Source organism: Nocardioides campestrisoli (assembly GCF_013624435.2).
GTDB classification, from domain to species: Bacteria; Actinomycetota; Actinomycetes; order Propionibacteriales; family Nocardioidaceae; genus Nocardioides; species Nocardioides campestrisoli.
Genome location: NZ_CP061768.1, coordinates 1,125,160 through 1,181,589, shown reverse-complemented (window position 1 = coordinate 1,181,589; position 56,430 = coordinate 1,125,160). Strand labels below are relative to the sequence as shown.

The following is a 56,430-nucleotide window of genomic DNA, read 5'->3' as shown; positions in this document are numbered from 1 at the left end:
GCCGACCGGGGGGCGCTGGCCGAGAAGGCCGTGCGCGCGGCAGGCGACCTGCTCGGGACCGAGCCGGCGTACGCCCGGGTGGACATGATGCTGCTGGCCGACGCCTGGGTGGTCAGCGAGCTCGAGCTGATCGAGCCCGGCCTCTACCTCGACCTGGTCCCGGCCAACGCGGAGCGGTTCGCCGACGTGGTCACTGGTCGCCTGCGATCAGCGGCTCGAGGGTGAGCTCGGGGTGGTCGCGCTCGATCACGGTGATCCGCCACTTGTCCGGCGCCAGCACCAGCGGCGTCCCGTCGCTGCGCTCCATCACCTCGACGCCGCGGACCGAGGCCAGGGCGGGGGCTGAGGCGGCGTCGGTGCGACGGGCCTGGGTGTAGCCGAGCCGCTCCAGCCGGATGGCCGCGCCGAACTCGCTCTCCATCCGGGCCTGCGCGACCTCGAACTGCATCGGGCCCACCGCGGCGAGCACCGGCGACTGGGCCCCGCGCAGGTCCGAGCGGAGCACCTGGACCACGCCCTCGGAGTCGAGCTGCTCGATGCCCTTGCGGAACTGCTTGAACCGGCCGCTGTCCTTGGCCGTGGCCACCGCGAAGTGCTCGGGGGCGAAGGTGGCGATCGGCGGGTACGTCACCGGCTCGTCGACGTAGATGGTGTCGCCGATCTTCAGCGCGTTGGCGTTGACCAGGCCGATGATGTCGCCGGGGAAGGCGGTGTCGAGGACCGCCCGCTCGGCACCGAAGATGGCCTGGGCGTACTTGGTCGCGAACGGCCGCCCGGTCTGGGCGTGGGTGACCACCATCCCGCGCTCGAAGACGCCGGAGCAGACCCGCGCGAACGCGACCCGGTCTCGGTGCTGGGTGTTCATCCCGGCCTGCACCTTGAAGACGAAGGCGCTGAACGGCGCGTCCACCTCGCGCACCTGCGCCGGCCTGCCGTCCTCGCCGGGCTCCCCGTGCCGGAACGGGACCGCGGAGGGGGCCAGCTCCACCAGGGTGCGCAGGATGCTGGAGACCCCGAAGTTGGAGATGGCCGAGGCGAAGAGGACCGGGGTGGTGAAGCCGCTGAGGAACAGGTCCTGGTCGTGGTCGGCCCCGTCGGAGGCGAGCAGGTCCGACTCCTCGAGCGCCGTCTCCCAGACGTCGCCCTCACGCGCGGCGGCGGCCTCGGCGTCCATCCGCTCCTCCGGCGCCCGGGTCGCTCCCCCGGCGGTCCGGGTGAAGGCCACGTAGTCGCCGGTACGCCGCTCGAGGACGCCGCGGAAGTCCCCGGCGATGCCGACCGGCCAGGTCAGCGGGGTGGGGACGAGCTTGATCTGGTCCTGGATCTGCTCCAGCAGCTCGAGCGGGTCCAGACCGGGACGGTCCCACTTGTTGATCACCGTGATCACCGGCAGGCCGCGGGCCTTGCAGACCCGGAACAGCTTGAGCGTCTGCGGCTCGAGCCCCTTGGCGGCGTCGACCAGCATCACCGCCGCGTCGACCGCGGAGAGCACCCGGTAGGTGTCCTCGGAGAAGTCGGAGTGGCCGGGGGTGTCGACCAGGTTGATCACCTGGTCCTCGTAGGCGAACTGCAGCGCCGCGGAGGTGATGGAGATGCCGCGCTCCTGCTCCATCTCCATCCAGTCCGAGACCGTCGCCCGGCGCCCGGCCTTGCCGTGCACCGCACCGGCCTGGTTGATCACCTGCGCGTGCAGTGCCAGCGCCTCGGTGAGCGTCGACTTTCCGGCGTCCGGGTGGCTGATCACCGCGAACGTACGGCGTCGCGACGCTTCGCGGCGTACGTCCTGCTGGGTCGTCGGGTGCTGGGTCGTCGGGTGCTGGGTCTGGGGTGCGGTGGGCGAGGAAGTCACGGGGTCCTGGATCGTCGGGTGAACCGCGGCTGGCACCGCGGGCCGCCGGTCAGTCTACGAGCCGGTCGGCTGGAACGCCTTGTCGAGCCAGCGCCTTCTCGAACCAGTGGCCCGCGTGCGGGTTGCCGTTGTAGTCGTCGATCTCCCGGTACCCGCTCGCCCGGTAGAGCGTGATCGCCGCGTCCATCCCCGGGCCGGTGTCCAGGCGCACGGCGGAGCAGCCGAGGTCGCGGGCGTCCTGCTCGAGCCGGCCGAGCAGCGTGCGCGCCACCCCGCGCCGGCGGGCGGTGGGGGCGACGTACATCCGCTTCACCTCGGCGGTCCCGGGGTCCAGGAGCCGCACTCCCCCGCACGCCACCGGCCGGCCGCCGAGGGTCACCACGTGGAAGGCCCCCCGCGGCGGCGCCATCTCCTCGGGCGTGACGGACCCGCCCTCGTCCTGGTGGAGCACGATGCCCCGGGCGGCCAGCTCCTCGGCGTAGTCGGCGAGCAGCGCCAGGACCGCCGGCTCGTCCGCGCGCGCCGGGACCACGACCGGACCGGTCTCCTGGGTCATCGGCGTTCGCTCAGCCCGCGTCCCGGGCGGCCCGGGCGCGCACGACGGGGGCGGGATCGGTGGTGGCGATGAAGTCGCGCAGCACCTCGGCGAACCGGTCGGGGTCGTCGAGGTGCGGGAAGTGCCCCGCGCCCTCGAAGAGCACCACCCGGCAGTCGGGCACCGACTCCTGGGCCTTGAGCGCGTGGAAGACGGGGATCATCCGGTCCCGGGAGCCCCAGACGATCAGGGTGGGCACCGGGTCGACGTCCTCGAGGTGGTCGTGGGCGCTGATCGTCTGGCCGCCGAGGTCGATCACGGCCCGGGTGGTGGAGAGGAACGCGCGGCGGCTCTCCCGGTCGTTGAGCGAGGTGAACCCCTTCCAGACGGCGGTGACGTCGGCGCCCGGCTTCCAGCCGACCCTGCGCGCGGCGCCGCCGACGTCCTCGAGCCGGCCCAGCAGCCAGGCGGAGGCGGCGACCCCCAGCACCTGCTCGGCGCCGGGCAGGGTGGCGGCCCGCAGCAGCGGGCTGACCTCGCGCCCCAGGCCGCCACTGGCGACCAGGACCAGCCGCTCCACCCGCTCGGGGAAGAGGTAGTAGAACTGCATCGCGATGCCGCCGCCCAGCGAGTGCCCGACCAGGGTCACCCGCTCCACCCCGAGCCGGTCGAGGAGGTCGCGGAGCGTGGCCGCGTGCGAGCTCAGCGAGTAGTCGCCGAGCGGCTTGGCCGACTCGCCGTGCCCGAAGAGGTCCGGGACGATCACCCGCTGGTCGTCGTGGATCCGGTCGATCAGCCGGTTCCACTGGCCGCGCGAGCCGAGGATGCCGTGGATGAACAGGACGGGGGCACCCTCGCCGCTGTCGACGTAGGAGAGCTCGTGGCCGTGCAGCGTGATCGTGCGGGGCACAGGGCGTTGCATCGAGCCGCCTCTCTCCGGTTCCGGACCTCCGCCCACCGTAGCGGTCCCGGTGCCACCCGCGAGGTGACCCGAGACACGTGCAGGGGTGCCCGCCCGCGTGCTGGGATGGACCCATGGCACTCCAGGGAGAGTACGAACCGAGCCCGAGCACGTGGGTCCGCGAGCAGGTCGCGCTGTACGAGGCGACCGACGGCGCCGAGGGCAACACGATCATGGACCGGCCGATCGTCGTCATCACCTCGCGCGGGGCCCGGTCGGGCAGGCTGCGGAAAAACCCGGTGATGCGGGTCGAGCACGAGGGCGTCTACGCCGCGGTGGCCTCCCAGGGCGGAGCGCCGGAGCACCCGGCGTGGTTCCACAACTTCGTCGCGGACCCGCACGTGGACCTGCAGGACGGCGCCGAGAAGCACGAGTACGTCGCCCGGCTGGCCGAGGGCGACGAGCGCGCCGCCTGGTGGGAGCGCGCGGTGGACGCCTTCCCGCCGTACGCGGGATATGCCGAGAAGACCGACCGGGAGATCCCGGTCTTCCTGCTCGAGCGCGCCTGAGGCCGACAGGACTGGAACGACAGAGCCCGCCGACCCGGGTCGGGTCGGCGGGCTCGATGGTCTGCGGAGACTGCGGGGCGGGGCCGGTCAGGCCTCGCTGATCGTCTCCATGATCAGGTCCGCCACCTCGGCGGAGGTGGCGGCGTCGGGGGTGCTCACCGAGATGCTCACCACGGAGCCGTCCACCTCGACGCTCAGCGCCTCACCCTGCACCTCGCCGGCCCCGGCGGGCATCGTGTAGGCCATCCGCGCCACCTCGCCCGCGTCGGTCTCCTCGCGCTCGAGGGACTGCACCTTGCCCTCGAGGGCCAGGATCTCGGACTCGATCTGGGTGTCGCTGGGCATCGACCCCGGGACGACGACGGCGACGACGTTGTCGAGGAAGCCGTTCTTGGCGCCCTCACCGGTGACGGCGTAGAGGTCGACCGAGTCCATCAGCTTGTCGAACTGCGCGTCGCTCATCCCGAGCGCACCCTGGACCTCCTTCATCTCGTCGGTCTCGCCGACGTCGTCGGCCATCTCCTGCGCGTCCAGCGTGGTCCAGTCCTCGGGCAGCTCGAAGCTGACGCCGCCGACCTCGACGCGTCCCTCGGAGGAGGAGGTGGTGGTCTCGCTCCCGGCCTTGGCGCTCTTGTCGCCGTTGTCGTCGTTGTCGTCGGAGGAGGAGCAGCCGGTCAGGAGAAGGAGCAGTGCCACGGGCACAGCTGTGAGATAACGCGTCATGGTGGACAGGCTAGGAGGACGATGGTGACCGACCGTCGGCCCACTCCCCCGTCTCGTAGTCGTAGCCGATCGGCCGGCCGTCCTCGTCGGTGCGCTGGTACCACTCGGTGTAGTCGGCGTGCGCGGAGTCGACACCGGCCCCCGCCCCCTCCCCGGGCCCCGTCCGGACGACCTGGAGGCCGAAGTCGTCGTCGTACCGCTCCACGCCCGCGACGACCGCGTTGCGCACCGCGTTCTCGGCGTACTGGCGCCGCAGGGTGTGCGGGTCGGTGCTCAGCTCGCGGAACCAGGCGACCACGGCGAGCAGCATCACCACCGCGAACGGCACCGCGGTGATGATCACCAGCGACTGGAGCCCCTGCAGCGCCGACTCGTCGCCGAGCAGCAGCATGACGACCGCGATCCCGGCCATCACCAGCCCCCAGAAGACCACCACGGTCCGCGGCGGGGACTGGGACCCGCGGGTGCTGAGGATGCCCATGACCACCGAGGCGGAGTCGGCCGCGGTGATGAAGAAGATGCCCAGGATCACCATGATCAGCACCGGCAGCCAGCCGGCGAACGGCAGGTTGTCGACGACGGCGAAGAGCACCTCCGGCGGGTTCACCTCGGTGCTGAAGCCGGGCTCGCCGTCGCGGTACATCGAGATCGCCGTGCCGCCCATGATCCCGTAGGCGACGAAGAGCAGCGAGGACGGGATGAGGATGACGCCGAGCAGGAACTGGCGGATCGTCCGGCCTCGGGAGATCCGGGCGATGAACACGCCGACGAACGGCGACCAGGAGATCCACCAGGCCCAGTAGTAGACGGTCCAGGCGGACTGGAAGTCGAGCGTCTCCTGGCCCCACGAGGCGGAGCGGCCCATCAGCGCGAAGAAGGAGCCGACGTACTCCATCAGCGCCGACGGCAGCAGGTTGAGCAGGAACAGGGTGGGCCCGAGCAGGAAGACCAGCCCGGCGAAGCCGATCGTCAGGACGATGTTGAGGTTGGACAGCATCCGGATCCCCCGGGCCACACCCGAGACCGCGGAGATCACGAAGCCGACCGACAGGACGGCGATGATCGCGACCAGCGCGGTGTTGGTCAGCTCGGAGGCGCCGCTGACGATCACGAAGCCCTGGCCGATCTGGAGCGCCGCGATGCCCAGCGCTGCCGCGGTGCCGAACAGGGTGGCGATGATCGCGAAGATGTCGACCAGGCGCCCGGCCCAGCCCTCGGTGCGGCTGCGGCCGAAGAGCCGCTCGAAGATCGACGACATCAGCAGCGGGCGGCCGCGCCGGTATGCCGCGTACGCCACGGCGCCGCCGACCAGGGCGTACATCGCCCAGGCGTGGACGCCCCAGTGGTAGTAGGTCTGGGCCAGCGCGTGGTGGAGCGCCTCGACGGACTCCGCCTCGGAGGTCATCGGCGGCGGGGAGATGAAGTAGGTCAGCGGCTCCGAGGGGCCCCAGAACATCACCCCGATGCCGAGCCCGGCGGCGAAGAGCATCGCCACCCAGGAGAAGGTGGAGAACTCGGGGGTCTCCCCGTCCTTGCCCAGCGGGATGTCGCCGTAGCGGGAGATGCAGAGAGCGACCAGCGCGACCAGGACGATCGTGGCGACCGCGTTGAAGAGCCAGCCCAGGTTCTCCATCGTCCAGGAGTACGCCGTCCCGGCGACCTCGCCGACACCGTCGGGGTCGGCGATCCCCCAGACGACGAACGCCACCGTGAGCACCCCCGCGATCCCGAGCACCACGCGATCGACCGAGTAGCGGCGCCGCTGCTCATCGATGGCGATCCCGGGGACCAGCGCGGGGTGGATGTCGTGCGGGTAGCGCGGCCGCTGGTAGTCCAGCCGGGACAGCGCGGCGCCGGTGCGTCGGGCCGCCCGCGCGGCTGCCTGGGTGGGCGGCGTGTGCCCGGCGTGCTGGTCGGGCTGGTCCTGGGAGGACGGCTGGGGATGCCCGTCCGGGTGGGCCGGACGCGAGTCGTCGGTCATGCGGGGCACTGCTCCGTTCGGTGGGGACGGGCCCCCTGTCCCCGCCCGAGCTCCCCGGCATGCCGTCGGGACGGCCATCCCGCTCGCCGTACGGGGTGCCGGCCGCCGTGCCGAGTGCCGTGCCGAGTGCCGAGACCGTTACGGGTAGTTGGGGTTGTTGCCGGTGGGGATCTGGATCCGGATGGGCTTGAGCTCGGCCGTGTAGAGCAGGACGAACTGACGCAGCAGCTCGTCGAACATCCAGGCGGCGGGCGGCATGAACGGCGCGGGCAGCAGGCCCTCCCGCACCGCCACGAACGGTCGCCACGCGGTCTTGAGCAGGCCGTCCCACAGAGGATGGCGACCCAGGCGCAACCAGCCCGCGATCTCGTCGCCGAGGGTGAACCGGGTCAGCGCCTCCAGCACTCCGCGGGACAGGATCGTGCCGTCCAGCCCCTTGCCGAGGTCCAGCAGGACGTCGGCCAGCTTCAGGCCCTCCGGCGTCGGCGCGAGGATCGGGTCGAGCACCTGCTGCGCCTGCGACTCGGCGTCGGACCAGGTCGCGGGGATGTACTCGTGCCGGATGCCGAGCATCGCGGCGCTGACCTGCCACGAGTGGAGGAAGGCGGTCTGCTCGTCGGCAGGGATCCGCACCTTCCAGTCCTTCAGGGTCCGCATCACCGTGGTGGGCAGGCTGTGCCAGGTCACCATCAGGTCGTGCTGGCTGATCGGCACGTCCTCGGGCGCCCGGCCGGCCCAGTGCGGGGACTGCGGGAGCAGGTGCCGTACGCCGGCGTGCGCCATCCGGGTCTTCACCGCCGTCACCACCATCTCCCCGCTCGGACGGTAGGCGTCGAGCGAGCCGATGTCGTAGCCGAGCTTGGCGGTCTTGGAGATGCGGTCCTTCATGTCCGCGCCACCCTTGGAGTAGTAGACCGCCAGCGCCTCCTTGGGGATGACGGTGCTCAGCATGCCGCTGGCGAACCCGTAGAGGACGCCGAGGTAGAGACCTCGCTTGGTGTTGAACTCAGCGGCCAGGTCGAGCTGCCGCTGGTCGGCCCACGAGGGCAGGCGCCGGGCGTGCTCCATGAAGTCGCGCAGCTCGGTGGGCAGGCCCGCCGGCAGCGGGTCGGAGTTGCGCACCCATCCGTTGAGCAGCTGGTTGACCCGCGGCACCTCGCCGCGGTCCAGGAGCCGGGCGATCACGGGGTCCGCCTCGTCGTCCCAGGTGAACCGGGGGTCCGCCCCGGTGCCGGTGCCGGGGATGGAGCCGGCGGCCGACCACCGCCACGGGTGCGCCTCGGCCTGCGCCGCGGTGCCGAGCGTGCCCAGGGCGGCGGCGACCCCGCCGGCCCGGAGAAGACTGCGTCTGCTGAGGTCGTCCATGGGAGCCGCCCTTCCGAGTGGCCGGCACACCGCCGACCGGGATTCCTGGACTCCTTCCTAGCACCGGTGTGATGTGAATCACAATATACTTAGGCATCGAAATGCCCAGGTCAGTCACCTTTTATCGGCGTTCAGCGGTGGAGATGAGCGTTCACAACAGCGGCGCCCAGCGGACCACGGCCCGCCGGCCTCGCGGGAGGACTGGGTGCGGTGAGGCAGGATCGGGCTCGTGTCTCGCCGCCCACCTCCGGGGCTGAGCACCGGGGTCGCCCTCGTCGCGATCGTCCTGGTCTCGGTCAACCTCCGTCCCGGCGCCTCCACCGTCGGTCCGGTGCTCGCCGAGATCCGCAGCGGGCTCGGGCTCAGCGGAGGGTTGGCGGGCCTGCTGACCGGGCTGCCCGGCCTCTGCTTCGCCCTCGCCGGAGGGCTGGCGGTCGCCTTCGCCCGCCGGGTCGGCATCACGGTCGGCATCGCGCTCGGGCTCGTCGCCGCGACCGTCGGCCTGCTGCTGCGCCCCGGCACGGGGACGCCCTGGGTGTTCCTGGCCCTCAGCGCCCTGGCGCTGGCGGGCATGGCCGTCGGCAACGTGCTGGTGCCGGCCTGGATCAAGCGGCACGGTGGCGGGCACCAGGTCGCGCTCGCCACCGTCTACGGCACCGCGCTGATCGTCGGGGCCACGATCGGTCAGGCGCTCACCGCTCCCCTGGCCTCCACGCTGGGCAGCTGGCAGCGTGCCCTCGGGGTGTGGGGACTGATGGTGCTCCTCGCCCTGCCGCTGTGGATCGGGCTGGCGCTCCGCGAGCGACGAGACCCCGGCGACCACCTCGACAGCGGCCCCGCCCCGGCGGGGCGGATCGCCACCTCCCCCACCGCGGTCGCGATGACCGTGCTCTTCGGCATCCAGTCCATGCACGCCTACGTCCAGCTGGGCTGGCTCCCCCAGGTCTACCGCGACGCCGGACTCTCCGCCGACCATGCCGGCGCGCTGGCGGCGCTGCTCTCGGCGACCGGGATCATCGGGGCGCTGACGATGCCGACGCTCATCGTCCGCGCCCCTTCCCTCTCGCCGTACGTGGTGACCTTCGGCGTCCTGCTCGCCGGCGGGTACGGCGGCCTGGCGCTGTGGCCGGCCACCGTGCCGTGGCTGTGGGCGCTGATGCTCGGCGTGGCCGGCTTCGCCTTCCCACTGGTGATCGCCATGCTCCCGGCCCGGACCCGCCACCCCCAGGTCACTGCCCAGCTCTCCGGCTTCGTGCAACCCGTCGGCTACCTGGTCGCCGCGGCGGGCCCGGTGCTGGTCGGGATGCTGCACGAAGCCACGGGTGGCTGGAACGCCGTCCTGGTCCTGCTCGCCCTGACCGCGGTGCCGTTCACCTGGGCCGGACTGCGCGCCTCCGGATCGGTCTACGTCGACGACGAGCTGCGGGCCTGAGCGGACCGGGCTACACCTTGCCCCGCAGGATCCGGCGGAAGTAGGTGACCGGGAGGGCGTAGCGGTCCACCCACCACGACGTACGCCGTGGGCGGACCAGGTCGAGCACCGGCAGGCTCTGCTGCTGCCGGCCCTCCCGATCGACCTCGACGAACATCAGCCGCTGCCGGGCGACGGTCACCGGCATCACCGTGTAGCCGTCGTAGCGCTGCTCGGGCCCCTCGGGGTGGCGCAGGTTGTGGGCCAGGACGGCGACCTGCCTGCGCAGCGCTCCGCCGGAGGGTCGGATGCCGAGGTCGGCGACGTCGCCCAGCGCCCAGACCTGCGGGTGCCGGCGGTGCCTCATCGTCTCCGGGTCGACCTCGGCCTGACCCGCTGCCCCGGCGCCCGCGAGCTCGCTCTCGGCGACCCACCGCGGAGCCCGGTAGTGCGGCACCACGTGGGCGTAGGTGACGTCGTCGAGCACCACCTCGCCACCGGGGGTCGCGACGGCCACCCGTCGCTCGTCCAGCCCGGTCAGCTCGGTCAGCTCGGCCACCCGGGCCTCCCGCAGGACGTGCACGCCGTACCTGGCCAGGGTGCGACCCAGCTCGCGGTCGGCCTCGGGCACGCCGAGCGGGGTCGGGCCGGGGAGCACCAGGTGCACGTCGAGCGCCTCCAGCACCCCGGAGCGCCGCCAGTGGTCGCAGGCCATCAGCAGCGGCTTGAGCGCGGTGGCCCCGCAGGGCGCAGGCTCGGGCGGCATCGTGAAGACCACCCGGCCCGAGGTGAGGTCGCGCAGCGCCGGCCAGACCCGCGGCGCGCTCTCCACCACGAACGAGGAGCCGGCCCACCCCGCGGCGTACGCCTCGCGCAGGCCCGGGACGGCGTCCCAGTCCTCCTCCAGCCCGGGGCAGACCACCAGCGTCGTGCACGCGATCCGCCGACCCGAGTCGGTGACCACCGCGGGCGCAGCCGGGTCGACCTCGACCACCCGCTCCGGGATCCACGTGCAGCCCGGCGGCATCACCTGGGCGGCAGGCCTCTCCAGGGAGTCCATCGTGGCCTCTCCCGCGGCGACGTAGCTCAGCAGCGGGCGGTAGCGGTGGACCGACTCGGACTCCACGACCGCCACGTCCTGCACCCCGTCGCGCAGGAGCCGAGCGGCCAACGAGATCCCGGCGTTGCCGCCACCGACGATGAGCACCTCGTGCTGGTCCATGCGTGCCTCCGAGGCGTCGTGGTCCGGTCCTGCGACCGTAGCCCGGGGCGCCGCACACGACGAGCGCCAGCCACCACGGAAATTTCGCCTCTCAGGGCGAGGCGGGCGCCATCGGCTTCACCTGCCTGGCAGCGGTCGGTCGCCCGCCGTCACACGTTGAAGCGGAACGTAGATGGCACTTTCGGTCCGTCGCTGATACTTGCGGAAAACACGCCCTGACCTGCGCAAACACCCTACTCGGCGCACCGATGGGTAGTCGTCGTTTGCAGTCGATTTCCGTGCTGGTGAGGGCAAGTTGAGGGCAAGCGGTCGCGTTCGGGCGTCCAACCTATGCCTCAGTCGCGTGCTCGACGGACCACATTCGGTGTCGCCATCGCTGCTGTTGGCCACGAGGTGCGGAGCAGTCGGACGCGGATGTTCATGGAGATCCTCGCCCCCAAACCAGTCGAGGCTGCCCACCGGATCGTCAGACCGACGCCACCCTGCACTCACTGGGTGTGTCCCCATCGGCGGCTGCGCGCGTGGAGCATTCGATTTGCCGGATCTGCCGAACGCCGGTCCCCGCGCCACGACGTCATGCGAGCCGGCTGTAATCGTGACCGATCGAATGAGCCCCGTGCAGGCGGTCAACCGGAGCGACGGCTCTGCCGCGTCGTCGTCCGATCGATAGGGGCGCCTCGCCCTAGTCTGGTGTCGTGACCCCGGAGAACGTGCGCCTGCTGGCACGGTCAGCGCCCGAGCGCTGGTCCGAGCTCGAGCTCGTCCACCGTTCGGACTACCTCAACGTGCGGGCCACGCTGCGGCACGGCGAACTCCACGGAACCCGACTCGATGACGGCCAGCCCTTCCACGTGCTCGGCGCACCGCCATCGTCGTGGTCGGTGCGCCCCCTGGAACCGTATGCCACCAACTATGAGTGGTCGGCGATGCTCGACCCCTACGAGCTTGGCGACGGTGTCGCGATCAGTGACGTGCGCAGTGAGGAGCACTTCGGTCGGCCCGTGGTGGCCTTCGTCGCGCGCGCCGTGTCCGGATACGACCCGGTGTGTTCGTGCTGCCCGCTCGTGTTCTCGGAGGTCTCCGAGCGTCTCGAGCACGGCGAGGACTGGCGCGCGCGGCCTGGGGAGCTACCTGACGGGGTCGACCTTGCCCTCGATCTCGGCGTCGGCATCGTCGTCCGCAGCCGGCACCGTGGTGGACGGCTCGGGCACTGGTTCACCAACGAGATCGTCCGGGCTGCCTGACGACCGGGTCTAGTCGACGGCCGCCTGCCGCGCAGTGTGACCAAGCTGGCGCGCATTTGAACCGTTCCCCCCGAGCGCAATGCCCGCTCCCCTTGACTCGGCCAGCCCAGCCGAGCGGAAGCCGACACCCCAGCAGTCGCCGACCCTCAGCGTCCCCCCAGATTCACGCGGATACCAAGTGCCACACACCTCTTGCATTCTCGGCGCGACCCCGTTTCGATTGTGCGAAAGGAAGGGCCGCTCACGCTCCGTCCCCCGGCCCGACGAGGTGCCAAGATGGCTGACCGCAACCCGTCGCCAGATGACGGCAGCACGTGTCCGAACTGCGCCAGCCCGGTCGTCTACAAGGGCGTCGGACGCCGCCCCGTCTGGTGCTCGACCCGATGCCGCAACGACGCCGCTCTCCAGCGACTCGGCGCACGCAAGGGGGCGATCGAGGTCCGGATCGTCTCGGTCCCCCGCTCCAGAGCCGCGGCCCAGCCCGAGTTGCCCCGACCCGCGGCGACATCGGGCAATCCATCGCCATCCACCTGCCTGGCCCGCACCACCGGAGCAGCATCGGTGGACCAGGCACTCCGCACTATCCGCAACGACGCGCAGGCTGTCGGCAGACTGCTCGCGCATCTCGAACGCCGCCGCGCCGACGGCACCCTCGCGACCTCGGACTGGCTGCCCGTGCGCAACGCACTTCGGCTGATCGCGCGCGAACTGACTCCGGATGTGGAACGGCCGGCGAACTCGACTCCGCCCTCCCCCGACTCCGGCTGAGCGAACGCCATCAGGTCACTCATAGGCGGGGGTAAGAAGCAGCTCCGGCACGCGGAATCGTGGAACGGGCATCTCGTTTTAGCCAGCACAGCGCTTGAATGCTCGTTCACAGTGCCTGACTATGCGAGCGCGACGAAGAAGAACGGCCAGAGCGCCGGCATGGACACATCACCTCAACGGCGCAAACGCGAAGCCAAGCGCCGTCGCGCGGAGGATCGCCGTGGGCAGCTCGATCCGGCCCCGTGTCCGTTCGCCGTGTCGGAGGCGCGGTCGTGTCAATCCATGACCCAGCCGCATCCCCCTGCCCCAGCGGCGAGAAGGATGGTTGCGGATGATTCGCGGGGGGGAGTACGCATTCGGGGAGCGTCCTGGCCGCGGCAAGTTCGAGTGGTCATGGACGTTCTTTCACTCGAGGTGTACCTCGCCTCGCATCAGCCGGGTGCACTCGGCAACATCGGTGGACTTCAGGCCCGAACACGAATGCGTGCCGGCAAGTGAACCTGTTGAGTCAACAATTGGTGGAGGTCTGCTTCAACCAGATTCTGGTCCTCCAGCGTCACGGCTAGGGCGTACGACTGCTCGAGGTAGCTCGGCTCATTGCGAGCCCAAGTCTGAGCCTTGTGCGTCACGACCAGATAGAACGTGTCGTCGTCGTTGATAAAGGAGTTCCGGGCGCTCCACCGCCTCAGATGCAGGGTGCTGTTGGTAAACGAATTACTCCCCGGGTCCAACGCTAGGCGCCGCCGATCGGTGATCATGTCGCTGGGGTCGTCTGGGTCCTGCTTGATCAGAATGTCCGCGAGCTCGTCCGGGTCGATGTCCCGATAGATGTCGACCTTCATCGAGGCCGCAAGGTACTCGCGGCGCTGGCGCCTGACAGGTGGATCGAATGCGAGAGCAACGGCAATGCTGCGCTCTCCACCACTTCCCCGGCGAAAAACCTCCGGCACCGGAAGAGGGTGAATCTGGACAGTGTCGATCTGCATCGTTCCGTCAAACGTCATGGTCGCGCGGTTCGAGCCACTGGTGACGGCGCGCTGGCGGGTCGGCTTGCCGTACCCGTAGACCCGTAGACGCTGGTACGGCGCGGTCAGCGTCGCCGCAGGAGACGGATGGGCAGCACTTGTGACAAGTAGAGCGCGGATCAGATTCCCAGAAGCCTCTGGATACTCATAGGCAATGTCCGCCGCGATACGGGCAACTGCGGGAGCTGCGAAGCTGGTGCCGTTGACCGAGGCAAAGAGGCGGCCGTCTCCGAGGCGCGAGGACGTGCTGATGATGCTGGCTCCCGGATCGTTCCTGACCGCGTTTCCCGTGTCATTCACGACGACGTTTCCGCCGTAGTGGGTAAGTTCGGGCTTGTTCGTCCGCCGCTGGGTGGTCCCGAGCCCCGGCCCTCCTCGACTGAAGGGAGAGGCCTCATCAGGCCCAGCCGCCGCCCTCCAACCAACTCGGTTTGGCAGTTCCGCGGGAGCACCGCTTAGCGCGATGGAACCGACCGTGACAGCAAGCGCTGCGGGAGCAGGCTCAGACAGACGGTGCTCCGGGGTGAAATGAAACTGCGGCTTGTCGTCAATAATGTGATGCCCGCTGGCCGTACGAGCGTTGAGGCTGATACCCGCATTTCCAGTTGGAACCACGACGACGATCCCGAGCTCCCGAACAAGGTCATCGATCGTTTCGGTCAGCGGCCCTACGTGGATGTCGCTGAAAGGCTCGGAGTACCCGATCGACATATTGAAGACTTTGACTCCGTGCGCCTGATGAAGATGGCGGATTGCTTGTTCGACCAGATCGTGCGGCAGTGCGTACGTCGCGAATCGGGGTGAACCGTCGGGCATTGCCGGATCCGGTTCGAGGATCCGAACGACCCGGACTGCTCCGACGGAAACTAGGGGTTCGAGGTCACGCAATTGGCTGTGGAGGTCCGGGTAGAGGACTCGGCCCACAACCTCGGTGCCGTGACTGCCGATCTGCTGCCATTGGTAGTAGGTCGGTGATAGGGAGTCGACCGACAGCACAAGACCATCAAGCAGTGGATGGGTGGTCGCGGGTGCATCGTCAAGAACTCCTACGACAGCACCAATCTCGTTGTCGCGCCTGATGTCCTCGATGGCTAGGTCACGCCAATCGCGAAAATCGATGAACGGCACCGGTGGAACCCGGATGACCTCGACGACACTTGTCTCAAGAAGGTCATTGAGACCATCCAGGCTGACCTCGACGCGGAGATATGTCCTGCGGGCACTCACGGATCGCAGTGCGATCCGCCCGCCGGTGCGTTCTAGTATTGCCATGATCGTCTCAACCCGAGACTGAGCGTCCCGCAGAGTGCTGGCCGGCCAGATGCTCACATCGAGCACGCGAGTGCCGACGAAGGGGATCGCGGCACTGTCGACCCCGGGTCCCCGCCTGTCGTCCGGTCCGTAGGGTTCAATATCTTCAATCATGTTGAAGAACGAACGCATATCCCCGGTCCGCGTGTAGCGCTCGATCGCCGCCGAGAAGGCAGAACCTTGGTCGTCAGCGAGCACAAAATACGTGTAGTCGACCGTCTCGCCCAGCACCTGCAGACCCCGGCCCTCAAACGCAGAGTCTTCAGGTCGAGACCCGGCTTTGATCTTGAAGACCAGAGTGGGATCAACCCCGAGGTCGAGCCGTCGCGGGGTGCGGAAGGCGCTCGTGAGTTGCTGGCGCAGGTGGCGACCGTGCTGTCCTGGCTGCCGTGCCGGCGTGCCACCGCCACCGCCGCCAGCCCGTCTGGAGGGCAACCGGCGTGGATCAGGTAGCAGTAGGTGCTGTGGCATGCGCCGGGTTTACCACGGACGAGCGGTCACGCCGCGTAAGACCGCGTCAAAATCTTGTGATTCGACCGAATTGGCATGGCGCAGCATCGCGTGCCGCCGGGCATCAGTAACTAGCTTGTCGGCAGCCGCATGAGGTCGGCCCTTTAACGCGCTTGCGTAGAGATCGACGTCGACCCCTGAGTGGGATACACGCTTGAGGCGCAGACGAAGAAGTCTGCGCAACTCATGGACGGTTGGCATCCGGAACGTGAGTACTTCGTCGAAACGACGCCACAACGCTTGGTCCAACAGCCCAGAATGGTTCGTGGCCGCTATGAGCAGGCTTGGACCCCGATAACGGTCCGTCATCTGGAGGAACGCCGTCACGACTCGCTTCATCTCGCCATGTTCTGAGTAATCGTCGCGCGACCTTCCGAGTGCGTCAAATTCATCGAAGAGAACAACGAACGGAGCTTGGTCGGCATAGTCGAGGATGCGTCGCAGGTTGCTCGCCGTTTCACCTAGATAGGACGAAACCACTGCGTCGAGTCGTACAAGCAGAAATGGTCGGCCTAGTTCTGTCGCCAGAGCCTCTGCGGCTGTCGTTTTCCCACAGCCTGGTGGGCCCTCGAGAAGCAGGCGTTGCCTGCGAGGGATTCCGGCCGAGTCCAGGGCGGACCATTGGCCTATCTCCTCGACGAGGCCCTCAAGGGTCTGGACAATCTGTGGATCGAGGATGAGGTCCTCAAGAAGCCGGCCAGGTTCCTTCACCTCGCCCAGATCCCACTCGCCCTCACGATCTTTCGGGGGTGCGGGGACGATGATCGTCGAGGAGGTGTCGACCGCACCGCCCCCGGCGACTAGGAGCTTCTGCAGGTCTCGTGCCAGGGCGTTGTGGTGCTTCGCCTGCTCCTCCTCGATAATTTCTGAAGCGGCGCGCCGAAACGCCAGCTCGTCTCGAGTCTGGAACGCCTTAAAGATCTCCTTCAGGTGCCTGCCCGCCATGCGCTCATCGTAGGGGGCGCCTCCGTCAACATCTCGGAGGATGCGTCTAGCCGTACCTGATGCCTCTGACTTCGTGGTCGCTCACCCTAGGGCCGCGAGATGTGACAACACCTGCGACGGCCTCATCCTCCGACTCGGAGGGTGGTTCAAGCAAGCGGAAGGCCATTGCATCCATGTGTCACCCGTGCTGCATCTATCTGGGTGCAATGCCCGTGACCAGGCAGGTGTCGGTTGCGTCCCTTACCGCTGCTGTTCCAGCCCCAGGGTCCAGGTGATGACCGTCGCAGCCCGCCAGCGGAGGTGCTTGCCGACACGGAAGCCCTGGGGGCCGTAGCCCGTGGTTCGCCACGAGTAGACGGTCTGCTTTGGCACGCCGAGGTAGTTGGCCACGTCCTCGATGTTCCACAGCTCTTGGTGCTCCATGGGCTTGGCTGGACGCTGGGCCGGCAGTGGAGGCGGCGTTGGGCGTGGCTGGCGGCTCTCGTGGGGCTGGTCCCAGAGGGTCGGGTGGTCCTGGCTCTTGTTGTTGTGTCGCATGGCGTCGCGTCTCCCTCAGGCGGTCGTGGTTGCGGCTGGTCAGTCACCAAGGGCCGCGGCCACGCTCTGGCGATCACCTCGGCCGGTCAGGGACTCGTTTCCGACAGCGACGCCCAGGGACCACTACCAATGGGGTGGGACCAGTCGTCGTCCTCGACCGTCGTGGGTGGACGCGGTTACCGTGGTGGGTCTCGGAGAGGAAGGCCATGGCGTCCATCGAGCAGCCCGGGGTTCCCGATGCCTGAGGGGATCAGCCGGCGCGGCGACTCCTGGCGGGCGCGCTACCGCAACCCCGAGACGGGCCGTCAGCACGAACGGTCCTTCGACCGGCAGGTCGATGCGGTGCGGTGGCGCCGCCAGCAGCTCGACGCCCTGGACCGCGGCCGCTGGGTCGACCCCGAGGCCGGCAAGGTGTCGTTCCTGGCCTATTTCGAGGCGTGGAGTGCCGACCAGCTCTGGACCGACGGAACCCGGCAGGCGATGTCCCTCGCCGCGAAGTCGACCACCTTCGCCGAGGTCGACCTCCGGCTGATCCGTCCCAGCCATGTCGAGGCGTGGGTGAAGTCGATGACGGTCCCCACGGCCAAGCGGGCGCGACCGCTCGCACCGGGCACCATCAAGACCCGCTTCGTCAACGTGCGCACGGTGTTCAAGGCGGCCGTCCGCGACGGCATGATCGCCGTCGACCCGACCGTCCAGGTCCGGCTGCCGCGGCTGCGGCGGCGCGAAGCAGCCATGGAGATCCCCACCCCGGAGATGATCCGCGACATCCTCGAGGCCGCCGAGCCGCGGTTCCGCGCCTTCGTGGGCCTGTGCACCTTCGCCGGCCTCCGGCTCGGGGAAGCCGCCGCGCTGCAGATGGGCGACGTCGACTTCCTACGCCGCCAGGTGCATGTGCGCCGGCAGGTCCAGCGCCTCGACGGGGGCTATGAGATCCGGCTGCCGAAGTACAACTCCGAGCGCACCGTCCACGTCCCCGACGCGCTCCTGCAGATGCTGTCCGAACACGTCGCGCTGGGCCTGCCGTACGACTGGCTCTTCGCCGAGGTCGAGGACGTACCACCGCACCAGAACACCATCGGTCACCGATGGCGCACCACCCTGCGACGGGCCAGCGTCTCCGGCGTCCGGCTGCACGACCTGCGGCACTTCTACGCCTCCGGGCTGATCGCGTCGGGCTGCGACGTGGTCGTCGTCCAGCGTGCTCTGGGGCACGCGAAGTCGACCACCACGCTCACCACGTACGCCCACCTGTGGCCCACCGCGGAGGACCGCGTCAGGGACGCCGCAGCGCTGCTGTTCGCCGAAGTCGCCGGTTCTGGTGAGGGCACACTGAGGGCAGAACGGGCCTGAGAGGCTCCCAAATGCCTTCTGACCTGCGCAAACGCAAACCCGTCAGACGTTGAAGCGGAACTCCACCACGTCGCCGTCCGCCATCACGTAGTCCTTGCCCTCCATGCGGACCTTGCCGGCCTCCTTGGCCTTGGCCATGGTGCCCGCGGCGACGAGGTCGTCGAAGGAGACGATCTCGGCCTTGATGAAGCCCTTCTGGAAGTCGGTGTGGATGACCCCCGCCGCCTCGGGCGCGGTGGCGCCCTTGGGGATCGTCCAGGCCCGGGTCTCCTTGGGGCCGGCGGTCAGGTAGGTCTGCAGCCCGAGGGTGTCGAAGCCGACCCGGGCCAGCACCTCCAGGCCGGGCTCGGTGACGCCGGCCTCGGCCAGGAACTCCGCGGCCTCCTCGTCGTCGAGCTCGACCAGCTCGGACTCGAACTTCGCGTCCAGGAAGATCGCCTCGGCCGGGGCGACCAGCTCGCGCATCTTCGTCTTGAGCTCCTCGTCGGCCAGCTCGTCGGCGTCGCAGTTGAAGACGTAGATGAACGGCTTGGCGGTGAGCAGCGAGAGCTCGCGCAGCAGGCTGCGGTCGATCGAGGTGGAGCTGATCGGCGTACCCGACTCGAGCGCCTCCTTGGCCTCGCGGGCGGCCTCGAGGTTCGCCACCAGGTCCTTGACCTTGCGCGACTCCTTCTCCAGCCGGGTGATCGCCTTCTCCACCGTCTCCAGGTCGGCCAGGATCAGCTCGGTCTGGATCGTGGAGATGTCGTTGCCGGGGTTGACCTCGCCGTCGACGTGGGTGACGTCCTCGTCGCGGAAGACCCGGGTGACCTGGCAGATCGCGGAGGACTCGCGGATGTGGGAGAGGAACTTGTTGCCCAGGCCCTCCCCCTGCGAGGCGCCGCGGACGATGCCGGCGATGTCGACGAACTCGACGGTCGCGGGCAGGATCTTCTCCGAGCCGAAGATCCCGGCCAGCACGGCCAGGCGGGAGTCCGGCACCCCGACCACGCCGACGTTGGGCTCGATCGTCGCGAACGGGTAGTTCGCCGCGAGCACGTCGTTCTTGGTCAGGGCGTTGAAGAGGGTGGACTTGCCAGCGTTGGGCAGTCCGACGATTCCGATGGTGAGGGCCACGGGCGCCGAGTCTAGGTCCGGCGCCCGCACCCGACCCAATCTCGCGGGGCCCGCCGAGCCCGCGTCCACGCGGTTCCGCCGTCCCGCGTCGGCCGTCGGCGCCGTGTGGCAGGCTCACCGCGTGAGCCTGGAGCCGTCAGACCCCGCCGCCGTGCCGCCGCCCTCCTCGGAGGTCCTGCGCGACCCCGCGCACCGGGTCTGCCCGCGGGCCGTCGGCTACTGGCGGACCAAGGCGCTGCTCGGCGCGCTCGCCGAGATCGCCGCCGCCGGGGTCCTCTTCCTCGTCCTCCCCGAGTGGCCCTGGTGGGCGACCGTCCTGGTGGCCGTCCTCGTGGTGGTCAACGGCGTGTACACCTTCGTGGTGCCCGGGCTCCGCTACCGCGTGCACCGCTGGGAGGTCACGCCGCAGGCCGTGCACACCCGATCCGGCTGGCTCTCGCTGGAGACCCGGATCGCACCGCTGAACCGGGTCCAGACGGTGGAGTCGCACCAGGGCGCCCTGATGCGCCGCTACCGGCTGGCGTCCCTGACCGTGACCACGGCCTCGGCTGCCGGCCCGATCACCATCGAGGGGCTGGACGCCGAGGAGGCCCGCACCCTGGTCGCCCAGCTGACCGCGATCACCGGGGCCAGCGAGGGCGACGCCACGTGAACCGGCCCGCCGAGGGCGCGGGCTGGCAGCGGCTGAGCGCCCGCAAGCTCTTGATCGACCCCGTGTCCGTGCTCCGCGCCTTCCTCCTGCCCCTGATCGCCGTGGTGGTGGGCCTGAGCACCAGCGACCGGCCCGTGCTGACCCTGGTCGCCCTGCCGGTGTTCCTCGTCGGCGCGGCCGTGCTCGGGGTGATCCCCTGGCTGACCACCTGGTTCCGGCTCGACGAGGAGCAGTACCAGCAGCGCACCGGACTGCTCAACACCAAGACCTCCACGGTGCGGCTCGACCGGATCCGCAGCGTCGACCTCGAGGGCCCGCTGCTGCACCGGATGCTCGGGCTGCGCAAGGTCCAGATCGGCACCGGCGTCGACGACGAGCGCATCGTGCTCGACGCCGTCACCGTGGAGCAGGCCGAGCGGCTGCGCACCACCCTGCTGGCCCGGCGGCGGGCCGCTGCCCCGCCCCAGGTCCCGGGCGCCGCTGGTCCCGACGACCTCGACGGCACGGGCGTCACGGGCGAGGACTCGCCGTACCCGCCGACCATGGGCGCACCGGATGTCGAGCTGCTCGCGACCCTCGACCCGGCGTGGGCCCGGTTCGCCCCGTTCAGCCTGGCCCGTCTGGTCATCGTCGCCAGTGCCTTCGGGTTCCTCACCCAGGTCCTCGACGACTTCCCGGTGATCGAGCCGGACGACGTGCAGGACGCCGTGGAATGGGTGACCGGGTACGCCGTCGTGGTCGTGGTGGCGGGGCTGGTCACCGTCGCCCTGGTCGCCTGGATCGTGCTCTCGACCCTGGGGTACCTCGCACAGTGGTGGGGCCTGCGCGTGACCCGGTACGACGGCTCCCTGCACCGGGTCTCCGGACTGGTCACCACGCGCTCGATCAGCGTGGAGGAGCAGCGGGTGCGCGGCGTCCGGCTCGAGGAGAAGGTGCTGCTCCGCGTCGTCGGCGGTGCAGAGCTCTCCATCCTCGCCACCGGGATCGACGCCGGCTCCGCGGCCCTCCTCCCACCGTGCCCGACGGGTGTGGCGGCGGGCGTGGGCGGCCGCCTCCTCGGCGACGAGCGTCCGCTCGCCGTCGCGCTGACCCAGCACGGTCCGCGCGCCCGCCGGCGCGCGCACGTGCGGTCCCAGTGGCTGACGCTGACCGCGCTCGTCGTCCTGGTCGTGCTGCACCTGCCCCAGGTGACCTCCGGGCCCCGCGACTGGCTCCCCGACTGGGCCACCTGGAGCATCGTCCCGTTCCTCGCCGTGCTCGGCGTCGTGCTGGCCGAGGCGACGTACGCGCACCTGGGCCACGCGCTGACCGAGCACCACCTGGTCGTCGGCAGCGGCAGCAGCACCCGGACCCGGACCGTCCTGGAGCGCGACGGGATCATCGGCTGGGTGGTCGAGCAGTCCTTCTTCCAGCGACGCGCCGGACTGGCCACGCTCACCGCCACCACGGCCGCGGCGCCGGAGCGGGTCGTGCTGCGCGACGTGCCCCTGGGCCGGGCGGTCTCGCTCGCCGACGAGGCAACCCCGGGCCTGCTCGATCCCTTCCTCACCTAGACTGCCGCCGGTGCGCATCGCGACCTGGAACGTCAACTCCCTCCGCTCCCGCATCGACCGCGTCGAGGCCTTCCTGGAGCGCCACGACGTCGACGTGCTCGCCGTCCAGGAGACCAAGGCCAAGGTCGACCAGCTCCCGCTGATGGGGCTGCAGTCGCTGGGCTACGAGGTCGCCGCCGCGGGCACCAGCCAGTGGAACGGGGTCGCCCTGATCAGCCGGGTGGGTCTCGAGGACGTGCAGGTCGGCTTCGAGGGGATGCCGACGTACGGCGAGCCCGCCGAGGCCGAGGCCCGGGCGATCGGCGCGGTCTGCGGCGGCGTACGGATCTGGTCGCTCTACGTGCCGAACGGCCGCAAGCCCGCCGACCCGCACTACGTCTACAAGCTCGACTGGCTGGCCCGGCTGCGGGACCAGGCCAAGGGCTGGCTGGGCGAGGACACCGCCCTGGTGGGCGACTGGAACGTCTGCCCCACCGACGACGACGTGTTCGACCCGGCCCAGTTCAAGAACTCCACCCACGTCACCCCCGCGGAGCGCGCGGCGTTCCAGGGCTTCCTCGACGACGGGTACGCCGACGTGGTCCGGCCGTTCACCCCGGAGCCGGACAACTACACCTACTGGGACTACTACCGGCAGCGGTTCGAGCGCAATCGCGGTCTGCGGATCGACTTCATCCTGGGCTCCCCCTCGTTGGCCGGCCGGGTGAGCCACGCGTTCATCGACCGGGACGAGCGCGCCGGCAAGGGCGCCTCCGACCACGCGCCGGTGGTCGCCGACCTGGCCTGAGCCCGTCTCTTGACGGTGCGCTCCGCGCTCCCGCCGGACTAGGCTCCGGTCATGGAACGGGTGACGGGGATCGGCGGGCTCTTCTTCGCCGCGCGGGACCCCGAGGTGCTGGCCCGGTGGTACGCGGACCACCTGGGGATCGACCCCGCACCCGAGAGCTACGGGGAGCCCTCGTGGCGCCAGGAGGCAGGCTCCACGGTCCTCGCCGCCATGCCGACCGACTCACCGCACCTCGGCGGCCGGGGGTGGGGTGTGAACTTCCGGGTCCGTGACCTCGACGCCATGGTGACGCAGCTGCGCAGCGCCGGGGTGGAGGTCGAGGTGCACGACGAGGTCTACCCCAACGGCCGCTTCGCCGACCTCGTGGACCCCGAGGACAACCCGGTCCAGCTCTGGGAGCCGGCGGGCGTCGACTCCCCCTGACGCGCCGGACCGTCCCGGACGCAGGAGTGTCGGTGGTCACCGCCATCATCGTGGGCATGGACCTCTCGACCGTGATGACGCTGGTGACCGGGCTGCTCCTCGGACTCGGCCTGGGAGCGCTCATCGGCCTGCTCTGGGCCCGAGGTCGGGCCGCCGAGCCGCAGGCGGTGGCGGCGCTGGAGTCCCGCGCCGCCGACCAGGCGGTGATCCGGGAAGGGCTCGAGCGGCTGGCCGACCAGCTCAAGGACCTGCACCACGACCGGGCGACCTGGCAGGGCGAGTTCAACGCCCAGGTCCACGGGATGCGGATGACCACCGAGTCGCTGCGCCGCGAGACGTCCTCGCTCGCCACCGCCCTGCGCAAGCCGCAGGTCCGGGGCCGCTGGGGCGAGATGCACCTGCGCCGTGCCGTCGAGCTGGCCGGGATGGTCGACCGGTGTGACTTCACCGAGCAGCACCAGCTCGACGACGGCGCCCGACGCCCCGACCTGGTGGTCAACCTCGCGGGCGGTCGCCAGGTCGTCGTCGACGCCAAGGTCCCGCTCGACGCCTTCCTCGACGCCACCGGGAGCGACAACGACGAGGAGCGGCAGGCCCACCTGGCCCGGCACGCGCGCCAGTTGCGCACCCACGTCGACGGGCTGTCCGCCAAGGCCTACTGGAAGTCACTGCCCTCGACGCCGGACTTCGTGGTGCTGTTCGTGCCGGCCGAGGCCTTCCTCTCCGCCGCCCTGGAGGCCGAACCCGGCCTGCTCGACCACGCAGCCGAGCGTCGGGTGGTGCTGGCCACCCCGACCACCCTGATCGCCCTGCTCCGCACGGTCGCCATGGGCTGGAGCCAGGAGACCCTCGCCTCCCAGGTGGCCGAGGTCCAGCGGCTGGGCCGCGAGCTCTACGAACGGCTCGGCACCCTGGGCGACCACGTGGCCCAGGTGGGCCGCGGACTCACCACCGCCGTACGCGCCTTCAACCAGGCGGTCGGCTCTCTGGAGGGACGCGTGCTGGTCACCGCCCGGCGGTTCGAGTCCCTCGGCGTCGTCGACGCCGGTCTGACCGAGGTCAGGCAGGTCGAGCTGACCCCGCGCAACCTCTCCGCCACCGAGCTCGTGCCGTCCCGGGACGCCGAGACCGCCGCCGAGCTGGCGCTGCTGGACGACGACCCCGCGTTCCCGGACCTGGCCCGCCTCAGTGGTGGCGACCCCGTCGAACGCGGCGAACACGGCGAGCCGGGCGAGTCTGCGGCGCGTCGGGCGCGCGAAGCCTGAGCCGGGCCCCTAGGTTGCTGCCGTGAGCCGACGGCCGGCGCGAGACGCGACAGGCACCGAGTCCGGGCGCCAGGTGGTGGCGCTCGGGCTCGCGGTGACGCTCTCCGTGGTCGCGCTCGACCACCTGATGGTGGGGCGGCTGAGCCTCTTCTTCGACCTCTGCTTCATCACCCTGTGCCTGGGGCTGGCGGTCCGAGTGACCGGCGAGGCTCTCTTCGTGATGTCGCTGCTGCCGCCGTTCCTGATGCTCGGGGTCTTCGCGCTGCTCGGGGCCGTGGCCCCGGAGATGATCGCCGAGCCGGACGACGGGGTGGTGCAGTCACTGGTGAGCGGCCTCGCCCACCACAGCACCGCCCTGCTGGTCGGCTACGGCCTGGCGCTGGTCACCCTGGCCGCGCGCCGACGTCACTCCTCGAAACGGGAGGGGTCGCCGGCGCCGACCCTGAGCACCTCGGGGTAGCCCTGCGACCAGTCGACCACGGTGGTGGGCTCGGCCGGCGTCTCGCCGGCCTCGACCACGACGTCGACCTGGTGGTCCAGCTCTTCCTTCACGTCCCAGCCGAGCGTGCGCGGCTCGGTCTCGCCGGGGAGGATGAGCGTGCTGGTGAGCAGCGGCTCCCCCAGCTCGTCCAGCAGGCTGCAGACCACCGGGTGGTCGGTGATCCGGACCCCGACCGTCTTCTTCTTGGGGTGCATCAGCCGCCGCGGCACCTCGGAGGTGGCGGGGAGGATGAAGGTGTACGGCCCCGGGGTGGCAGCCTTGATCGCCCGGAAGGCCGAGTTGTCCAGCTTGACGAACTGGCCCAGCTGGGCGAAGTCCTTGCACATCAGGGTGAAGTCGTGCCGCTCGTCGAGCTGGCGGATGCGCAGGATCCGGTCCCGTCCGTCCCGGTTGCCGAGCTGGCAGCCCAGCGCGTAGCCCGAGTCTGTCGGGTAGGCGATCAGCGCGTCGTCGCGCAGGGCCGTGGCGATCTGCCCGATCAGCCGTGTCTGCGGGTTGTCCGGGTGGACGTCCAGGTACCTGGCCATCAGGCGCCCTGCTGTGCCTTGCGGATGTCGCGCCGCAGCTCGGGCGGGAGGGCGAAGATCAGCGACTCCTCGGCGGACGTCACGGCCTTGGCGTCCGGGTAGCCGCGCTCGGCGAGGAACGCGAGGACGCCGTCCACGAGCTCCTCGGGGACCGACGCGCCGGAGGTCACCGAGACCGTGCGTACGCCCTCGAGCCAGGCCTCGTCGATCTCGGAGGCGTCGTCGACCCGGTAGGAGGCCTTGGCGCCGGCCTCCAGCGCCACCTCGACCAGCCGCACCGAGTTCGAGGAGTTCCCCGAGCCGACCACGATCACCAGGTCGGCGCCGACCGCGATCTCCTTGACCGCCAGCTGACGGTTCTGGGTGGCGTAGCAGATGTCGTCCGACGGCGGATCGAGCAGCAGCGGGAACCTCTCCCGGATCGCCGCCACCGTCTCCAGGGTCTCGTCCACCGACAGGGTGGTCTGGGAGAGCCAGGCCACCCGGGACGGATCGCGGACGACGATGCCGGCGACGTCCGCGGGCGACTGGACGAGCTGGATGTGCTCGGGCGCCTCGCCGGCGGTGCCCTCGACCTCTTCGTGGCCCTCGTGGCCGATCAGCAGGATGTCGTAGTCGTCGGCGGCGAACCGCTTCGCCTCGTGGTGGACCTTGGTCACCAGCGGACACGTGGCGTCGATCGTCTTCAGCTCGCGCTCCGCGGCCTGGCGGTGCACCTCGGGCGAGACGCCGTGGGCGGAGAAGACGACGGTGGCGCCGGGCGGCACCTCGTCCAGCTCCTCGACGAAGATCGCGCCGCGCGCCTCCAAGCCGGAGACGACGTGCTTGTTGTGCACGATCTGCTTGCGGACGTACACCGGGGCGCCATAGAGGTCGAGCGCCTTCTCCACGGTGATCACCGCACGGTCGACGCCGGCGCAGTATCCGCGGGGGGCCGCCAGCAGCACAGCCTTCTCCGCCTCGTCGGCCGTCAGGACGGACGGGGTGCCCAGGTGGATGCTCATGTCAGACGAGTCTACGGGGGCCGGCGCGGAATCCCCGGCTAGCCGGGGATCCACGTACTTCGTACGGGTTACAACGCGTGCCAACCCCCGCGATCCCCGGCTGAGCGGGGATCCGTGGGACGGCGAGCAACCGCGGGGTGGGGCGGGGTGTCGGAGCGGTCGCCTAGGGTGGCGGCCGTGGCCCTGGAGACCTCCCCCGAACAGCCGGCACCGGTCCGGCAGATCGCCACCGCGATCTCGGGCTGGATCGACCGCCTGGGCGCGGTCTGGGTGGAGGGGCAGATCGCCCAGGTCAACCGCCGTCCCGGCGTGCAGACCGTCTTCCTGACGCTGCGCGACTCGGTGGCCGACATCTCGGTGCCGCTCACCTGTCCGCGAGTCCTGTTCGACGGGCTCAACCCGCCGCTGGTCGAGGGGGCCAGCGTGGTGGTGCACGCGAAGCCCAGCTACTACGCCAACCGGGGCTCGTTCTCCCTGTCGGTCCGGTCCATCCGGATGGTCGGGCTCGGCGAGCTGCTGGCCCGGCTCGAGCGCCGGCGCCAGCTGCTGGCTGCCGAGGGGCTCTTCGCCGCCGAGCTGAAGCGCCCCCTGCCGTTCCTGCCCGGCACGGTCGGCCTGGTCACCGCACCCGGCTCGGCCGCCGAGCGCGACGTCGTGGAGAACGCCCGGCGTCGCTGGCCGGCGGTCCGGTTCGAGATCGCGTACGCGGCGATGCAGGGTCCGCGCTCCGCCTCGGAGGTGATCGAGGCGCTCGACCGGCTCGAGCGCGACCCCGAGGTCGACGTGATCGTGGTGGCACGCGGCGGCGGCTCCGTGGAGGACCTGCTCTCCTTCAGCGACGAGGCGGTGGTCCGCGCGGTGCACCGGATGCGCACCCCGGTCGTCTCGGCGATCGGCCACGAGCCCGACCAGCCGCTGCTCGACCTGGTGGCCGACGTCCGCGCCTCCACCCCCACCGACGCCGCCAAGAAGGTCGTGCCCGACATGGCCGAGGAGCTCAACGGCGTGCGGTGGGCCCAGGAGCGGATCCGCGCGCTGGTCCGTGGCCGGCTCGACCGTGAGCAGCACGGACTCGACGGGCTGCGCTCCCGACCCGCCCTGGCCGACCCCCGCACCCTGCTCGACGTCCGGTCGCAGGAGGTGCTGGCGCTGCGCGCCCGCGCGCGCCGCACCCTCTCCCACCGCCTGGACAGAGCCGCTGACGATACCGCGCACCACCGCGCCCGGGCCCGCTCCCTCTCCCCGCTGGCCACCCTGCAGCGCGGGTACGCCGTGGTCCAGGACGAGGCGGGCCACGTGCTCACCTCCGTGACCACGGTCGGCGACGGCATGCCGTTCACGGTCCGCCTGGCCGACGGCCGGGTCCGCGCGACCGCCACCTCGACCGATCCGGACCCGACCAGTGACCCGACCAGCGACCGGGCCAACGCCCCCACCGACGACCCCACCAACGATTCAGGAGCGAGCCATGGCTGAGCCCCACCAGCTGTCCTACGAGGAGGCTCGCGACGAGCTGATCGAGGTGGTGCGGACGCTGGAGCAGGGCGGCACCACGCTCGAGGAGTCGCTGACCCTGTGGGAGCGCGGCGAGGCCCTGGCCAAGGCGTGCCAGGAGTGGCTGGACGGAGCCCGCAAGCGGCTGGACGACGCGATCGAGGCCGACGACCGGGAGTGACCCGGGAGTGCCGGCACTGACTACTCGGCCACGGGCTCCGAGCGGTCGAGCTCGGTGAGCTTCTTCTCGGTCAGCGAGGCGGCGACCTGCTCGACGACCTCCTCGGACGCCGACCCGTAGACCATCACCACGTCGCCGTCCCGAGGACGCACCAGGGCCACGTCGCCGCCGCTGTCGGTCCACCGCTCCCACGGGCCACCGAGCTCGCCCTCGATCTCCGCGGGCTCCTCCTCGGTGGCCTGGTCGTCGACGTACACCTCGAGCAGGTCCTGGACGCGCTCGTCCTCCTGGCGGATCCCCACGAAGGCGCCGGTGTCGGTGAGCATCCCCAGACCCCAGGCGGGCGGGTCCGTGGGGGTGAAGTCGAGGCTGGTGACCTTCCACCCCTCGGGCAGCTCGGCCGGGTAGGCGATCCGGTAGCCGGCGTCCTGGGCGGCCACGACCGCGGTCTGCCACTCGATCGCCTCGGGCTCGGTCTCCGCGCTCTCCCGGTTGAGGTCGCGCAGCAGCACGAAGGCGAGGACGCCCACCACCAGGACGAACATCGCGCCGATCATGGCGCCCATCGAGGTCTGGTACCGGCCCGGCTTCTCACTCACGCCGCCAGTCTCTCAGTCCGCCCCCACCCGCCAGGGACCGCCCGGCGTCCCGCCGTCCGACGGGAGCGGCGCGTCCGGTGAGCGGGTCCGGTGTCGATAACATGCGACCCATGACGCCCACGGACCTGACCGTCGCCCCCGAGTCCCCCGACCGCAACCTGGCCCTCGACCTGGTCCGGGTGACCGAGGCCGCGGCGATGGCCGCCGGTCGGTGGGTCGGGCGTGGGGACAAGAACGGGGCGGACGGGGTCGCGGTCAACGCGATGCGGGTGATGATCTCCACCGTCGCCATGAACGGCACCGTGGTGATCGGCGAGGGCGAGAAGGACAACGCTCCGATGCTCTACAACGGGGAGAAGGTCGGCGACGGCACCGGCCCCGAGTGCGACGTGGCGGTGGACCCGATCGACGGGACGACGCTGACCGCCAAGGGCATGAGCAACGCGATCGCAGTGATGGCGGTGGCCCCCCGCGGCAGCATGTACGACCCCTCTGCCGTCTTCTACATGGAGAAGCTCGTCACCGGCCCCGAGGCCGCCGGGGTGGTCGACATCCGCCTGCCCGTCGCCGAGAACATCAACCTGGTGGCGAAGGCCAAGGGCTCCAAGGCCGAGGACGTCACCGTCGTCCTGCTGGACCGTCCTCGCCACCAGGAGCTGGCCGAGGAGATCCGGGCGGCCGGTGCCCGGATCAAGTTCATCAGCGACGGCGACGTCGCGGGCGCCATCATGGCCGCCCGTTCCGGGACCGGCATCGACCTGCTGCTGGGCGTCGGCGGCACTCCGGAGGGCATCATCGCGGCGTGCGCGATGAAGGCGCTGGGCGGAGTGATCCAGGCGCGCCTGTGGCCCACCGACGACGAGGAGCGGCAGCGGGCGCTGGACGCCGGCCACGACCTCGACCCGGACCACGTCCTGACCACCGACGACCTGGTCACGGGCGAGGACTGCTTCTTCGTCGCCACCGGCATCACCGACGGCGAGCTGATGCAGGGGGTGCGCTACCTGCCCAACGGGGCGGCGACCACCCACTCGCTGGTGATGCGCTCGCGCAGCGGGACGATCCGCAACATCATCTCCGAGCACCAGCTCGGCAAGCTACGCAATTTCTCCGCGATCGACTTCGACAAGTGACAGCTGGCGCGGCTGCGCCAGGATCTCCCTGACCAGGTCGATCACCTCGGGGTCGACCACCATGCCCAGGTGCGAGGAGGTCACCTCGACCGCCCGCGCCGCGGGGTCGACGCAGGCCCGGTGGTCCACCACGCCGTCCCGGCGGGAGAAGACCGCGGTGTAGTCGACCGCGGGAGCGAGCGGGGCCTGGCACTGGTCGAAGGCTGAGCGGGCGCACACCCCCGCCACGCAGTCCTCGGCCATCAGTCCGCGCAGGCCTGCCCGGCTGAGCCGCACCAACAGCTCCACGCTGGCGGTCAGGCTGGGGTGGTGAGCGCCCGGGGCCAGCACCGGGCTGCCCAGCGTGACGATCCCGGAGACCAGGTCCGGACGCCGGGCGGCGACGCTGCGCGCCAGCATCCCGCCGAGGCTGTGCCCGACGACCCGCACCTGCGACCCGCGCCGGGCCGCGACCGACTCCAGCCGCGCCTCGAGCTGGTCGGCGGCGCTGACGGTGCAGCCGATGTTGGCGTGGATGTGCGAGCGGTAGGTGTGCAGCCCGTCGCGGCGCAGCGCCTGGGCCATCGGCGTCATCGTCAGGTCTCCCACGAGGAACCCCGGCACCAGGACCACCGGCTCCAGCTCCCGGCCGGGCGAGCCACCTGCGAAGGGGCGGCGCTCGAGCCGCTCCCGCCCGCGCCGCAGCGCGTACCGGCCCAGCTCGGTGACCACGCTGCCCTCGCGCAGGACCGCTGCGGCAGGCACGGGCCCGAAGCCCTCGGGGCGCAGGAACGGGGCCAGTGTGGTGGGGGTCACATCGCGCAGGCTAGCCACCGAGGCAAGGGTCGTGGCCGTTTTCGGCAACCGCTCGCGGGGCGCCGGGGAGTCGGGTTGACTGGCGAGCATGCCGTCACGCACCCCGGACCGGCGCAGGCCGGTCCCACCCTCCGAGGAGCTGCTCGCACCGGTCAGTCCCGGCGTGGAGCTGTGCTACCAGACCTTCGGCCATCCGGAGGCCGACCCGCTGCTGCTGGTGATGGGGCTCGGCGGACCGATGACCTGGTGGCCCTCGGCCCTGTGCGAGCAGCTGGCCGAGGCGGGGTTCTTCGTGGTCCGCTACGACAACCGGGACACCGGGCGCTCCACCCGGATGCCCGGCCGGGTCACCCACGCCATGCTGGTGCGCGCCTTCCTGGGTCGCCGAGTCCGTGCGCCGTACTCGCTGGCGGACCTGGCGGACGACGCCTTCGGGCTGATGGACCACCTGGGCCTGGACTCCGCCCACGTGGCCGGCCTCTCGATGGGAGGGATGGTCGCCCAGACCATGGCGATCGCCGAGCCGCGTCGCGTGCGCTCCCTGACCAGCATCATGTCGACGACCGGACGACGCAGCGTCGGCTGGCAGAGCCCTCGGCTGCTGCCCGCGCTGGTCGCGCCGCGACAGCCCGGTCGCGAGGCGTACGTGCGGACCAGCGCCGCCCTGTGGAGGATGATCGGCTCCCCCGAGTACCCGGTGGCGCACGAGGTGCTGCTGGAGCGGGCTCGTGAGACCTACGACCGCGGCTTCGACGCCCGCGGCGTGCTGCGCCAGACGCTGGCCGTGCTGACCCAGCCCGACCGCACCCGCCGGCTGCGCGGGCTCCGGATGCCGACCGCCGTCGTGCACGGGCTCGCCGACCACATGGTCCACGTCTCCGGCGGGCGGGCCACGGCGGCCGCCGTGCCCGGCGCCGAGCTGGTGCTGATCGACGGCATGGGGCACGACCTCCCCGAGGCGCTGCACCCGAGCCTGGTCGACGTGCTGCGCCGCACCGCCGACCGGGCCGCCCAGCCAGCGTCCTGAGACTCGCCCGCATCTTCATACCCCCGGTGGGGTACGACCTCTCCACGGACGCAGGGCTTGCCAAGCCCTCCCGCGTGCACTACATGTGATCTAGACCACAACGGGGAGGAAGTCGCTATGGCATCGCCCACCAAGAGAGGCTCGAGGCGCCGCCGTACCGCGGTGCTGCTTGCCGCCCTGGCGCTCACCTCGAGCACCCTCGCGGCCTGCTCGGGGGACGACTCCGGCAAAGCGACCCTCAACTGGTACATCAACCCCGACGGGCAGGAGACGCTCGACGGGGTCGCCCTCGACTGCAGCACCGACGACTACGACATCGACATCCAGCTGCTCCCCTCGAGCGCCACCGACCAGCGGACCCAGCTGGCCCGTCGGCTCGCGGCCGAGGACAGCTCGACCGACCTGATGAGCCTGGACCCGGTGTTCGTGGCCGAGTTCGCCAACGCCGGGTGGCTCGCGGAGTTCACCGGCGACGAGGCGAGCAAGGTGATCGACGACGACGTCCTCCAGGGGGCCGCCGAGACGGCGACCTGGGAGGACAAGGTGTACGCCGCCCCGCAGTGGGCGAACACCCAGGTGCTCTGGTACCGCAAGTCGCTCGCGGAGGCGGCCGGGCTCGACCCCGCACAGCCGTGGACCTGGGACCAGATCATCGACGCCGCCTCCGAGAACGACGGCACCGTGGGCGTCCAGGCCAACCGCTACGAGGGGTACGTCGTCTGGATCAACGCGATGATCCTCGGGGCCGGCGGCGACATCATCTCCGACACCGAGGACGGGCGGGACGCCAAGGTCGACATCGACTCCACGGCAGGCGAGGACGCCGCCCGGATCATCGAGAAGCTGGCCAGCTCCCCCGCCGCGCAGCCGGACCTCTCGGTCTCCAACGAGGGCACCGCCCTGGGGCTGATGTACCCCAAGGACGGCGCCGGCGAGTTCCTGGTGAACTGGACCTTCGTCTACAAGAACTACGCCGGGCTGGTGGAGTCCGGCGGCCTGACCCAGGAGCAGTTCGACGACCTGGGCTGGGCCCGCTACCCCCGCACCGTCGAGAACGAGGAGTCCCGCCCGCCGGTCGGCGGCATCAACATCGGCGTCGGCGCCTACTCCAAGCACGTGGACTGGGCCAAGGAGGCCGCGGCCTGCGTCAGCAGCGCCAAGGCTCAGGGTCAGCTCGCCGTCAACGACGGCCTGATGCCCTCGCGCGGCTCGGTCTACGACTCCCAGGAGCTGACCGACGCCTATCCCGCCGACCTGCTCGACCTGTTCCGGGAGAGCGTGGACGGTGCAGGGCCCCGTCCGCAGAGCGCGTACTGGAGCCAGGTCTCCAGCGCCATCCAGTCGGTGTGGCACTCCCCCACGGGCGTCGACGACAGCACCCCGAAGAGGTCCGCCGAGTTCCTCTCGGACATCCTCGCCGGAAGGAGACTCCTGTGACCACCACGGTCGTGGCACCCGACTCGAAGGCTGACCGCCAACGGGCCGCGCAGATGAGTGACCGGAGCCGGGCCGAGCAGCGCCTCGGGCAGCGACTGGTCCTGCCCGCGATCGTCGTGATGCTCGTCGTCACGGCCTTCCCGATGCTCCGGGCGATCTACCTCAGCACCTTCCAGTACAGCCTCACCGACCCGGACGACCGCCGCTTCCTCGGCGTCCAGAACTACGTGACGGCGCTGACCGACTCCCTGTTCTGGGAGACCACCCTCAACACCGTCTTCATCATGATCGTCACCGTGGCCTTCGAGCTGGTGATCGGCTTCGTCTTCGCCATGGTGATGCACCGGATCATCTTCGCCCGCGGCGTGATCCGGACCTCGATCCTGATCCCCTACGGCATCATCACCGTGGTCTCGGGCTTCGCCTGGCAGTTCGCCTTCAGCAACAGCAACGGCTTCATCAACGAGTGGCTGCCGTTCGTCCAGGACAGCTTCAACTGGTTCGGCCAGTACGGGTCGGCGATCGCGGCGATCATGGTCTCGGAGATCTGGAAGACCACGCCGTTCATGTCGCTGCTGCTCCTGGCCGGACTCGCCCAGGTCTCCGAGGACATGATCGAGGCCGCGAAGGTCGACGGCGCCACCTGGTGGCAGCGCCTGTGGAAGGTGATCCTGCCCAACATGCGCTCGGCGATCATGGTCGCCGTGCTCTTCCGGGCACTGGACGCCTACCGCATCTTCGACAACATCTTCGTCATGACCGCGGGTGCCCAGAACACCGAGTCGGTCTCCTTCCTGACCTATCGGCAGGTGATCGAGCAGTTCCAGCTGGGTATCGGCTCCGCGCTCTCGGTGCTGCTGTTCATCTCGGTCCTGCTGATCGCCTTCCTGATCGTGAAGATCTTCCGCGTCGACCTGGCCGCCGCCCGGCAGGAGAGCTGACATGAGCCTGAAGAACCGCGTCGGCGTCGTCATCGGCGCGCTGCTGATCCTGGTCTGGTGCCTCCTCCCGGTGGCCTGGATCATCTCCCTGTCCTTCAAGAGCCAAGAGGCGATCACCACCGGAAGCCCCGGCTTCCTGCCCTCCGAGGGGGGTGCCGCCGGCTGGCAGAACTACGTCGACGTGATCAACGACGACCAGTTCCGCCGGGCGATCTTCAACTCCATCGGCATCTCCCTGATCGCCACCCTGTTCTCGGTGATCATCGCGACGCTGGCGGCGTACGCCATCGCGCGGCTCGAGTTCCGGGGCAAGCGCTTCGTGCTGACCACGGCGCTGGTGATCGCGATGTTCCCGGTGGTCGCCCTGGTCGGACCGCTGTTCGACATGTGGCGGACGTTCGGCATCTACGACACCTGGCTCGGCCTGATCATCCCCTACATCTCCTTCACCCTGCCGCTGGCGATCTGGACCCTCTCGGCGTTCTTCCGGGAGATCCCGTGGGAGATGGAGCAGGCCGCCCAGGTCGACGGTGCGACCTCCTGGCAGGCGTTCCGCAAGGTGATCGTCCCGCTGGCTGCGCCGGGCGTCTTCACCGCCGCGATCCTGACCTTCTTCTTCGCCTGGAACGACTTCGTCTTCGGCATCTCGCTGACCTCCACCGAGGCGGCCAGACCGATCCCGGCGGCGCTCTCGTTCTTCGTCGGCCAAGACCCGTTCAACCGGCCCGCCTCGCTGCTGGCCGCGGGCGCCGTGGTCTCCACGGTCCCGATCATCGTCATCGTCCTGCTGTTCCAGCGCAAGATCGTCGCCGGGCTCACCTCCGGCGCAGTGAAGGGTTGATCTGATGGCCGCCATCACCATGAAGAACATCGTCAAGCGCTACGGCGACGGCTTCCCGGCCGTGAACGACGTCAGCATCGACGTGCAGGACGGGGAGTTCATGATCCTCGTGGGCCCCTCAGGGTGCGGGAAGTCGACGCTGCTGCGGATGATCGTGGGGCTGGAGGACATCACCGAGGGCGAGATGCTCATCGGCGACCGCAAGGTCAACGACCTCGCGCCCCGCGACCGGAACCTGGCGATGGTCTTCCAGAACTACGCGCTCTACCCGCACCTGACGGTCTACGAGAACATCGCCTTCCCCCTCCGCCTGGCGCACGAGAAGGACGAGGAGGTCGACCGCAAGGTCCGTGCGGCGTCGAAGACCCTCGAGCTCGACGAGCACCTCGACCGGAAGCCCGGCAACCTCTCCGGCGGTCAGCGCCAGCGGGTGGCCATGGGGCGGGCCATCGTCCGGGACGCCGACGCGTTCCTCTTCGACGAGCCGCTCTCGAACCTCGACGCCAAGCTGCGCGGCCAGATGCGCACCGAGATCGCCCGCCTGCAGAAGCGGCTCGGGATCACCACCGTCTACGTCACCCACGACCAGACCGAGGCGATGACTCTCGGCGACCGGGTCGCGGTGCTCAAGCGCGGCATCCTGCAGCAGCTCGCGACGCCGCGCGAGCTCTACGAGAACCCCGGCAACCTGTTCGTGGCCGGCTTCATCGGCTCGCCGCCGATGAACTTCCTGCCGGCCGAGGTGGAGGGGAACACGGTCAAGCTGCCGTTCGGCTCGGTCGAGATCCCTGCCGACAAGGCGGAGAAGGCTCAGGGTCGCGGCCTGCTGATCGCCGGCATCCGGCCCGAGGCCTTCGAGGACGCCTCGGTGGCCGACGTCCCCAAGGAGGGGTCGACCTTCCGCGCCACGGTGGACGTCGTGGAGTGGCTGGGCAGCGAGGCCTACGCCTACATCCCGTTCGAGGCGCCCGAGGCGGTGCAGAAGCAGCTGTCCCAGCTGGAGTCGGACCTGGACGGCGAGTCGCTGCGTACCCAGCTGGTCATCTCCCTCGACGGCGCGAGCACGATCTCGGAGGGCGACGACGCGGAGATCTACGTCGACACCCGCAAGATGCACCTCTTCGACCCGCACACCGGGGAGAACCTCACGGTCGACCGTGAGCGCGCCGGCTGGATCCCCGAGCTCGAGCACCCCGACGAGGCGGCCCGCGCCGAGGCCATGGCGGCCGAGGGCGAGCAGGTGCACTCGGCCAGCGGTGCGGGGAGCGAGCCGGACGGCGACCCGGGCAAGGGTTACTCGGGCGCCTGAGCGGGTACACCACAGACGTCACGGGAGGTTACGCACAGCCCGTGGCCACGGAGGGCCTCATGAACTGCCGCCGGGTCGGCGGATCGTGAGGCCCTCTTCCCGTGCCCGGCCCCGCTCAGCCCTGTGCGCGAACCCGCCTCAGCCCTGTGCGCGAAGCCGGCTCAGTTCTGTTGGTGAGCGCGGCTCAGTGGCCGAGCATCTTCTTCATCTTGCCGGGCTCCCCGGGCATCCGCTTGCGGGTGACGGTCACCGCCCCCATCAACGCCACGCCCTTGACCCGGACCACCGGGGAGTCGGGCAGCAGCTCTGCCGGCACCTTGTCCCGCGCCTGGTCGAAGGCGCCCATCACGCCGAACCCCTCCACGACCACGTGCGTCCCGGCGTTGACGTAGATGTCCACCGACCCCATGACCGTGTTGGCGTTGATCACCGTCTCGGTCCCGGTGAAGCGGGCCTCCCGCAGGTCGAGCACGACGGCCCCCATCATCGAGAACGCCGTGTGGGTGGTGCCGATCTGCCACACGCCCTTCCGGTCGACGCCGGACATGATGGCGATCGAGCTGTGGTGGCTGACGGTCGCGGGCACCCCGGGGGTCGGTCGGGCGACGGGCAGGTGCTCGGAGCGCAGCACCGGCGTGGCCCCGGGCAGGTCGGCGGTGAGCGGCAGCAGGTCGGCGTAGACCTTGGCCGCGTACGCCGCCTCGAGCCGCTCGTCCAGCTCGTCGAGGTCCAGCCGCCCCTCGGCCGCCGCCTCGCGCAGCGCCTCCGCCACCTGGTGCCGGTCCTGGTCGGAGACGCGCAGACGGGACGGGTCAGACTGATCCATGCCCAGAGGTTACCCAGAGCCGGGCTCCTGGGGGACCACCGTGTGCGCCACCGGCCCTCTCCCCCGGCCCAGTCGCCACCGGCGCCCCGCGTGGAGCTGGCCGGCCGTGTAGGTCGCGGCCAGCGCCGCCGCCTCGGCCAGGGGCGCCCCGTGCGCCAGGAACGTGGCCAGGGCGGCGCTGTGGGTGCACCCGGTGCCGTGGTCGTTGCTGGTCACCACGGCGTCGTGGCGCAGCAGCACCGGGTCGCAGCCCGGCACGACCAGCAGGTCGGCACCGGAGTCGCCACCGGTCAGCAGGACCGGCTGCCCGCGGGCGGCGAGCAGCCCGGCCAGCGCGCGCGGGGTGCCGCGGCACCCCGCCAGCGCGGCCGCCTCGTCGGTGTTGGGGGTGGCCACGGTCGCCACGGACAGCAGGTGCTCGCGGTAGGCGGCGACCACCAGTGAGTCCCCCAGCACGGCTCCGCTGGTGGCGACCAGCACGGGGTCGACGACCAGGGGGAGGCCGACGCCTCCGACCCTCTCCGCGACCAGCCGGACCACCTCGGCGCTGCCCAGCATGCCCGTCTTCACCGCGGCCACCGGCAGGTCCTCCAGCACGGCGTCGAGCTGGGCGGCGACCACCTCCAGCGGCACCGGGTGGACGGCGTGCACACCCAGCGTGTCCTGCGCGGTCACCGCCGTGACCACACAGGCCCCGTGCGCACCGAGGTGCCCGATGGTCGCGAGGTCGGCGGCGATCCCCGCCGCGCCGCCGGAGTCGGTGCCGGCGACGGTCAGCACCACGGGCGGGCTGCTCACCGCACGACCTCCCGGAGCGCGGCCACCACGCGACCCGGATCTGCCGCGCGCATCACCGCGCCCATCACCGCCACCCCCCAGGCGCCGGCCCGGAGCGCGGACGCGGCGTTGCCCGGGTCGACGCCGCCCAGGGCGAAGACCGGCACCGGGTGCCCGGCGTACGCGGCGGACGGGACCAGGGGCCCGTAGCCGGGCTTGCTGGGCGTGGCCGCGTACGGCGACAGCGTCGCCCACCCGGCCCCCTGGCGCGCGGCCCGGGCGACGCCGGCGGCGGAGTGGCAGGAGCGTCCCCACGGAGGACCGTGCCCGGGAGCCGGCTGCCAGGCGGCCAGGTGCACAGCGTGGGCGGCCGGGTCCGGGACCCGCGAGGAGACCACCCGCAGCCCCGGCAGCGCGGCCAGTGCGGCGACCAGGTCGGACCGCGCCCCAGGCTCCAGGTCGTGCTCACGCACCACGACCGCCTCCAGCCCGGCACGGTGACAGGCCCGCACGGTCCCCAGCAGGTCGCGCCCGGCCGGCAGCTGGGCGGCGTCGGTGAGGACCACCACCCGCGGCGGTGCGCACCCGCTCATCCGATCCTCCCCTCGACCGGGCTGGACGCACGCGCCACCGCGCGCCGCGGGATCCGTCCGGCGCCCCACGCGGCCCGGCCCGCCTCGACGCCCAGACGCAGTGCCCGCGCCATCGCCACCGGGTCCTCGGCCCGGGTCACGGCCGAGGCCGCGAGCACCGCGGAGCAGCCCAGCTCCATCGCCAGCGCCGCGTCCGAGGCCGTCCCGACCCCGGCATCCAGCACGACCGGCACGTCCACGCCGGCCACCACCGCCGCCAGCGACCAGGGGTCCAGCACGCCCTGGCCGGAGCCGATCGGGGAGCCCAGCGGCATCACCGCGGCGCAGCCGGCGTCGACCAGCCGCCGTGCCACCACCGGGTCGGGCGGGGCGTAGGGCAGCACGGTGAAGCCGCGGCCCACCAGCTCCTCGGCAGCGTCGAGCAGCTCCACGGCGTCCGGCAGCAGCGACTCCTCGTCGCCGACCACCTCGAGCTTGACCCAGTCGGTGCCGAGCGCCTCGCGGGCGAGCTCCGCGGTGAGCACCGCCTCCCGGGCGCTGGTGCAGCCGGCGGTGTTGGGCAGCAGGCGCACACCGTGCTCGCGCAGCGTCGCCCACAGGCCGCCGCTGCCCGTGCCCGACGTACGGCGCATGCTCACCGTGACCAGGCCGGGCTCGGCCGCGCTCAGCACCGCGGGCAGCAGGGAGAGCCGGGGCAGGCCGCCGGTGCCCAGCAGGAACCGCGACGCCAGCTCCTCCCCCGCGATGACCAGCGGGTCGCCGTCCGTGCTCATCCGCCCTGTGCTCATCCCCCCTGTGCTCATCCGCCCTGCACCGCCCGGACCACCTCGACCACGTCGCCGGGGCGCACCGGGTGGCCGGCGTGCGCGGCCCGGGGCACGACCCGGCCGTTGACGGCCACGGCGCACCCGGTCGCCGGAGCGTCCTGGGAGCGCAGCAGCGCGGCGAGGTCGCCGTCCGGCGCCTCGACCTCGTGTCCGTTGAGCGTGATCCTCACGGGTTCCTCCTCGGGTCCCAGGGGTGGTGGACGGTCCCCGACTCCAGGTGGTCGGCGACCAGGCGTGCGGTCAGCGGCGCGAGCAGCACGCCGTGGCGCGAGTGCCCCGCGGCGAGCAGCACGCCGGGCAGGTGGGTGGGGCCGACCAGCGGCCGGTTGTCCCGGGTGCCGGGCCGGTCCCGCGCGGTCGCCTCCAGCCAGGTCGCCCGGTCCAGGCCCGGCAGCAGCGTCCGGGCGTCGTCGAGCAGCCGGTGCACCCCGCCGGCGGTCACCTCCGGCGCGGCGTCGTGCTCCTCGACCGTCGCCCCGACCACCAGCTCGCCGTCCGCGCGGGGCACCACGTAGACCGGGCGACCACGGACCAGGCCGCGTACGACGTGGCGCGGCGGGTCGTCGCTGCGCACCCGCAGCACCTCACCCCGCACCCCGCGGACCAGCCCCGCGAACGGCGCCGGCAGCCGCGCCCCGGTGGCGACCACGACCGCGTCGTGGTCGGGGCCCGGCGCCGGGTCGCGTGCGAGGTCCCAACCGCGCCGGCACAGGGCGTCGCCGAGCCGGGCCAGCAGGGCGCGGACGACGGACCGCGGGTCGACGGCGAGGTCCTCGGGCAGCCGGAACCCGCCGGCGGCGCGGCCCAGGCAGGGCTCGGTCCGGGCCAGCGCCCGGCGGTCCACCGGCTCGACCGGCTCGCCCAGGGCCTCGAGCAGCCCGGCCTGCCGACCCACCTCCTGCAGGTCGCCCGCGTCGTGCCCGACCAGCAGGGTGCCCGCGGTGTCCAGCCGCACCCCCAGCCGGGCGGCCAGCGCGGGCCAGAGCCGGGCGGAGGCGCGGCCGGTCTCGAGCAGGTCGGTCTCGCCGTGCCAGGTCTCCCCCGCCGGGCAGAGCATCCCGGCGGCGGCGTACGAGGCCCCGCTGCCGGGCGCGGGGTCCCACACGCTCACCCGGTGGCCACGGCGTACCAGCTCCTCGGCGCACGTCAGCCCGACGATCCCGGCACCGAGCACGCGGACCCGCAGACCGCTCGCCCGCACTCCGGTCGACTGCACACTGCTCATCGCAGCGCCGCCACCAGCTCCTTCGCGGCCGCCACCGGATCTCGCGCGCCCCAGACGGCGGCGATCACCGCCACCCCGTGCGCCCCGGCCCGGCGCGCGGCCCCGGCCCGGGCGGCGTCCACCCCGCCGATCGACACCAGCGGCAGCACCCCCGCAGCGCGGGTCACCGCCTCCGGACCCAGGGCAGCGGGCAGCCCCGCCTTGCTGCCCGAGGCCCAGACGGGTCCGAAGCCGGCGTACGTCGCCCCCGCGTCGGCGGCGCGCAGCACGTCGTCGCGGGAGCGGCAGGTGGCGCCCACCACCAGGTCGGGCGCGACCCGGCGGGCCGCCGCCACCGGCAGGTCGTCGGCGCCGAGATGCACGCCGTCCGCGCCAGCCGCCAGCGCCACGTCGAGCCGGTCGTCGACCACCACCTGGGCGCCACCGGGACGCACCGCGCCGACCACCAGCTGGGCCAGGGCGAGCACCTCGCGGTCGGTCCCGGTCTTGTCGCGGACCTGGAAGCCGTCGACCCCCGCGGCGACGAGGTCGGGCAACAGGGAGAGGTCGTCCCCCGGAGAGACGAGGCAGAACAGACGTGGCAGCAACACGGGTACGAACACGGGAGCTCCTGACGCTTCCTTCGCCGGCATGACCCGGATCAGGTTCGACGGTCGGAGCGGCTCCAGCTCCCTCTCAGCTCGCTGCCGCGAGCTCCCGTGGTGGACGTCGACGACGATAACGAAGGCGCGCAGGGGTGTCCAGAGCGGTGCGCGCCGGGGCCCGGGGCCCTACGATCCTGTCCACACTGGCTGCGCACGTCTCTGTGCGCACGTCTCTGTGCACACGTCTCCGAGGGGTCTCATGGGTCGCATCGTCCTGTTCTACGTCGTGCCGCTGGTGCTCTCGATCTACTGCCTGGTGGAGGCGATCACCAGCAAGGACGACGAGGTGCGCCACCTGCCCAAGATCGGCTGGATGCTGCTGATCCTCTTCTTCCCGGTGGTCGGCTCGGTGGCCTGGCTGGCCGCAGGCCGGCCGGTGACGCCCCGGCGCTCCCCCGGCGAGCGGGCGGTGCCGCAGTTCCCGGAGTACGACCGGCCAGGACGCGCCGCGGCCACCGACGGCACCTCGGACGAGGAGTTCCTGGCACAGGTGCGTCGGCGGGCCGAGGAGCAGCGGCGTCGCTACCAGGCCGAGCAACGGCGCAAGCGCGAGCAGGAGGAGGCCGAGCGGCGGGAGCGGCAGGAGCGTCGCCGCGCCGAGGATGGGGCCGGCGACGCTGCCCCGGACGAGGCTCCCGACGGCGACCCCGCTCCGGACGGCGACCCGGCGGCGAGCTGAGTCCAGCTGCCCCGGCCGACCGGCGCGCTCAGGCGAGCGCCGGCGCCAGCCGACGACGTACGGCGCTCGCCGCGGCACGCCCGGCGCGGCTGGCGCCGATCGTGCTCGCCGAGGGCCCGTAGCCCACGAGCTGCACCCGAGGGTCGCGGACCGCCGTCGTGGCGCCCTGCACGTTGCCCGGCACGTGCACGAGCTGGATCCCTCCCTGGGGAGTCCGCAGGCCGAGCGGGGCCAGGTGGTCCACGGCCGCCCGGAAGCCGGTCGCCCAGAGGATGGCGCCGACCTCCTCGCGGGCGGGCGCACCGGGCGGCGGGTCCTCCCAGCGCACGCCCCAGGGCTCGATCGAGGTGAACATCGGGCGCCGCCGGTAGGCGCCGAGCCTGGCGGCCCGCTGCTCCTGGGGGCGCAGCGCGAGGCCGGTGACGCCCACGACGCTGGTCGGCGGCAGGCCTTGCCGGACCCGCTCCTCGACGTGGGTGACGGCCGCCAGCCCGGCCTCGGCGTCGAAGTCGTCGTCGCGCCAGACGGGAGGACGCCGGGTGACCCACAGGGTGTCGGTGACCGGGGCCAGCTCGCCGAGGAGCTGGACGGCGGACGCGCCGCCTCCGACGACCAGGACCCGGGTGCCGCGGAAGTGCTCGGCACCCGGGTAGTGCGCGGTGTGCAGCTGCTCGCCGGCGAACGAGGCGATGCCCGGGTAGAACGGCACGAACGGGCGGGTCCAGGTCCCGGTCGCGTTCACCAGCGTCCGGGTGCGCCAGGACCGCTCGCCGGCCGGGCCGTGGCCTCGTACGACGAGCAGCTCGCCCTCGCTCTCCACCCGGTCGACCCGCACGGGCCGCACCACCGGCAGCGCGTGCCGGCGCTCGTAGTCGGCGAAGTACGCCGGCACGACCTCGCGGGCGGGCAGGGGCGAGCGGGGCGGTGCCGGGGCGTCGGGCAGGTCGGCGACGCCGTGCACGTCCTGCATGGTCAGCGACTCCCACCGATGCTGCCAGGCGCCACCGGGGGCCGGGGCCGAGTCGAGCACCAGGTGCGCGATCCCGAGGCGCGCGAGGTGGAACGACGCGGCCAGACCCGCCTGACCCGCGCCGATCACCAGGGAGTCGAGCGGGGAGTCGAGCAGGGCGTCATGCGGTTCCACATCAGGGCGAACGCCGCGAGCGGGCGTTCTATTGCTCAGGGTCTCTCGCTCACGTGGGCGCGCCCCTCGTCGACGGCGGCGGCCGCCCGGACCAGCCGGAAGCCCACGCCCCGGATGGCCTGCACCTGCAGCGGGGCGTCGAGGAAGCCGAGCTTGCGCCGCAGCCGCTTGACCACCGACTGCATGTCGGAGCGGTCGCCCAGGTGGTCGTTGCCCCAGACGTCCTGGTGGAGCTCTTCGAAGGTCCACGTGCGCCCCACGTCCGAGAGCAGGCAGCGCAGCGCGTCGTGCTCCAGCGGGGACAGCGGCACCGCTCGGTCGCGCCAGGTCGCCGTACGCCGGTCGGAGTCGATGAGGAGGCCACAGTCCGAGGACCCAGGGCGCTCAGGCGACTCGGGGCGCGCCGTTCCCGGCGGGTCCTCGGCGGTGAGCAGCGCGACGGCCTCCTCCCGTGAGGACACCAGCAGGACCGACACGTGGTCGCCGAACAGGCTGGCGACGCGCAGCCGTTCCTCCAGCGAGTAGGCGATCGCGATCACCACGGCCTTGGGCGGCCGCGACGACGCGGGCGTCGTCTCGTGGAGGGCTTCCTCTCCCCGAGCGAGAGACATGGCCCTTCCTTTCCCCTGCGCTCTCAGCCTCGCCGCGCACGCAGGAATGGTCAAGCACTACGACGTCCCGGCGCACGAATCCGCACCTACTGCCGAGTTGCCCGCATATCGCCCGGATCGACGACGAATTGACCGGATGCGCGCGTAGTCGGCCCGGCGACACGCTGCCTAGGTTCTGGACAGGACCGGTCGGAGGACCGGTCCACTCTCGGGAAGGACCACCATGTCAACGCACCGATCTCGAGGCCGGAGACCGTCCCACCGGACGATGTTCGCCGGCCTGCTCACCGTGCTGGCGACCGCCGGCGCACTCTTCCTCACCGTCCCAGCCGCCCAGGCCGGCCCGGGCGCATCGCCCGGCGGTCAGCCCGCTCCGGAGATCGGCGACAAGATCCGGCCCAAGCTCGCCCAGCAGCTGGAGGCCAAGGGCGAGGCGACCTTCTGGATCCGCTTCGAGCAGGCCGACCTGAGCGCCGCCTCGCAGGTACGCGGCTGGGCCGCGCGCGGTGAGGCCGTGCGGAAGGCCCTGACGAGCGCCGCCGACCAGCAGCAGAAGGAGGTGCGGGAGCTGCTCGACGACGAGGGCGTCGCCCACCGGAGCTTCTGGGCCACGAACGCGATCCGGGTCGAGGCGGGCGACACCGCACTGGTGAGCAGCATCGCCCGGGCCCCCGAGGTGCTGGGTCTCTACCCGACCGTCGAGTACGCCTTGGAGAAGCCCACCAAGGGCCGCGAGGTCCGGGAGGTCGACGCCGTCGAGTGGGGGCTGGCCAACATCAACGCCGACGACGTGTGGAGCCAGCGCGGCGTCACCGGCGAGGGCCTGGTGATCGCCAACATCGACACCGGCGTCCAGTTCGACCACCCGGCTCTGGTGCGGCAGTACCGCGGCAACAACGGCGACGGCACCTTCACCCACGACTACTCGTGGTTCGACGCCTCGGGCGGCTGCGCCACCGCGCCCTGCGACACCAACGGCCACGGCACCCACACGATGGGCACGATGCTCGGCGACGACGGCAACGCCAACCAGATCGGCGTGGCCCCGGGGGCGACCTGGATCGCCGCCAACGGCTGCTGCCCCTCCGACGCGGCGTTGATCGAGTCCGGTGAGTGGATGCTCGCGCCCACCGACCTGGCCGGAGCGAACCCCGACGCCGGCAAGCGGCCCCACATCATCAACAACTCCTGGGGCACCACGCAGCCGAGCAACGACCCCTTCATGGAGGACGTGACGCAGGCCTGGGCCGCCTCGGGCATCTGGGGACAGTGGTCCAACGGCAACAGCGGACCCAGCTGCTCCACCAGCGGGTCACCGGGCAGCCGCACCCTGAACTACTCCAGCGGGGCCCATGACGTGAACAACGCCATCGCCGGCTTCTCCGCGCGTGGTGCGGGACAGGACGGCGAGATCAAGCCGAACATCTCCGCTCCCGGGGTCAACGTGCGCTCCGCCCTCCCGAACAGCACCTACGGCAGCTACAACGGCACCTCGATGGCCTCCCCGCACGTCGCGGGCACCGTCGCGCTGCTCTGGTCGGCTGCCCCGTCCCTGGTCGGCGACATCGACGCGACCTGGGCGCTGCTCGACGGCAGCGCCCAGGACAGCGCCGCCACCCAGTGCGGCGGCACCGCCGACGACAACAACGTGTTCGGCGAGGGCCGGCTCGACGCGCTGGCGCTCGTCGACGCGGCCCCGGTCGGCGAGACCGGCACCGTCACCGGGACCGTGACCGACGCAGCGACCGGACAGCCGATCGAGGGTGCGACCGTGGCCCTGGACGGCGAGTTCGACCGGACCGTGACCACCGCGGCCGACGGCACCTACGACGCCCGGCTCAGTGTCGGCACCTACACCGTCACGGCGACCAAGTACGGCTACCAGTCGAAGTCCTCTCAGATCACCGTCGAGGCGGGCACACCCGTGACCGCGGACTTCGCTCTCCAGGCGGCCCCGTCGGTCACCGTGACCGGCACCGTGACCGACGGCTCCGGGCACGACTGGCCGCTGTACGCCCAGGTCCAGGTCGAGGGTCCGGGCGAGGACGTGTGGACCGACCCGGAGACGGGCGAGTACACCCTGACCGTGCCGAGCAACGCGTCGTACACGGTCACCGTGGACGCGCACTACCCCGGCTACACGTCCGCGACCGAGGAGATCACGGTCGGGAACGGCGCGACCACGCACGACGTCGCCCTGGAGGTCGACGCCAGCACCTGCACGGCGCCCGGCTACCGGTTCAACACCACCGGCATCACCGAGGACTTCGACGGCGGGGGCCTTCCCGCCGGGTGGACGATCCAGGACGAGGCCGGCAACGGCCAGGTCTGGCGGTTCGACGACCCGAAGCCGCGAGGCAACCTGACCGGGGGCGACGGTGCCTTCGCCATCGCCGACAGCGACTTCTTCGGCAGCGGCCAGTCGCAGGACACCTCCCTGGTCACCCCGTCGATCGACATGTCGTCGGTGACCTCGCCGGTCGTCGGCTTCCGCCAGGACTACAACAACCTCGGCGACGTGGCCGACGTGGACCTGAGCATCGACGGTGGCGCCACCTGGGAGACCGTGCTGCACCAGGTCACCGACGTGCGCGGGCCGCGTGAGGACGTCGTCCAGCTGCCCGCCGCGGCGGGCGAGAGCGACGTGAAGATCCGGTTCCACTACTACGAGGCGAGCTACGACTGGTGGTGGCAGGTGGACGACGTCTTCGTCGGCAACCGCACCTGCGACCTGATCCGCGGCGGCCTGGTCGTCGGGACCGTGACCAGCGCCCGGAACGACGAGGGCATCAACGGCGCCGTGGTGACCAGCCTGGACAAGCCCGACGAGAAGGCGACCACCCAGCCGACCCCGGAGGACGAGAACCTGTCCGACGGCTTCTACTGGATGTTCTCCACCCTGCGCGGGAAGCACCCGTTCGAGGCCAGGGCCGCCCAGTACCAGTCGGTCACCGAGGTGGTCGCCGTCGATCTCGACGACGCCACGCGAGCCGACTTCGAGCTGGGCGCCGGCAACCTGGTCGTGACCCCGGACGAGATCACCGCGACCAAGCGGCTCGGCACCGGGACCGTGACCAAGACCTTCACCGTCACCAACGACGGCTCGGCACCGGTCGAGCTCGAGTTCGAGGAGCGTCCGGGCGGGTTCGACATGCTGACGGCCGACGGCGGCCGGACGAACCTGCGGTCCATCACCAAGCAGGCCGGCGCCCCGCTGATGGAGGTCAAGGCACCGGTGTCGGTGGCCGCCAGGTCGCGCGGCATGTCCACCCACGGCGCGCAGCCGGCCAACGGTCCGCACGAGGCACCGTGGACCGACATCGCCGACCACCCGTCGACGGTGATGGACAACCGGGTCGTCCACGTGGACGGCACGGCGTACTCCATCGCCGGCGGCGACGGCTCGGCGTCGACCGCCAAGGTCCGGGCTTACGACCCGGCCACGCTGGCGTGGACGGAGAAGGCCAGCCTGCCCGAGGCCCGGAACGCCGTGGCTGCGGGCTTGGTCGACGGCCAGATCGTGGTCACCGGCGGCTGGGCGGCGGCCGGACCGAGCACCGCGACCTGGACCTACGACCCGGCTGCGGACTCGTGGGCGGCCGGGGCCGCGGCACCGGTAGCCCTCGCGGCGTCCGGTCAGGCCGTGGCGGACGGCAAGCTGTTCGTCGTGGGGGGCTGCACCACCGCCTCCTGCACGCCGATGTCGAACGCCACCGCGGCGTACGACCTGGCGACGGACAGCTGGGAGACGTTGGCTCCCTACCCGGCAGCGGTCGCGTTCGCCTCGTGCGGCGCGGTCGACGGCACGGTCTACTGCACGGGAGGCAACGGCGGGGCCAACGGCACCGCGGACAGCTACGCCTACGACATCGGCGCCGACGCCTGGACGCCGATCGCCGACGCCCCGGTGGACACCTGGGCCAGCGCCCACACGGTGGCGAACGGCATGCTCGTGGTCAACGGCGGAGTGCAGGGCACGGTGATCACCAACCGGACCTTCGCCTTCGACCCCGAGGCCGACGCGTGGATCGACCTGCCGAACTCCAACACCGCCCGCTACCGCGGCGGCATGGCATGCGGGCTCTACAAGGTCGGCGGTTCCTCGGGCGGCTTCACCGCCACCGCGGACAGCGAGACGCTGCCGGGCTTCGAGAACTGCGGGACCAGCGGCACCGACGTGGAGTGGCTGTCGCTGGACACCACCAGCGCCACCCTGGCGCCTGGCAAGCAGCTGCGGGTCCGGGTCTTCCTGGACTCCGAGGTCGCCCAGCCAGGCATCTACACGGCGGCCATCGCGATCAAGGAGGACACCCCCGGATCGGTCGCCCCGATCCCGGTGACCTTCGAGGTCACTCCGCCGGTCCAGTGGGGCAAGCTGGTCGGCACCGTCAGCGGCCGGGCCTGCACCGGCACGGTGGCAGCGCTGCCGGGGGCCACGGTCCAGGTCGACTCGTGGGCCGGCTCCTGGACCCTGGAGACAGGCTCCGACGGGAGCTACGCGCAGTGGTTCAACGCCGGGGCCAACCCGCTGTCGCTGATCGCGGCGAAGGACGGGTACGCCCCGCAGTCCAGGACGGTGCGGCTGGCCAAGGGCACGTCCACGACGGCCAGCTTCACGTTGAAGAAGGCGAGGTGCTGACCAGGCTGGGCTGACGACCCGGGCTGAACAGGCTGGACTGCCGGGGGCCCGCTCCGACCACGGTCGGGGCGGGCCTCCGGCCTGCCTGGCTCAGGCGCCGACGACCAGCACCGGGGCGGGGTCGATGGTCACGGTGACCCGGTCGCCAGGGCGCAGGCCCTGGGCGCGGCCGCTCGGCAGCTGGGCGACGAGCTCGCTGCCGTCGGCGGCCGCCACGTGCACCCGCGAGACCGGGCCGAGGAAGCCCACCGAGACGATGGTGGCGGCCCCGTCCGCCCCGTCGCCCGTGCCCGCCGGCTCCAGGTCCACCGCCTCGGGCCGGACCAGGGCCAGGCCCTCCCCCGACGTCGAGCCCGCCAGCACCGGGACGCGCTGGCCCAGCACCTGGGCGTGCCCCTCGACGACGGTGGCCGGGACCCGGTTGGAGAGACCGACGAACTCGCCGACGAACGCCGTCGCGGGCGAGGAGTAGAGCTCGGCCGGCGGGGCCAGCTGCTCGAGCCTGCCGGCGTTCATCACCCCGACCCGGTCGGCGACCGCCAGGGCCTCCTCCTGGTCGTGGGTGACGAAGAGGGTGGTGGTGCCCACGTCCTGCTGCACCCGGCGGATCTCGTCGCGCAGCTGGACCCGGACCTTGGCGTCCAGCGCGGAGAGCGGCTCGTCGAGCAGCAGCACCGAGGGCTCGGGCGCGAGCGCCCGTGCCAGCGCCACCCGCTGCTGCTGGCCGCCGGAGAGCTGGTGGGCGTAGCGCGCCTTGTGCTCGCCCAGCCCGACCAGGTCCAGCATGTCGCCGGCACGGCTGCGACGCTCCTTGCGGCCGCGGCCCCGCATCTTCAGGCCGAAGGCGACGTTCTCCAGCACGGTCAGGTGCGGGAAGAGGCTGTAGGCCTGGAAGACCATCCCCATGTCGCGCTTGTTGGCGGGCACCGCCGAGAGGTCGCGGTCGCCGACCCGCACCGTGCCGCTGTCCTGGCGCTCGAGGCCGGCCAGGATGCGCAGGGCGGTGGTCTTGCCGCAGCCCGAGGGGCCGAGCAGCACGACCATCTCCCCCGGCTCGATCCGCAGGTCGAGCCCGTTCAGTGCCCGTACCTCGCCGTAGTGGCGGTGCAGGTCCGAGAGCTCGACCGCCAACCCGCCCCGGCCCTGCTGTGCGGCGCTCTGGGGTTCCATGGACATCACTTGCCTCCGGACATGGTGCGTCGACCGCGGTCGAAGAAGGAGAGGAGCAGCAGCAGGACCGCTGCGAAGAGGATCGAGGCGAGCGCCGCCGCCATCGAGGTCTGGGCGTCGCTCTTGCCGAGCAGCACGATCGCCACCGGCAGGGTCTCGTAGTTGAGCAGCGAGGCGAAGGTGTACTCACCCAGCACCAGCGCGATCGAGATGAACGCGGCGCCCAGCACGCCGGGCCAGATGTTCGGCAGCACGATCCGGGCGATCACCGTCCACCACCCGGCTCCCAGGGAACGGGCCGCCTCGGAGAGGGTGCGGACGTCGATCGCCGAGAGCGAGGCGTCGACCGCCCGGTAGGCGTAGGGCAGCACCAGCACGACGTAGGAGAAGGCCAGCACCAGGGAGGTGTCGCCGAAGAAGTAGCGCAGCCAGGTGTAGACGTTGGAGCTGCCGACCACGATCACCAGCGCCGGGATGGTCAGCGGCAGCAGGCACAGGAACTCCACCAGCCGGGTGGCACCGGGCACGCGCAGGCGCACCCAGACCATCGTCGGCACCAGCAGCACGACCATCCCGACCACGGTCAGCGCGGCCAGCACCAGGCTGGTCACGATCGCCTGGGACATCGTCGGGTCGTCCAGCAGGCCGGTCCAGGCCTCGCCGGAGCGACCGCCGCCGCGCACCTTGGTGCTGAAGTCGAGCAGCGCCACCAGCGGCAGCAGGAAGAAGACGGCGAAGGCCGCGATCAGCAGGCCGCGCACCAGGCGACCGAGCACGCGCGAGGCGGTCATCGCAGCCACCTCGAGGAGCGCCGCAGCAGCAGGGCGTAGCCGACCATGACGACCACGACCACCAGGATCATCTGCAGCGCCAGGGCGAAGGCGAAGTTCGCCTGGCCCAGGACCACCTCGCTGGTCAGCGCGGAGCGGATCAGCAGCGGGGTGATCGGCGCGCCCTGGCTGACCAGCGCCGCGGCGGTGGCGTACGCGGCGAACGCGTTGGCGAAGAGCAGCAGCGCCGACCCCAGGAACGCCGGGCGCAGCAGCGGGAAGGCCACCTGCGTCCAGTACTGGCGGGTGCTGGCGCCGAGGTTGACGGCCGCCTCGCGCCACTGGGGACGCAGTCCCTCCATCGCGGGGAGGAAGACGATCACCATCAGCGGGATCTGGAAGTAGGTGTAGACCAGGATCAGGCCGGGCAGGTCGTAGAGCCACCCGGAGCCGGTCGCGTCCATCCCGAGGACGTCGGCCAGCAGGTTGGTGAGCAGGCCGCCGAAGCCGAGCGTGGCCATCCAGGCGAAGGCCAGGGTCACCCCGCCGAACTGCGCCAGGACGCTGCAGATCGAGGTGATCACCCGACGCGCCAGGGAGGCCGGCGGCGAGCTGATCACCAGGTAGGTCAGCAGGGCGCCCAGGACCGCGCCGATCGCGGCTGAGGACGCGGAGAGCAGGACGCTCTGCCAGAGCGCGCGCAGGGCGGTCTCGCCGCCCAGCGCCTCGATCTTCTCGAAGGAGAAACCGCCGTCGGCGTCCTGGAAGGCCCCGATCACCACGGTGATCGTGGGCACCACCAGGAACGCGGTCACGAAGACCAGGAACGGCAGCAGACCGACCGACGGGCCGACGCCGAAGCGCCGACCCGTCGGGGATGAGACGGAGGTTCTCACCGTCAGCCGACGGCCTTGGCCCAGTTGTCGGCCAGGTAGGACGCCATCAGCTCGGACTCCTTGTCGGTGGGCACGACGGGCTCGCCGGTGACCTCGGGCAGGTTGGCCCAGAGCTCCTCGTCGATGGTGCCCGCCTCGACCATGGCGTCGGCTCGGATCGGCCGGGCGCCGCCCGCCAGCCAGAGGTTCTGGCCCTCGTCGCTGTAGAGGAACTCCTGCCACAGCCGCGCGGCCGCCGGGTGCGGGGCGTCGGCGTTGATCGCCTGGAAGTAGTAGCCCGCGATCGGCGCCTCGGCGGGCACCACGACCTCCCAGGTGTCGATGTCGTTGGTGATCGCGGCGTTGTTGTAGTCCCAGTCGATGACGACGGGGGTCTGGCCGGACTCGATCGTCGCGGGGGTGGGGTCGACGGGGATGAAGTTGCCGGCCTTCTTCAGCTTGGCGAACCAGTCGACGCCCGGCCTGATGTCCTCGACCGAGCCGCCGTTGGCGATGGAGGCCATCACCACGCCGGAGAACGCGGCACCGGCCTGGGTCGGGTCGCCGTTGAGCGCGACCTTGCCCTTGAACTCGGGCTTCAGCAGGTCGTCGAGGGTCTCGATCTCCGGCACGGCCGAGGAGTCGTAGCCGATGGACATGAAGCCGCCGTAGTCGTTGACCCAGGCGCCGTCCGCGGCCTTGAACTCGTCCGGGATGTCGTCCCAGGTCTGGACCTGGTACGGCGCGTACATGTCCACGTTCGCCAGCGCGACGGCCTGCCCGAGGTCGAAGACGTCCGGTGCGCGGTCGCTGCCCTTGAGCTGGTTGGCGGCGTTGATCTCGTCCTGGCTCGCCGCGTCGGGCTGCGCGGAGTTGACCTTGATGTCGTACTTGTCCTCGAAGGTCGAGATCAGCTCGCCGTAGTTGGCCCAGTCCGGGGGCAGGGCGATGACGTTGAGCTCGCCCTCGTCCTGGGCCGCCTTGACGAGGTCGTCGAAGCTGCCGAAGTCCTCGACCGAGGTGGCCTTGGCCGCGTCGCTTCCGGCCGCGTCGTTGTCGGAGTCGGACTCGGGTGCGGCGCACGCTGCCAGCGACGCCATGGTGGCGAACGCGGCAAGCGAGACGAGGGAACGGCGGATCTTCACTCAGACCTCCAGGGCTGGGGACGATGAAACCTAGGGGCAATCTAGCGCGCACAGGCTCTCGCGCGTCCGGGACCTCCGGATGACCGCACACCGGCGCGCCCGTGTCGTCCCGATGAACACCCGGCACCGGATCAGGCACCAGCACCCGGGTACCCCCGCGTGACGCCGGCCGCACGGCGTACCCTTCGGGTCCGTGAGCACCGCACCCGCCACCGGCCCTGCGTCCTCGGAACCTGAGTTCCGCTACTCCGACCTGCTGCCCACCGGGCGCGACGAGACGCCGTACCGGCTGATCACCACCGAGGGCGTCTCCACCTTCGAGGTGGCCACCCAGGACGGTCAGCTGCAGACCTTCATGAAGGTCGAGCCCGAGGCCATCCGGCGGCTCACCGCCGAGGCGATGCACGACATCAGCCACTACCTGCGCCCGGCCCACCTGGCCCAGCTGCGCAAGATCATCGACGACCCCGAGGCCAGCGGCAACGACCGGTTCGTCGCGCTCGACCTGCTCAAGAACGTCAACATCTCCGCCGGCGGCGTGCTGCCGATGTGCCAGGACACCGGCACCGCGATCGTGATGGGCAAGAAGTCCGAGGGCGTGCTCACCGGCGCCGACGACGGCGAGGCGATCAGCAAGGGCGTCTACGACGCCTACACCAGGCTCAACCTGCGCTACTCCCAGCTCGCGCCGCTGACGACGTACGAGGAGAAGAACACCGGCACCAACCTGCCGGCCCAGATCGAGATCTACTCCACCCCGCAGAGCAGCGGGCGCCCGGAGTACAAGTTCCTCTTCATGGCCAAGGGCGGCGGCTCGGCCAACAAGTCGTTCCTCTTCCAGGAGACCAAGGCCGTCCTCAACCCGAAGCGGATGCTGGAGTTCCTGGACGAGAAGATCCGCTCGCTCGGCACCGCCGCCTGCCCGCCGTACCACCTGGCGATCGTGATCGGCGGCACCAGCGCGGAGTTCGCGATGAAGACCGCGAAGTACGCCTCGGCGCACTACCTGGACAACCTGCCCACCGAGGGCTCGATGAGTGCGCACGGGTTCCGTGACACCGAGCTGGAGGAGCAGGTCTTCAAGCTCACCCAGGAGCTCGGCATCGGCGCCCAGTTCGGCGGCAAGTACTTCTGCCACGACGTGCGCGTCGTCCGGCTCCCCCGGCACGGCGCCTCCTGCCCGGTGGCGATCGCGGTCTCCTGCTCCGCCGACCGGCAGGCCCTGGGCAAGATCACCCCCGACGGCGTCTTCCTCGAGCAGCTCGAGATGGACCCCGCGCAGTACATGCCCGACGCCGGGATGGCCGAGGAGATCGCCGGCGGCGAGGTCGTGAAGATCGACCTCAACCGGTCGATGGCCGACATCCTGGCCGAGCTCTCCAAGCACCCGGTCAAGACCCGGCTCTCGCTGACCGGCCCGCTGGTGGTGGCCCGCGACATCGCGCACGCCAAGATCAAGGAGCGCCTCGACGCCGGCGAGCCGATGCCGGAGTACCTGCGCAACCACCCCGTCTACTACGCCGGCCCGGCCAAGACCCCGGAGGGCATGGCCTCGGGCTCGTTCGGGCCCACCACGGCGGGACGGATGGACTCCTACGTCGAGCAGTTCCAGGCCGCCGGCGGCTCGATGGTGATGCTGGCCAAGGGCAACCGCTCCAAGCAGGTCACCGACGCCTGCGGCGCCCACGGGGGCTTCTACCTCGGCTCGATCGGCGGCCCCGCCGCCCGGCTCGCCCAGGACTGCATCAAGAGCCAGGAGGTCATCGAGTACCCCGAGCTCGGGATGGAGGCGATCTGGAAGATCGAGGTCGAGGACTTCCCGGCCTTCATCGTGGTCGACGACAAGGGCAACGACTTCTTCACCGACCCCTCGGGTGCCGTGACCGTGCCGCTGACCGGCATCCGGGTGCGCTCGGCCCAGTAGGCCGACACCCGGAGGCTCAGCGACCCTGGCCGCCGCCTCAGACCAGCGCGGCCTGGGTACGCCGCACCGCGGCCAGGCGGGCCACCACGGCGACCCCGCTCCCGGCGGCGGCGAAGAGCGCGGCGAGCAGGATCCAGCCGGGCATGCCGTGGTCCACCGCGGTCGCGGTGACCACCGCGGGCGAGGCCATCATCGCCACCGCGTAGCCGGTGGACGAGACGCCCTGGTAGGCGCCGGCGCTGTCCGGGTGGGCGAGCTCGAAAGCCAGACCCCAGGCGCCGGCCTCGCACCAGACCTCCGCGAACGAGCCGACCACCTCGGCGGCCAGCAGGGCGGCCACCGCCCACAGCACGCCGCCGCTGCCCGCGGCGCCGTAGAGCAGGCAGGCGATCGCGAGCAGCAGGCTGCCCCGGCGCACCACCCGGCCGGCGGTGCCGATGTCGTGGGTGCCGCGCGAGGCCCGCACCTGGAAGAGCGCGACCAGGACGGTGTTGACCACCAGCAGCACCGAGATCATCACGTCCGGGGCCTCCGTACGGGTGGCGATCCACAGCGGGACGCCGACGCTGGTCAGCCCGAAGTGCATGGCGATCACCGAGTTGAGGGCCACCGAGGTGAGGTAGGTGCGGTCGCGCATCGGGGAGGGACCGCGGACCCGGTCGGGCACCAGGTGGGCGTCCATCACGCCCGCGAAACCGTCCACCCGGCCCCGCAGCCCCATCAGCGGGACGGTCGCGAGCAGAGCCACCAGCCCGACCGCGACCATCGTCACCTGGTAGGCGGCGGCGGTCCCGACCAGCAGCGCGCCGGCCGCCAGCAGGGTGCCCAGGCCGATGAAGAGGTTGGTGATCACCCGCAGCCGGGCCCGGATGCCCACCCGGTCCGGCCCGGCGAACCAGCGCACCTGCACGGTCGACTTCGCCGTCCCCTGGAGGCTCCGGCTGGCCACGGCGACGCAGGCCACCAGGGTGAAGCTCACCGGACCGTCGGCCAGCACGTAGCTGAGCATCGCCACGCCGTGCACCGCGTTGGCCCACGCCTGCAGCCGGTCGGCGCCCACCCGGTCCGCGGCCTGGCCGCCGAGGAAGGAGCCGAGCACGCCCATCAGCCCGGCGATCGTGAGGCCCAGCCCGACGGTGGTCACCTCCAGCCCGATCACCCGGGTGAAGTAGAGCGCGCTGACGCTGTAGAAGAGGCCGGAGGAGAGTGCACCGGCCATCGTGGCGAAGGTCAGCGAGCGTTGCACCGGGTCGGCGGGGAGGAGGAGGCGGCGGAGGCGGTCGAGCACGTGGGCAGTTCTCCCACGTCCCGCCGACAGGCGCCAACGATGTAGCGTGCTGCTTCATGGTCGGGCTGATCGAGTACGAGCTGACTGGGGCCGACCTCGGGGAGGTCCGGTTCGCCCTCTCCCCGATGAACGAGCTCGCCCTCTCGCTGCGCACCTGGCGCGACCCGGGTCGCTACCCCCTGCAGCTGCCCTGGCTGCAGCGGACCGCCGGGGCACGCGCCGGCCTGGACTCCGAGATGCTGCTGGCGCTGACCAACGACGCCCTGTGGACGCCGGACTTCCTCACGCCGCGCCCCTGGTCCCCGCTCGCGCGGTTCGACGACGAGCTGGCGGCGCTGGCCCGGACCCCGCTCGAGGTGGTCCGCGACGACCTGGCCGAGGTGCACCCGGACCCCGGCACCCGCCCCGCCCCGCTCACCGGCCGCACCGACCGCGTGCTGAGTCGGATCACGGCGGCGCTCGCGGCGTACTGGACCGCGTGCTTCGAGCCCTGGTGGTCCCGGATGCGGACGGTGCTCGAGGCCGACATCGTGTTCCGGGGCCGCGCCATGGCCCGGGACGGGCTGGCGGCGATGTTCTCCGATCTCTCGCCCGGGATCCGGCTCGTCGACGACGTCGTCCGGGTGGAGGTCACCTCGCCGGCCCGGTTCCGCCGCTCGACCGCCGGGGAGGGGCTGACCCTGGCGCCCTCGCTGTTCACCCGCTCCGCCACGGTGCCGATCTCCGCAGCTCAGCCGCCGCTGATCCTGTACGGCGCCCGCGGCGCCGGCACCCTGTGGGAGAGCGACCGGCCGGCGGCCCCGCGGGCGCTGGCCGGCCTCGTCGGCGAGGTGCGTGCCCGGCTGCTGCTGGTGCTCGACTCCCCCGCCTCCTCCACCGAGCTGGCGGTCCGGCTGGGGGTGACGCCCAGCGCGGTCAACCAGCACCTGCGCGCGATGCGCGACGCGGGGCTGCTCACCTCCGCCCGGCACGGACGGTCGGTGCTCTACCTGCGCTCGGGGCTGGGCGACGAGCTGCTGCGCGCCGGTTCCTGAGCCGACGGCGCCGCGCCCGCGCCTCGCGCCCCGGACCTCAGACCTTCGCCTTGACCGCCGCGGCCAGATGGGTCGCCGCGGGCATGATGTGGTGGCCCAGCGGGGTGACGTGCGGCGGCAGCGCGTCCTGGTGGCTGCCGCCGGCGACGACGGGCACCCCGGGCGCGGCCGCGGCCAGCGCCGAGACCAGGGCGAGGGAGGCCGGCACGTCCTCGGCCGACGGGACGGCGATCACCACGCCGGCCGGGGACTTCGTGGTCACCGAGGACACCCAGGCCTCCACCGGGACGTCGCCGCCCAGGTAGACCGCGTCCACGCCCTGACGCCGCAGGGCGATCGCGAAGGCCAGCACGCCGAGCTCGTGCCGCGAGCCGGTGGCCAGGCCGACCAGCACCCGCGGGGCGTGCACCTGCCGGGGCGTCTG

General features: G+C 71.5%; 54 protein-coding genes and 1 riboswitch (2 of these 55 cut by a window edge). Of the genes, 24 read left to right on the top strand and 30 right to left on the bottom strand.

Features of this window, described 5'->3' with window-relative positions:
* On the top strand, positions 1–225 hold the 3' end of the coding sequence (locus H8838_RS05670) for an ATP-grasp domain-containing protein (protein ID WP_185996451.1). Its footprint begins 642 nt before the window's first position; only the last 225 of its 867 coding nucleotides appear in the window; its start codon lies off the left edge, out of view; its stop codon occupies positions 223–225.
* On the opposite strand, the gene H8838_RS05665 is transcribed toward H8838_RS05670, so the two are convergent.
* The 3 genes from H8838_RS05665 to H8838_RS05655 are packed head-to-tail and all read right to left on the bottom strand — an operon-like array spanning position 191 to position 3,306.
* Positions 191–1,849, bottom strand: a complete 1,659-nt coding sequence (locus H8838_RS05665) for a peptide chain release factor 3 (protein WP_224766407.1) — start codon at positions 1,847–1,849, stop codon at positions 191–193. The two genes, H8838_RS05670 and H8838_RS05665, sit on opposite strands and share 35 nt — an antisense overlap.
* A 49-nt stretch (positions 1,850–1,898) precedes the next feature.
* Positions 1,899–2,405: a GNAT family N-acetyltransferase gene (locus H8838_RS05660; protein WP_185996449.1), complete on the bottom strand. Its 507-nt coding sequence runs from the start codon at positions 2,403–2,405 to the stop codon at positions 1,899–1,901.
* Between the two features lie 10 nt (positions 2,406–2,415).
* On the bottom strand, positions 2,416–3,306 hold the full coding sequence (locus H8838_RS05655) for an alpha/beta fold hydrolase (protein ID WP_185996448.1): 891 nt from the start codon (positions 3,304–3,306) through the stop codon (positions 2,416–2,418).
* A 113-nt stretch (positions 3,307–3,419) separates the two neighbouring features.
* On the opposite strand from H8838_RS05655, the gene H8838_RS05650 reads away from it, so the two are divergent.
* The gene (locus H8838_RS05650) at positions 3,420–3,854 is read left to right on the top strand and encodes a nitroreductase family deazaflavin-dependent oxidoreductase (protein WP_181311439.1); all 435 of its coding nucleotides are present in this window, start codon (positions 3,420–3,422) and stop codon (positions 3,852–3,854) included.
* An 87-nt stretch (positions 3,855–3,941) separates the two neighbouring features.
* Here the strand turns inward: H8838_RS05650 and H8838_RS05645 are convergent, their stop codons facing one another.
* From H8838_RS05645 to H8838_RS05635, 3 genes are all read right to left on the bottom strand, one after another.
* Positions 3,942–4,577 carry a hypothetical protein gene (locus H8838_RS05645; protein ID WP_181311440.1) on the bottom strand — a complete coding sequence of 212 codons (636 nt, stop codon included), beginning with the start codon at positions 4,575–4,577 and terminating at the stop codon, positions 3,942–3,944.
* A 10-nt stretch (positions 4,578–4,587) separates the two neighbouring features.
* Complete coding sequence (locus H8838_RS05640) at positions 4,588–6,558, bottom strand: BCCT family transporter (protein ID WP_185996447.1); 1,971 nt, start codon at positions 6,556–6,558, stop codon at positions 4,588–4,590.
* A 138-nt stretch (positions 6,559–6,696) separates the two neighbouring features.
* Complete coding sequence (locus H8838_RS05635) at positions 6,697–7,923, bottom strand: oxygenase MpaB family protein (RefSeq protein ID WP_181311442.1); 1,227 nt, start codon at positions 7,921–7,923, stop codon at positions 6,697–6,699.
* Positions 7,924–8,152: 229 nt separating this feature from the next.
* On the opposite strand from H8838_RS05635, the gene H8838_RS05630 reads away from it, so the two are divergent.
* A complete protein-coding gene (locus H8838_RS05630) occupies positions 8,153–9,355 on the top strand; it encodes an MFS transporter (RefSeq protein ID WP_224766406.1) in 1,203 nt (400 codons plus the stop codon).
* Positions 9,356–9,365: 10 nt separating this feature from the next.
* Here the strand turns inward: H8838_RS05630 and H8838_RS05625 are convergent, their stop codons facing one another.
* Positions 9,366–10,556, bottom strand: coding sequence for an FAD-dependent oxidoreductase (locus tag H8838_RS05625; RefSeq protein WP_185996446.1), 1,191 nt, complete (start codon positions 10,554–10,556; stop codon positions 9,366–9,368).
* A gap of 695 nt (positions 10,557–11,251) precedes the next feature.
* On the opposite strand from H8838_RS05625, the gene H8838_RS05620 reads away from it, so the two are divergent.
* The gene (locus H8838_RS05620) at positions 11,252–11,800 is read left to right on the top strand and encodes a hypothetical protein (RefSeq protein WP_185996445.1); all 549 of its coding nucleotides are present in this window, start codon (positions 11,252–11,254) and stop codon (positions 11,798–11,800) included.
* Between the two features lie 276 nt (positions 11,801–12,076).
* Positions 12,077–12,568 carry a hypothetical protein gene (locus H8838_RS05615; protein WP_185996444.1) on the top strand — a complete coding sequence of 164 codons (492 nt, stop codon included), beginning with the start codon at positions 12,077–12,079 and terminating at the stop codon, positions 12,566–12,568.
* A gap of 464 nt (positions 12,569–13,032) precedes the next feature.
* Here H8838_RS05615 and H8838_RS05610 read toward each other — a convergent pair whose 3' ends face one another.
* The 3 genes from H8838_RS05610 to H8838_RS05600 form a co-directional block, all read right to left on the bottom strand.
* Positions 13,033–15,135, bottom strand: coding sequence for a S8 family peptidase (locus tag H8838_RS05610; protein WP_224766405.1), 2,103 nt, complete (start codon positions 15,133–15,135; stop codon positions 13,033–13,035).
* A 249-nt stretch (positions 15,136–15,384) separates the two neighbouring features.
* Positions 15,385–16,359 (bottom strand): AAA family ATPase, encoded by a 975-nt coding sequence (locus H8838_RS05605; protein WP_185996442.1) that lies wholly within the window; start codon positions 16,357–16,359, stop codon positions 15,385–15,387.
* 240 nt (positions 16,360–16,599) lie between these two features.
* A complete protein-coding gene (locus H8838_RS05600) occupies positions 16,600–16,782 on the bottom strand; it encodes a helix-turn-helix transcriptional regulator (protein WP_185996441.1) in 183 nt (60 codons plus the stop codon).
* 351 nt (positions 16,783–17,133) lie between these two features.
* On the opposite strand from H8838_RS05600, the gene H8838_RS05595 reads away from it, so the two are divergent.
* Positions 17,134–18,249: a tyrosine-type recombinase/integrase gene (locus tag H8838_RS05595; protein WP_185996440.1), complete on the top strand. Its 1,116-nt coding sequence runs from the start codon at positions 17,134–17,136 to the stop codon at positions 18,247–18,249.
* Positions 18,250–18,291: 42 nt separating this feature from the next.
* Here H8838_RS05595 and ychF read toward each other — a convergent pair whose 3' ends face one another.
* A complete protein-coding gene (ychF, locus tag H8838_RS05590; protein WP_181311444.1) occupies positions 18,292–19,365 on the bottom strand; it encodes a redox-regulated ATPase YchF in 1,074 nt (357 codons plus the stop codon).
* A gap of 121 nt (positions 19,366–19,486) precedes the next feature.
* Between ychF and H8838_RS05585 the strand changes: the two genes are divergently transcribed.
* The 6 genes from H8838_RS05585 to H8838_RS05560 are packed head-to-tail and all read left to right on the top strand — an operon-like array spanning position 19,487 to position 24,505.
* Positions 19,487–20,017: a PH domain-containing protein gene (locus tag H8838_RS05585; RefSeq protein ID WP_224766404.1), complete on the top strand. Its 531-nt coding sequence runs from the start codon at positions 19,487–19,489 to the stop codon at positions 20,015–20,017.
* A complete protein-coding gene (locus H8838_RS05580; RefSeq protein ID WP_185996438.1) occupies positions 20,014–21,570 on the top strand; it encodes a PH domain-containing protein in 1,557 nt (518 codons plus the stop codon). The genes H8838_RS05585 and H8838_RS05580 overlap by 4 nt, the downstream gene beginning before the upstream one ends.
* A gap of 10 nt (positions 21,571–21,580) precedes the next feature.
* Entirely contained in the window at positions 21,581–22,357 is a 777-nt protein-coding gene (locus tag H8838_RS05575; protein ID WP_181311447.1) for an exodeoxyribonuclease III, read from the top strand.
* A 51-nt stretch (positions 22,358–22,408) separates the two neighbouring features.
* Positions 22,409–22,780 carry a VOC family protein gene (locus H8838_RS05570; protein WP_185996437.1) on the top strand — a complete coding sequence of 124 codons (372 nt, stop codon included), beginning with the start codon at positions 22,409–22,411 and terminating at the stop codon, positions 22,778–22,780.
* A 56-nt stretch (positions 22,781–22,836) separates the two neighbouring features.
* Complete coding sequence (locus H8838_RS05565; RefSeq protein ID WP_185996436.1) at positions 22,837–24,045, top strand: DNA recombination protein RmuC; 1,209 nt, start codon at positions 22,837–22,839, stop codon at positions 24,043–24,045.
* Positions 24,046–24,067: 22 nt separating this feature from the next.
* The gene (locus H8838_RS05560; RefSeq protein WP_181311450.1) at positions 24,068–24,505 is read left to right on the top strand and encodes a DUF6542 domain-containing protein; all 438 of its coding nucleotides are present in this window, start codon (positions 24,068–24,070) and stop codon (positions 24,503–24,505) included.
* Here the strand turns inward: H8838_RS05560 and H8838_RS05555 are convergent.
* Positions 24,451–25,074 (bottom strand): L-threonylcarbamoyladenylate synthase, encoded by a 624-nt coding sequence (locus H8838_RS05555; protein ID WP_185996435.1) that lies wholly within the window; start codon positions 25,072–25,074, stop codon positions 24,451–24,453. The genes H8838_RS05560 and H8838_RS05555 overlap by 55 nt on opposite strands.
* Positions 25,074–26,078 carry a 4-hydroxy-3-methylbut-2-enyl diphosphate reductase gene (locus H8838_RS05550; RefSeq protein ID WP_185996434.1) on the bottom strand — a complete coding sequence of 335 codons (1,005 nt, stop codon included), beginning with the start codon at positions 26,076–26,078 and terminating at the stop codon, positions 25,074–25,076. The genes H8838_RS05555 and H8838_RS05550 overlap by 1 nt, the downstream gene beginning before the upstream one ends.
* A gap of 177 nt (positions 26,079–26,255) precedes the next feature.
* Here H8838_RS05550 and xseA point away from each other — a divergent pair, with 177 nt between their 5' ends.
* Positions 26,256–27,554: an exodeoxyribonuclease VII large subunit gene (gene xseA / locus H8838_RS05545; protein WP_185996433.1), complete on the top strand. Its 1,299-nt coding sequence runs from the start codon at positions 26,256–26,258 to the stop codon at positions 27,552–27,554.
* Positions 27,547–27,753: an exodeoxyribonuclease VII small subunit gene (locus H8838_RS05540; protein ID WP_185996432.1), complete on the top strand. Its 207-nt coding sequence runs from the start codon at positions 27,547–27,549 to the stop codon at positions 27,751–27,753. The genes xseA and H8838_RS05540 overlap by 8 nt, the downstream gene beginning before the upstream one ends.
* A 20-nt stretch (positions 27,754–27,773) precedes the next feature.
* On the opposite strand, the gene H8838_RS05535 is transcribed toward H8838_RS05540, so the two are convergent.
* Complete coding sequence (locus H8838_RS05535; protein ID WP_181311455.1) at positions 27,774–28,352, bottom strand: DUF4245 domain-containing protein; 579 nt, start codon at positions 28,350–28,352, stop codon at positions 27,774–27,776.
* A gap of 110 nt (positions 28,353–28,462) precedes the next feature.
* Here H8838_RS05535 and glpX point away from each other — a divergent pair, with 110 nt between their 5' ends.
* The gene (glpX, locus tag H8838_RS05530) at positions 28,463–29,485 is read left to right on the top strand and encodes a class II fructose-bisphosphatase (protein WP_181311456.1); all 1,023 of its coding nucleotides are present in this window, start codon (positions 28,463–28,465) and stop codon (positions 29,483–29,485) included.
* Here glpX and H8838_RS05525 read toward each other — a convergent pair.
* Positions 29,450–30,280, bottom strand: a complete 831-nt coding sequence (locus H8838_RS05525; RefSeq protein ID WP_185996431.1) for an alpha/beta fold hydrolase — start codon at positions 30,278–30,280, stop codon at positions 29,450–29,452. The genes glpX and H8838_RS05525 overlap by 36 nt on opposite strands.
* A gap of 88 nt (positions 30,281–30,368) precedes the next feature.
* On the opposite strand from H8838_RS05525, the gene H8838_RS05520 reads away from it, so the two are divergent.
* The 5 genes from H8838_RS05520 (at position 30,369) to H8838_RS05500 (ending at position 35,835) form a co-directional block, all read left to right on the top strand.
* Entirely contained in the window at positions 30,369–31,307 is a 939-nt protein-coding gene (locus H8838_RS05520) for an alpha/beta fold hydrolase (protein ID WP_185996430.1), read from the top strand.
* A gap of 117 nt (positions 31,308–31,424) precedes the next feature.
* Positions 31,425–32,744 (top strand): extracellular solute-binding protein, encoded by a 1,320-nt coding sequence (locus H8838_RS05515; RefSeq protein WP_185996429.1) that lies wholly within the window; start codon positions 31,425–31,427, stop codon positions 32,742–32,744.
* Positions 32,741–33,685, top strand: a complete 945-nt coding sequence (locus tag H8838_RS05510) for a carbohydrate ABC transporter permease (RefSeq protein WP_224766403.1) — start codon at positions 32,741–32,743, stop codon at positions 33,683–33,685. Before H8838_RS05515 ends, H8838_RS05510 begins: the two co-directional genes overlap by 4 nt.
* A 1-nt stretch (position 33,686) precedes the next feature.
* Entirely contained in the window at positions 33,687–34,526 is an 840-nt protein-coding gene (locus tag H8838_RS05505; protein WP_181311460.1) for a carbohydrate ABC transporter permease, read from the top strand.
* Positions 34,527–34,530: 4 nt separating this feature from the next.
* Entirely contained in the window at positions 34,531–35,835 is a 1,305-nt protein-coding gene (locus H8838_RS05500; RefSeq protein WP_185996428.1) for an ABC transporter ATP-binding protein, read from the top strand.
* Between the two features lie 184 nt (positions 35,836–36,019).
* Here the strand turns inward: H8838_RS05500 and H8838_RS05495 are convergent, their stop codons facing one another.
* The 7 genes from H8838_RS05495 to H8838_RS05465 form a co-directional block, all read right to left on the bottom strand.
* Positions 36,020–36,661, bottom strand: coding sequence for a DUF1707 SHOCT-like domain-containing protein (locus H8838_RS05495; RefSeq protein ID WP_219924232.1), 642 nt, complete (start codon positions 36,659–36,661; stop codon positions 36,020–36,022).
* Positions 36,662–36,670: 9 nt separating this feature from the next.
* Positions 36,671–37,459: a bifunctional hydroxymethylpyrimidine kinase/phosphomethylpyrimidine kinase gene (gene thiD / locus H8838_RS05490; protein WP_185996427.1), complete on the bottom strand. Its 789-nt coding sequence runs from the start codon at positions 37,457–37,459 to the stop codon at positions 36,671–36,673.
* On the bottom strand, positions 37,456–38,031 hold the full coding sequence (locus H8838_RS05485; RefSeq protein ID WP_181311463.1) for a thiamine phosphate synthase: 576 nt from the start codon (positions 38,029–38,031) through the stop codon (positions 37,456–37,458). Before H8838_RS05485 ends, thiD begins: the two co-directional genes overlap by 4 nt.
* Positions 38,028–38,804, bottom strand: a complete 777-nt coding sequence (locus tag H8838_RS05480; RefSeq protein WP_185996426.1) for a thiazole synthase — start codon at positions 38,802–38,804, stop codon at positions 38,028–38,030. Before H8838_RS05480 ends, H8838_RS05485 begins: the two co-directional genes overlap by 4 nt.
* A 26-nt stretch (positions 38,805–38,830) precedes the next feature.
* Positions 38,831–39,028 (bottom strand): sulfur carrier protein ThiS, encoded by a 198-nt coding sequence (thiS, locus tag H8838_RS05475; RefSeq protein WP_181311465.1) that lies wholly within the window; start codon positions 39,026–39,028, stop codon positions 38,831–38,833.
* On the bottom strand, positions 39,025–40,083 hold the full coding sequence (gene thiO / locus H8838_RS05470; RefSeq protein ID WP_185996425.1) for a glycine oxidase ThiO: 1,059 nt from the start codon (positions 40,081–40,083) through the stop codon (positions 39,025–39,027). The genes thiS and thiO overlap by 4 nt, the downstream gene beginning before the upstream one ends.
* Positions 40,080–40,685, bottom strand: coding sequence for a thiamine phosphate synthase (locus H8838_RS05465; RefSeq protein ID WP_224766402.1), 606 nt, complete (start codon positions 40,683–40,685; stop codon positions 40,080–40,082). The genes thiO and H8838_RS05465 overlap by 4 nt, the downstream gene beginning before the upstream one ends.
* Positions 40,683–40,793: riboswitch (TPP riboswitch) on the bottom strand. (Overlaps the previous gene by 3 nt.)
* A 133-nt stretch (positions 40,794–40,926) precedes the next feature.
* On the opposite strand from H8838_RS05465, the gene H8838_RS05460 reads away from it, so the two are divergent.
* On the top strand, positions 40,927–41,406 hold the full coding sequence (locus H8838_RS05460) for a PLD nuclease N-terminal domain-containing protein (RefSeq protein ID WP_185996423.1): 480 nt from the start codon (positions 40,927–40,929) through the stop codon (positions 41,404–41,406).
* Positions 41,407–41,434: 28 nt separating this feature from the next.
* On the opposite strand, the gene H8838_RS05455 is transcribed toward H8838_RS05460, so the two are convergent.
* Positions 41,435–42,550: an NAD(P)-binding domain-containing protein gene (locus H8838_RS05455; protein WP_224766401.1), complete on the bottom strand. Its 1,116-nt coding sequence runs from the start codon at positions 42,548–42,550 to the stop codon at positions 41,435–41,437.
* A 35-nt stretch (positions 42,551–42,585) separates the two neighbouring features.
* Positions 42,586–43,161 carry a winged helix-turn-helix domain-containing protein gene (locus tag H8838_RS05450; RefSeq protein WP_185996422.1) on the bottom strand — a complete coding sequence of 192 codons (576 nt, stop codon included), beginning with the start codon at positions 43,159–43,161 and terminating at the stop codon, positions 42,586–42,588.
* Between the two features lie 268 nt (positions 43,162–43,429).
* Here H8838_RS05450 and H8838_RS05445 point away from each other — a divergent pair, with 268 nt between their 5' ends.
* Positions 43,430–47,800 carry a carboxypeptidase regulatory-like domain-containing protein gene (locus H8838_RS05445; RefSeq protein WP_185996421.1) on the top strand — a complete coding sequence of 1,457 codons (4,371 nt, stop codon included), beginning with the start codon at positions 43,430–43,432 and terminating at the stop codon, positions 47,798–47,800.
* A gap of 90 nt (positions 47,801–47,890) precedes the next feature.
* On the opposite strand, the gene H8838_RS05440 is transcribed toward H8838_RS05445, so the two are convergent.
* Genes H8838_RS05440 through H8838_RS05425 form a run of 4 tightly spaced genes read right to left on the bottom strand, consistent with a single transcriptional unit; the run spans position 47,891 to position 51,760 of the window.
* Positions 47,891–48,970, bottom strand: a complete 1,080-nt coding sequence (locus H8838_RS05440; RefSeq protein WP_181311471.1) for an ABC transporter ATP-binding protein — start codon at positions 48,968–48,970, stop codon at positions 47,891–47,893.
* 5 nt (positions 48,971–48,975) lie between these two features.
* Positions 48,976–49,761 carry an ABC transporter permease gene (locus H8838_RS05435; RefSeq protein WP_181311472.1) on the bottom strand — a complete coding sequence of 262 codons (786 nt, stop codon included), beginning with the start codon at positions 49,759–49,761 and terminating at the stop codon, positions 48,976–48,978.
* On the bottom strand, positions 49,758–50,636 hold the full coding sequence (locus H8838_RS05430; protein WP_181311473.1) for an ABC transporter permease: 879 nt from the start codon (positions 50,634–50,636) through the stop codon (positions 49,758–49,760). The genes H8838_RS05435 and H8838_RS05430 overlap by 4 nt, the downstream gene beginning before the upstream one ends.
* Positions 50,637–50,638: 2 nt before the next feature.
* Positions 50,639–51,760: an ABC transporter substrate-binding protein gene (locus tag H8838_RS05425; RefSeq protein WP_224766400.1), complete on the bottom strand. Its 1,122-nt coding sequence runs from the start codon at positions 51,758–51,760 to the stop codon at positions 50,639–50,641.
* Positions 51,761–51,953: 193 nt separating this feature from the next.
* On the opposite strand from H8838_RS05425, the gene H8838_RS05420 reads away from it, so the two are divergent.
* Positions 51,954–53,684: a fumarate hydratase gene (locus tag H8838_RS05420; protein WP_317983793.1), complete on the top strand. Its 1,731-nt coding sequence runs from the start codon at positions 51,954–51,956 to the stop codon at positions 53,682–53,684.
* 37 nt (positions 53,685–53,721) lie between these two features.
* Here the strand turns inward: H8838_RS05420 and H8838_RS05415 are convergent, their stop codons facing one another.
* Positions 53,722–54,972: an MFS transporter gene (locus H8838_RS05415; protein WP_181311474.1), complete on the bottom strand. Its 1,251-nt coding sequence runs from the start codon at positions 54,970–54,972 to the stop codon at positions 53,722–53,724.
* A 56-nt stretch (positions 54,973–55,028) separates the two neighbouring features.
* On the opposite strand from H8838_RS05415, the gene H8838_RS05410 reads away from it, so the two are divergent.
* Positions 55,029–56,006, top strand: coding sequence for an ArsR/SmtB family transcription factor (locus tag H8838_RS05410; protein ID WP_224766399.1), 978 nt, complete (start codon positions 55,029–55,031; stop codon positions 56,004–56,006).
* A 37-nt stretch (positions 56,007–56,043) separates the two neighbouring features.
* On the opposite strand, the gene H8838_RS05405 is transcribed toward H8838_RS05410, so the two are convergent.
* Positions 56,044–56,430, bottom strand: partial view of a cobalamin-dependent protein gene (locus H8838_RS05405; protein WP_185996420.1) — the final stretch only. 477 nt of this gene lie beyond the right edge of the window; the window shows 387 of its 864 coding nt (coding positions 478–864); the start codon falls outside the window, past its right edge; the stop codon is at positions 56,044–56,046.

What these genes read in the sequence shown, in the direction of transcription:
- H8838_RS05660 (WP_185996449.1), bottom strand. Translation starts at nt 2,405, where the DNA reads ATGACCCAGGAGACCGGTCCGGTCGTGGTCCCGGCGCGCGCGGACGAG.
- H8838_RS05655 (WP_185996448.1), bottom strand. Translation starts at nt 3,306, where the DNA reads ATGCAACGCCCTGTGCCCCGCACGATCACGCTGCACGGCCACGAGCTC.
- H8838_RS05650 (WP_181311439.1), top strand. Translation starts at nt 3,420, where the DNA reads ATGGCACTCCAGGGAGAGTACGAACCGAGCCCGAGCACGTGGGTCCGC.
- H8838_RS05645 (WP_181311440.1), bottom strand. Translation starts at nt 4,577, where the DNA reads ATGACGCGTTATCTCACAGCTGTGCCCGTGGCACTGCTCCTTCTCCTG.
- H8838_RS05640 (WP_185996447.1), bottom strand. Translation starts at nt 6,558, where the DNA reads ATGACCGACGACTCGCGTCCGGCCCACCCGGACGGGCATCCCCAGCCG.
- H8838_RS05635 (WP_181311442.1), bottom strand. Translation starts at nt 7,923, where the DNA reads ATGGACGACCTCAGCAGACGCAGTCTTCTCCGGGCCGGCGGGGTCGCC.
- H8838_RS05625 (WP_185996446.1), bottom strand. Translation starts at nt 10,556, where the DNA reads ATGGACCAGCACGAGGTGCTCATCGTCGGTGGCGGCAACGCCGGGATC.
- H8838_RS05615 (WP_185996444.1), top strand. Translation starts at nt 12,077, where the DNA reads ATGGCTGACCGCAACCCGTCGCCAGATGACGGCAGCACGTGTCCGAAC.
- H8838_RS05605 (WP_185996442.1), bottom strand. Translation starts at nt 16,359, where the DNA reads ATGGCGGGCAGGCACCTGAAGGAGATCTTTAAGGCGTTCCAGACTCGA.
- H8838_RS05600 (WP_185996441.1), bottom strand. Translation starts at nt 16,782, where the DNA reads ATGGAGCACCAAGAGCTGTGGAACATCGAGGACGTGGCCAACTACCTC.
- H8838_RS05595 (WP_185996440.1), top strand. Translation starts at nt 17,134, where the DNA reads ATGCCTGAGGGGATCAGCCGGCGCGGCGACTCCTGGCGGGCGCGCTAC.
- H8838_RS05570 (WP_185996437.1), top strand. Translation starts at nt 22,409, where the DNA reads ATGGAACGGGTGACGGGGATCGGCGGGCTCTTCTTCGCCGCGCGGGAC.
- H8838_RS05565 (WP_185996436.1), top strand. Translation starts at nt 22,837, where the DNA reads ATGGACCTCTCGACCGTGATGACGCTGGTGACCGGGCTGCTCCTCGGA.
- H8838_RS05555 (WP_185996435.1), bottom strand. Translation starts at nt 25,074, where the DNA reads ATGGCCAGGTACCTGGACGTCCACCCGGACAACCCGCAGACACGGCTG.
- H8838_RS05550 (WP_185996434.1), bottom strand. Translation starts at nt 26,078, where the DNA reads ATGAGCATCCACCTGGGCACCCCGTCCGTCCTGACGGCCGACGAGGCG.
- H8838_RS05540 (WP_185996432.1), top strand. Translation starts at nt 27,547, where the DNA reads ATGGCTGAGCCCCACCAGCTGTCCTACGAGGAGGCTCGCGACGAGCTG.
- glpX (WP_181311456.1), top strand. Translation starts at nt 28,463, where the DNA reads ATGACGCCCACGGACCTGACCGTCGCCCCCGAGTCCCCCGACCGCAAC.
- H8838_RS05520 (WP_185996430.1), top strand. Translation starts at nt 30,369, where the DNA reads ATGCCGTCACGCACCCCGGACCGGCGCAGGCCGGTCCCACCCTCCGAG.
- H8838_RS05515 (WP_185996429.1), top strand. Translation starts at nt 31,425, where the DNA reads ATGGCATCGCCCACCAAGAGAGGCTCGAGGCGCCGCCGTACCGCGGTG.
- H8838_RS05505 (WP_181311460.1), top strand. Translation starts at nt 33,687, where the DNA reads ATGAGCCTGAAGAACCGCGTCGGCGTCGTCATCGGCGCGCTGCTGATC.
- H8838_RS05500 (WP_185996428.1), top strand. Translation starts at nt 34,531, where the DNA reads ATGGCCGCCATCACCATGAAGAACATCGTCAAGCGCTACGGCGACGGC.
- H8838_RS05495 (WP_219924232.1), bottom strand. Translation starts at nt 36,661, where the DNA reads ATGGATCAGTCTGACCCGTCCCGTCTGCGCGTCTCCGACCAGGACCGG.
- H8838_RS05485 (WP_181311463.1), bottom strand. Translation starts at nt 38,031, where the DNA reads ATGAGCGGGTGCGCACCGCCGCGGGTGGTGGTCCTCACCGACGCCGCC.
- H8838_RS05480 (WP_185996426.1), bottom strand. Translation starts at nt 38,804, where the DNA reads ATGAGCACGGACGGCGACCCGCTGGTCATCGCGGGGGAGGAGCTGGCG.
- thiO (WP_185996425.1), bottom strand. Translation starts at nt 40,083, where the DNA reads ATGAGCAGTGTGCAGTCGACCGGAGTGCGGGCGAGCGGTCTGCGGGTC.
- H8838_RS05460 (WP_185996423.1), top strand. Translation starts at nt 40,927, where the DNA reads ATGGGTCGCATCGTCCTGTTCTACGTCGTGCCGCTGGTGCTCTCGATC.
- H8838_RS05450 (WP_185996422.1), bottom strand. Translation starts at nt 43,161, where the DNA reads ATGTCTCTCGCTCGGGGAGAGGAAGCCCTCCACGAGACGACGCCCGCG.
- H8838_RS05445 (WP_185996421.1), top strand. Translation starts at nt 43,430, where the DNA reads ATGTTCGCCGGCCTGCTCACCGTGCTGGCGACCGCCGGCGCACTCTTC.
- H8838_RS05440 (WP_181311471.1), bottom strand. Translation starts at nt 48,970, where the DNA reads ATGGAACCCCAGAGCGCCGCACAGCAGGGCCGGGGCGGGTTGGCGGTC.
- H8838_RS05435 (WP_181311472.1), bottom strand. Translation starts at nt 49,761, where the DNA reads ATGACCGCCTCGCGCGTGCTCGGTCGCCTGGTGCGCGGCCTGCTGATC.
- H8838_RS05410 (WP_224766399.1), top strand. Translation starts at nt 55,029, where the DNA reads ATGGTCGGGCTGATCGAGTACGAGCTGACTGGGGCCGACCTCGGGGAG.